Origin of the sequence: Cognatiyoonia sediminum, assembly GCF_900129845.1 — a bacterium.
Lineage (GTDB): Bacteria > Pseudomonadota > Alphaproteobacteria > Rhodobacterales > Rhodobacteraceae > Cognatiyoonia > Cognatiyoonia sediminum.
The window spans coordinates 1589552-1636816 of sequence record NZ_FQXB01000001.1; the positions used below are offsets into that span (position 1 = coordinate 1589552).

General features: G+C 54.2%; 40 protein-coding genes, 1 tRNA gene and 2 pseudogenes (1 of these 43 running past the window's edge). 27 read left to right on the forward strand and 16 right to left on the reverse strand.

The features are described from left to right. A protein-coding gene (dacB, locus tag BUA85_RS07965) for a D-alanyl-D-alanine carboxypeptidase/D-alanyl-D-alanine endopeptidase (protein WP_072900279.1) crosses the window boundary here: on the reverse strand, nucleotides 1–1490 show its 5' portion. It extends 16 nt beyond the left edge of the window; 1490 of the gene's 1506 nt are visible here — the first part of the coding sequence; the start codon lies at nucleotides 1488–1490; the stop codon falls past the left edge of the window. Next, nucleotides 1484–2077 (reverse strand): nicotinate-nucleotide adenylyltransferase, encoded by a 594-nt coding sequence (locus BUA85_RS07970; RefSeq protein ID WP_072900477.1) that lies wholly within the window; start codon nucleotides 2075–2077, stop codon nucleotides 1484–1486. Before BUA85_RS07970 ends, dacB begins: the two co-directional genes overlap by 7 nt. Nucleotides 2078–2236: 159 nt before the next feature. On the opposite strand from BUA85_RS07970, the gene ettA reads away from it, so the two are divergent. From ettA to BUA85_RS07990, 4 genes are all read left to right on the forward strand, one after another. Continuing rightward, nucleotides 2237–3892 (forward strand): energy-dependent translational throttle protein EttA, encoded by a 1656-nt coding sequence (gene ettA / locus BUA85_RS07975; RefSeq protein ID WP_072900478.1) that lies wholly within the window; start codon nucleotides 2237–2239, stop codon nucleotides 3890–3892. After that, nucleotides 3889–4260: a hypothetical protein gene (locus tag BUA85_RS07980; protein WP_131802780.1), complete on the forward strand. Its 372-nt coding sequence runs from the start codon at nucleotides 3889–3891 to the stop codon at nucleotides 4258–4260. Before ettA ends, BUA85_RS07980 begins: the two co-directional genes overlap by 4 nt. A gap of 80 nt (nucleotides 4261–4340) precedes the next feature. Then, nucleotides 4341–4526, forward strand: a complete 186-nt coding sequence (locus tag BUA85_RS07985; RefSeq protein ID WP_072900281.1) for a hypothetical protein — start codon at nucleotides 4341–4343, stop codon at nucleotides 4524–4526. 195 nt (nucleotides 4527–4721) lie between these two features. Beyond that, nucleotides 4722–4931: a cold-shock protein gene (locus tag BUA85_RS07990; protein WP_072900282.1), complete on the forward strand. Its 210-nt coding sequence runs from the start codon at nucleotides 4722–4724 to the stop codon at nucleotides 4929–4931. Between the two features lie 52 nt (nucleotides 4932–4983). Here BUA85_RS07990 and BUA85_RS07995 read toward each other — a convergent pair whose 3' ends face one another. Both BUA85_RS07995 and BUA85_RS08000 read right to left on the reverse strand, forming a co-directional pair. Beyond that, nucleotides 4984–5595 carry an SOS response-associated peptidase gene (locus BUA85_RS07995; protein ID WP_072900283.1) on the reverse strand — a complete coding sequence of 204 codons (612 nt, stop codon included), beginning with the start codon at nucleotides 5593–5595 and terminating at the stop codon, nucleotides 4984–4986. Then, nucleotides 5596–6282 carry an arylesterase gene (locus BUA85_RS08000; protein WP_072900284.1) on the reverse strand — a complete coding sequence of 229 codons (687 nt, stop codon included), beginning with the start codon at nucleotides 6280–6282 and terminating at the stop codon, nucleotides 5596–5598. Between BUA85_RS08000 and BUA85_RS08005 the strand changes: the two genes are divergently transcribed. The 3 genes from BUA85_RS08005 to BUA85_RS08015 are packed head-to-tail and all read left to right on the forward strand — an operon-like array spanning nucleotide 6281 to nucleotide 10046. Then, nucleotides 6281–6967, forward strand: coding sequence for an ABC transporter ATP-binding protein (locus BUA85_RS08005; RefSeq protein WP_072900285.1), 687 nt, complete (start codon nucleotides 6281–6283; stop codon nucleotides 6965–6967). The two genes, BUA85_RS08000 and BUA85_RS08005, sit on opposite strands and share 2 nt — an antisense overlap. Beyond that, on the forward strand, nucleotides 6964–9492 hold the full coding sequence (locus BUA85_RS08010) for an ABC transporter permease (RefSeq protein WP_072900286.1): 2529 nt from the start codon (nucleotides 6964–6966) through the stop codon (nucleotides 9490–9492). The genes BUA85_RS08005 and BUA85_RS08010 overlap by 4 nt, the downstream gene beginning before the upstream one ends. Next, a complete protein-coding gene (locus tag BUA85_RS08015; protein ID WP_072900287.1) occupies nucleotides 9489–10046 on the forward strand; it encodes a gamma-glutamylcyclotransferase family protein in 558 nt (185 codons plus the stop codon). Before BUA85_RS08010 ends, BUA85_RS08015 begins: the two co-directional genes overlap by 4 nt. On the opposite strand, the gene BUA85_RS08020 is transcribed toward BUA85_RS08015, so the two are convergent. After that, complete coding sequence (locus BUA85_RS08020) at nucleotides 10017–11399, reverse strand: MATE family efflux transporter (protein ID WP_072900288.1); 1383 nt, start codon at nucleotides 11397–11399, stop codon at nucleotides 10017–10019. The two genes, BUA85_RS08015 and BUA85_RS08020, sit on opposite strands and share 30 nt — an antisense overlap. A 352-nt stretch (nucleotides 11400–11751) precedes the next feature. Between BUA85_RS08020 and BUA85_RS08025 the strand changes: the two genes are divergently transcribed. Then, complete coding sequence (locus BUA85_RS08025; RefSeq protein WP_072900289.1) at nucleotides 11752–13665, forward strand: acyltransferase family protein; 1914 nt, start codon at nucleotides 11752–11754, stop codon at nucleotides 13663–13665. Between the two features lie 71 nt (nucleotides 13666–13736). Here the strand turns inward: BUA85_RS08025 and gltX are convergent, their stop codons facing one another. The 3 genes from gltX to BUA85_RS08040 form a co-directional block, all read right to left on the reverse strand. Next, on the reverse strand, nucleotides 13737–15059 hold the full coding sequence (gltX, locus tag BUA85_RS08030) for a glutamate--tRNA ligase (RefSeq protein ID WP_072900479.1): 1323 nt from the start codon (nucleotides 15057–15059) through the stop codon (nucleotides 13737–13739). Between the two features lie 51 nt (nucleotides 15060–15110). Beyond that, nucleotides 15111–15539 (reverse strand): DUF1801 domain-containing protein, encoded by a 429-nt coding sequence (locus BUA85_RS08035; RefSeq protein WP_072900290.1) that lies wholly within the window; start codon nucleotides 15537–15539, stop codon nucleotides 15111–15113. A 73-nt stretch (nucleotides 15540–15612) separates the two neighbouring features. Further along, a complete protein-coding gene (locus tag BUA85_RS08040; RefSeq protein WP_072900291.1) occupies nucleotides 15613–17274 on the reverse strand; it encodes an NAD+ synthase in 1662 nt (553 codons plus the stop codon). A 137-nt stretch (nucleotides 17275–17411) separates the two neighbouring features. Between BUA85_RS08040 and BUA85_RS08045 the strand changes: the two genes are divergently transcribed. Continuing rightward, nucleotides 17412–18842 (forward strand): MORN repeat-containing protein, encoded by a 1431-nt coding sequence (locus BUA85_RS08045; RefSeq protein WP_072900292.1) that lies wholly within the window; start codon nucleotides 17412–17414, stop codon nucleotides 18840–18842. Between the two features lie 73 nt (nucleotides 18843–18915). Here BUA85_RS08045 and BUA85_RS08050 read toward each other — a convergent pair whose 3' ends face one another. Then, on the reverse strand, nucleotides 18916–20442 hold the full coding sequence (locus tag BUA85_RS08050; protein WP_072900293.1) for a cryptochrome/photolyase family protein: 1527 nt from the start codon (nucleotides 20440–20442) through the stop codon (nucleotides 18916–18918). Continuing rightward, nucleotides 20436–21101, reverse strand: coding sequence for an SDR family NAD(P)-dependent oxidoreductase (locus BUA85_RS08055; RefSeq protein ID WP_072900294.1), 666 nt, complete (start codon nucleotides 21099–21101; stop codon nucleotides 20436–20438). The genes BUA85_RS08050 and BUA85_RS08055 overlap by 7 nt, the downstream gene beginning before the upstream one ends. 274 nt (nucleotides 21102–21375) lie before the next feature. Here BUA85_RS08055 and BUA85_RS08060 point away from each other — a divergent pair, with 274 nt between their 5' ends. The 7 genes from BUA85_RS08060 (at nucleotide 21376) to BUA85_RS08090 (ending at nucleotide 29725) form a co-directional block, all read left to right on the forward strand. Continuing rightward, entirely contained in the window at nucleotides 21376–22935 is a 1560-nt protein-coding gene (locus tag BUA85_RS08060) for a 2-isopropylmalate synthase (protein WP_072900295.1), read from the forward strand. Between the two features lie 253 nt (nucleotides 22936–23188). Then, on the forward strand, nucleotides 23189–24226 hold the full coding sequence (locus tag BUA85_RS08065; protein WP_072900296.1) for a rod shape-determining protein: 1038 nt from the start codon (nucleotides 23189–23191) through the stop codon (nucleotides 24224–24226). 34 nt (nucleotides 24227–24260) lie between these two features. After that, nucleotides 24261–25175 (forward strand): rod shape-determining protein MreC, encoded by a 915-nt coding sequence (mreC, locus tag BUA85_RS08070; RefSeq protein WP_072900297.1) that lies wholly within the window; start codon nucleotides 24261–24263, stop codon nucleotides 25173–25175. Next, nucleotides 25168–25707: a rod shape-determining protein MreD gene (locus BUA85_RS08075; protein ID WP_072900298.1), complete on the forward strand. Its 540-nt coding sequence runs from the start codon at nucleotides 25168–25170 to the stop codon at nucleotides 25705–25707. The genes mreC and BUA85_RS08075 overlap by 8 nt, the downstream gene beginning before the upstream one ends. After that, complete coding sequence (gene mrdA / locus BUA85_RS08080) at nucleotides 25704–27653, forward strand: penicillin-binding protein 2 (RefSeq protein WP_072900299.1); 1950 nt, start codon at nucleotides 25704–25706, stop codon at nucleotides 27651–27653. Before BUA85_RS08075 ends, mrdA begins: the two co-directional genes overlap by 4 nt. Next, entirely contained in the window at nucleotides 27654–28793 is a 1140-nt protein-coding gene (rodA, locus tag BUA85_RS08085) for a rod shape-determining protein RodA (protein ID WP_072900300.1), read from the forward strand. It begins immediately after the preceding gene. Next, nucleotides 28793–29725: a 2-hydroxyacid dehydrogenase gene (locus tag BUA85_RS08090; protein ID WP_072900301.1), complete on the forward strand. Its 933-nt coding sequence runs from the start codon at nucleotides 28793–28795 to the stop codon at nucleotides 29723–29725. Before rodA ends, BUA85_RS08090 begins: the two co-directional genes overlap by 1 nt. Here the strand turns inward: BUA85_RS08090 and BUA85_RS08095 are convergent. Together BUA85_RS08095 and BUA85_RS08100 are read right to left on the reverse strand one after the other, a co-directional pair. Next, complete coding sequence (locus tag BUA85_RS08095) at nucleotides 29722–30504, reverse strand: SseB family protein (protein WP_072900302.1); 783 nt, start codon at nucleotides 30502–30504, stop codon at nucleotides 29722–29724. The two genes, BUA85_RS08090 and BUA85_RS08095, sit on opposite strands and share 4 nt — an antisense overlap. Before the next feature lie 50 nt (nucleotides 30505–30554). Next, on the reverse strand, nucleotides 30555–31169 hold the full coding sequence (locus tag BUA85_RS08100; protein WP_242649011.1) for a uracil-DNA glycosylase family protein: 615 nt from the start codon (nucleotides 31167–31169) through the stop codon (nucleotides 30555–30557). A gap of 96 nt (nucleotides 31170–31265) precedes the next feature. On the opposite strand from BUA85_RS08100, the gene BUA85_RS08105 reads away from it, so the two are divergent. From BUA85_RS08105 to BUA85_RS08125, 5 genes are all read left to right on the forward strand, one after another. Further along, nucleotides 31266–32579 (forward strand): Na+/H+ antiporter NhaA, encoded by a 1314-nt coding sequence (locus tag BUA85_RS08105; protein WP_072900303.1) that lies wholly within the window; start codon nucleotides 31266–31268, stop codon nucleotides 32577–32579. A 151-nt stretch (nucleotides 32580–32730) separates the two neighbouring features. Next, entirely contained in the window at nucleotides 32731–33390 is a 660-nt protein-coding gene (locus BUA85_RS08110; RefSeq protein ID WP_072900304.1) for an ABC transporter ATP-binding protein, read from the forward strand. Continuing rightward, nucleotides 33368–34939, forward strand: a complete 1572-nt coding sequence (locus BUA85_RS08115) for a KpsE/RkpR family capsule polysaccharide export protein (protein WP_072900305.1) — start codon at nucleotides 33368–33370, stop codon at nucleotides 34937–34939. Before BUA85_RS08110 ends, BUA85_RS08115 begins: the two co-directional genes overlap by 23 nt. A gap of 64 nt (nucleotides 34940–35003) precedes the next feature. Further along, entirely contained in the window at nucleotides 35004–36296 is a 1293-nt protein-coding gene (locus BUA85_RS08120) for a mechanosensitive ion channel family protein (RefSeq protein WP_072900306.1), read from the forward strand. A 63-nt stretch (nucleotides 36297–36359) separates the two neighbouring features. Beyond that, nucleotides 36360–36434 (forward strand) — tRNA-Gln (locus BUA85_RS08125). A gap of 125 nt (nucleotides 36435–36559) precedes the next feature. Here BUA85_RS08125 and malG read toward each other — a convergent pair. Continuing rightward, the gene (malG, locus tag BUA85_RS16905; RefSeq protein ID WP_278246398.1) at nucleotides 36560–37156 is read right to left on the reverse strand and encodes a maltose ABC transporter permease MalG; all 597 of its coding nucleotides are present in this window, start codon (nucleotides 37154–37156) and stop codon (nucleotides 36560–36562) included. A gap of 36 nt (nucleotides 37157–37192) precedes the next feature. After that, nucleotides 37193–37450 carry an ABC transporter permease gene (locus BUA85_RS16910; protein WP_242649013.1) on the reverse strand — a complete coding sequence of 86 codons (258 nt, stop codon included), beginning with the start codon at nucleotides 37448–37450 and terminating at the stop codon, nucleotides 37193–37195. A 209-nt stretch (nucleotides 37451–37659) separates the two neighbouring features. On the opposite strand from BUA85_RS16910, the pseudogene BUA85_RS08145 reads away from it, so the two are divergent. Both BUA85_RS08145 and BUA85_RS08150 read left to right on the forward strand, forming a co-directional pair. Then, a pseudogene (locus BUA85_RS08145) lies at nucleotides 37660–39011 on the forward strand (IS3 family transposase). A 71-nt stretch (nucleotides 39012–39082) separates the two neighbouring features. Next, nucleotides 39083–39532 (forward strand): annotated as a pseudogene (locus BUA85_RS08150) (arginase family protein); the annotation flags it as partial. 220 nt (nucleotides 39533–39752) lie between these two features. Here the strand turns inward: BUA85_RS08150 and BUA85_RS08155 are convergent. After that, entirely contained in the window at nucleotides 39753–40526 is a 774-nt protein-coding gene (locus tag BUA85_RS08155; protein WP_242649014.1) for a 3-keto-5-aminohexanoate cleavage protein, read from the reverse strand. Then, nucleotides 40523–41842 carry an aspartate aminotransferase family protein gene (locus BUA85_RS08160; protein ID WP_072900310.1) on the reverse strand — a complete coding sequence of 440 codons (1320 nt, stop codon included), beginning with the start codon at nucleotides 41840–41842 and terminating at the stop codon, nucleotides 40523–40525. The genes BUA85_RS08155 and BUA85_RS08160 overlap by 4 nt, the downstream gene beginning before the upstream one ends. A gap of 112 nt (nucleotides 41843–41954) precedes the next feature. On the opposite strand from BUA85_RS08160, the gene BUA85_RS08165 reads away from it, so the two are divergent. From BUA85_RS08165 to BUA85_RS08180, 4 genes are all read left to right on the forward strand, one after another. After that, nucleotides 41955–42818 carry a MurR/RpiR family transcriptional regulator gene (locus tag BUA85_RS08165; RefSeq protein WP_072900311.1) on the forward strand — a complete coding sequence of 288 codons (864 nt, stop codon included), beginning with the start codon at nucleotides 41955–41957 and terminating at the stop codon, nucleotides 42816–42818. A 37-nt stretch (nucleotides 42819–42855) separates the two neighbouring features. Further along, complete coding sequence (locus BUA85_RS08170; protein ID WP_072900312.1) at nucleotides 42856–43824, forward strand: TAXI family TRAP transporter solute-binding subunit; 969 nt, start codon at nucleotides 42856–42858, stop codon at nucleotides 43822–43824. 119 nt (nucleotides 43825–43943) lie between these two features. Further along, a complete protein-coding gene (locus BUA85_RS08175) occupies nucleotides 43944–46562 on the forward strand; it encodes a TRAP transporter permease (protein WP_072900313.1) in 2619 nt (872 codons plus the stop codon). After that, the gene (locus BUA85_RS08180) at nucleotides 46559–46993 is read left to right on the forward strand and encodes a universal stress protein (RefSeq protein WP_072900314.1); all 435 of its coding nucleotides are present in this window, start codon (nucleotides 46559–46561) and stop codon (nucleotides 46991–46993) included. Before BUA85_RS08175 ends, BUA85_RS08180 begins: the two co-directional genes overlap by 4 nt. Nucleotides 46994–47265: the final 272 nt, after the last annotated feature.

Consider the following 47265-nt stretch of genomic DNA (forward strand, 5'->3'; position numbering starts at 1 on the left):
TTTGCCCAGAACTGGATGAGCTGCTGCTGCAACCAACGCGCACGGCTGGCATAGGTTCGAGCGCCGCGAGGCCGGTCCGTCCCCTCCAGCTTGCCTTTTTCGCGCGCCTCCAAGTCGGCTGCGAAGAACGCAAATGCCAGATCGCGTCCACCTTCGGTTTTGATGTAGCCGGCCAAAGAGTTAACGAAGTTCAACGTCCCCGTCTTGGCGCGCACCAATCCTTTGAAATTGGGAACGTCATTGCGACTCTCATCCACGATACGCACATCCTTCAAAATCGGATGAAGGGTTTCATAGGCACCGCGTCGCGCCAAAAGCGCGGCCATATTCATCGCTGAAATCCGTGACGTGTCGCCAAGCCCCGAATGGTCCACAAACCGCGGCAAAATTCCTGCCTGCCGCGTACACCAGCGAGACATGCCCAAAGCAGAGGTGCGTAGCCCGCGACTTTCCCCCGCCAACTGGTTGCTAGCGGTCATGCCGCATGCCTCGGCAGTCAGGTTTGTCGAAAACTTCAGCATATCTTTGGCCACGTCTCGCAAAATCGGGCTGGTTAGCGTCGCAAGAGTGGTCCCGGTCGGCGCGTCGAATGACCGCACAGCCGCGGGCAACACGATCCCCTGCGACCGCGCGAAGGTTCTAAAAACGTCGCCCACATATAGCGCAGGTTCTCGGACCGGCAGCCACCGCGATCCAAAGTCACCAAGCGCGCCCTTCGCGACGGACCAATCATCCGTGTCGCCAAGGTCAGTATATTCGTAAACCGGCGCAGATCTCTCGACGACCCGCATCTTGGAAACGGTCACATCCGCACGGTATTCAGCGCTCCGCGCGTCCATAGTGATGTCATAGTCATCGCCATTTTGCTTCCATTCGAAATGAACGCGGTTGAAGTTGAGGTTCAGACCTGAAACCGCCGGATTGTACCCAAGGTAATCCGCCTGAGATTCGTCAATTTCCTCAATTCGGTCCAAAGCCCCGCCCCACACAAGGAAGCGGCCGCGCACCTCTGTGATGCCGGTGTCTTTCAACATCTGCGCCAATTCAGCGACGTCATTGGTCTGCAACCTCGGATCACCGCCTCCAGCGAGGATCAGATCCCCCGTCAGGATACCGTTGGAAATAGGACCTTTCGCGAGAAGACGCGTTTTGAACTGGTAGTCAGGCGAAAGTGTTTGCAAGGAATAAAGCGCCGTAACGGCCTTGCTCACGCTTGCGGGCGGCAGCTGGACATCGCCATTTACATTATCGAGTACCACACCCGTGCGCACATCCATCACAGCAAAGCCAATATCGCCGCCAATAGGAGCGTTTGCGATGATCTGCGCCGTATCAGGCCGCGAGCGCGGGCGCTGATTGGACACCTCCGCCGATTGGGGCGCGTCGTATGGCCGAGACCTTGGGCGCAAGGACCGCTCTGGAGCATTGGCAAAGGCCGAGCCCGCGATCATCGACGCACCACCCGCCAATATGCCCCGCCGCGTCACCATTCGCCACGCGCCCTTATCGCTGTCGAAGACATGTCACTCATTGGCATGTTTATGAAACACCAACGTGGCGCCTCCCCCTGTCCCAGCACTTGCGATGAACGTCCAGACAGCTTTGCATCCCGATACACCCGCGCCGCTTTTGACATCCGCGCACTGATCCTATCACCGGGGCGCGCCATCACACCAATCGGCACGGTTTCCATGATCCACTGCCAGTCCTGCCATTGATCAAATTGACCGAGGTTGTCCGCACCCATGAGCCAGACAAAACGCACGCCAGGATAACGATCAATCAAAGCAGCCAACGTTTGCGCCGTGAACCGCGTTCCCAGCCGCGCTTCAAGGTCTGTCACTTCTACCTTCGGATGCTTCATAACGGCCCGACTGGCTTGAACCCGTTCCGCAAGCGGTGCAGGGCCATTGGCCTTCAAGGGATTACCCGGACTGACAAGCCACCAGAGCTTATCCAAGCCAAACCGACGCAAAGCTGTTTTTGTGATATGCACATGCGCCGAATGCGGCGGATCAAACGATCCCCCCAACAGGCCCACAACCTGCCCCGCCCGCGCTGTCGGATATCCCTGCACCTTTTGTGCCGCCTCCCTTTGGCACCTTGCTCTTGTTGCGCGCAAGTTAAGCAGACTGCGGCAGAGGGAAAACCCCAAATTCTCGTGATGGAACAGATTGCCGCCGAACGCGCAGAAGGATATGACACCGCAAACCTTAGATCAGAAGGGCGCGACCACATGGCCAGCTATCAGTTCGTTTACTTTATGGACGGTGTGTCCAAGACCTATCCGGGCGGCAAGAAAGTGTTTGAAAACATCCGCCTTAACTTCCTCCCCGGCGTTAAGATTGGTGTCGTCGGTGTGAACGGCACAGGTAAATCCACCTTGATGCGGATCATGGCTGGCCAAGACAAAGAGTTTCAGGGCGAAGCTTGGGCCGCCGAGGGCGCGAAGGTCGGCTATCTGCCACAGGAACCTGAACTGGATGCAAACCTGAGTGTGCGCGAAAACGTCATGCTGGGCGTAGCTGAAAAGAAAGGCATCCTTGATCGCTACAACGAATTGGCGATGAACTATTCTGAGGAAACCGCTGATGAGATGGCGCGGCTTCAGGATGAAATCGACGCACAGAACCTTTGGGACCTCGACGCACAAATCGACGTATCGATGGAAGCCCTGCGCTGCCCTCCCGATGACGCCAATGTCGAAACCCTGTCTGGCGGTGAAAAGCGGCGCGTCGCCCTGTGTAAATTGTTGCTCGAAGCGCCCGATATGCTGCTGTTGGACGAACCGACCAACCACTTGGACGCGGAAACTATCGCTTGGCTACAACAGCACCTGATTGACTACAAAGGCACGATCCTGATCGTGACCCACGACCGGTATTTCCTCGATGCAATCACCGGTTGGATTCTCGAACTCGACCGTGGCGCGGGTATCCCGCACGAAGGCAACTACTCCAGCTGGCTGGAAGCGAAAGCAAAGCGGCTGGAGCAGGAAGCGAAAGAAGACAAATCCAAGCAACGCACGTTGGAGCGCGAATTGGAATGGATGCGCCAAGGTGCAAAGGCGCGGCAAGCAAAATCCAAGGCGCGAATTCAGGCCTACAACGAACTCGCCAACCAATCCGAACGCGAAAAAGTCGGTCGGGCACAGATCATTATTCCAAATGGCCCGCGTCTTGGCTCCAAGGTGATCGAAGTTGATAGCCTCAAGAAAGCCATGGGCGACAAGCTACTGGTCGAAGACCTCAGCTTTGATCTGCCCCCCGGCGGCATCGTTGGCGTGATCGGCCCGAACGGCGCTGGTAAATCGACACTGTTTTCCATGCTCACCGGCCAACTGGATCCAGATGAAGGCAGCGTGACCTACGGCGATACGGTTCAATTGGCCTACGTTGACCAGTCCCGCGACGCGCTCAACGCCGAATCTACGGTCTGGGAAGAGATCACAGGCGGAGCGGAAATCATCGAATTGGGCGACGCCCAGATGAATTCCCGCGCCTATTGCTCCGCGTTTAACTTCAAAGGCGGTGATCAGCAGAAAAAAGTTGGCGTGTTATCTGGTGGTGAGCGCAACCGCGTTCATATGGCGAAATTGCTGAAATCCGGCGGCAACGTTTTGTTGCTCGACGAACCGACAAACGACCTTGACGTGGAAACGCTCCGCGCGCTCGAAGATGCACTGACAACCTTTGCTGGGTGTGCGGTTGTGATTTCACACGATCGTTTCTTCCTCGATAGGATTTGTACGCATATCCTTGCCTTCGAAGGCGACGCCCATGTCGAATGGTTCCAAGGGAACTTTGAGGACTACGAAGAAGATAAAAAGCGCCGCCTAGGAGCAGACGCGATGGAGCCTAAGCGCATGAAACATAAGAAGTTTGTCCGGTGACAAGGATCATGGTCGGTATCGTGATTGCCGCCGTGGCTGTCACACTGGCCTATGTTTTCGAGGCACCTAATTCCCTCGGTGCGCATCCGTTTTGGGATCAGCAGGTTTTGGTCATTGGCGCTGGTATCGGCGCCATTTTGGGGCTCATTTCCTTGCCGCTACCAAATGTAGCACGCATCGGAGGTTTCCTTGCACTGACCGTCTTGGCCTATCTCGCGGCCTCATGGGGAAAGGAAACTTTTGCTGCATCCTATGCCGAGGACGCATTTGCCGGCCGCATTTGGTATTTCGGATGGTTCGCGACTGTTGCAGCTGCGACAGCTTTTTTGTTTTCTCTTGCGACACCAAAAAAGGCGTTGCCAAGGTAAAATTATAACCTAAACTTGACCTAATTAGTAATTGCGTAACCAGTCCGGTGTTAGGAACCCCCATAGGTTTTGGAGGCGACATGTCACTCGGCTTAACAATAATCAGCGCGTTTTCGGGCATGATCACGGCAATGGGTTTGTATTTCGGCGGGCACGTCAGCCTGATCGAAGGCCTTGGTGCGTATTCTCTGACCGGTCTTTTGGTGGCTTTAATTGCCGCGACTGCACTGGTTTTGGACAATCAGAATCCGGACAATCGCGCATAGATTGTTCCGATCGCTAATCGTTAACTTATAAATTTAACAATTCGATTTGTAATTTCGCGCCCGACAACCGATATTTGGGTTGCTACGTTACCTCTTTCGATTTCTCGATCTCCCTAAGACCGGCCTTTCGACAAAGCTCTAACGCGCCGGTCCGCTACAATACCGTGAGCGGAGACTATTGAAGGAGGCCCACCTATGGCTTCAGGAACAGTAAAGTGGTTCAATACCACAAAAGGCTACGGCTTCATCGCACCAGACGGCGGCGGTAAGGACGTGTTTGTACATATTTCTGCGGTTGAGCGCTCTGGCATGACAGGCCTGCGCGATGATCAAAAAGTAAACTACGACTTGGAAGCAGGCCGCGACGGTCGTGAGTCGGCAGTTAACATTTCTGCTGCGGACTAATATCTTTAAAAGCTTATTAAAAAAGGCGCCAGTTTGCGCGCCTTTTTTGTTCCTAGCGCCCGTTCCAATCCACGTTAGTTGCTTCAACGACTACGAGGCCCCCATCCGGATAAGGCCTCATCAAACCTTTGGCAGCTTCGTCATATTCCCCCAACCAAACCTGCACCTGCGCCCGCGCAAAAAGCACGCCCATTCGGTGGTGTATCTCGCGCACATCGGCATTTGGTTCGCAGGTCACTGTGGTCACTTGCGGCACTTCGATCCCACCGGGGCCGTTCCAAACATCATAAATCGCAGCAAAGAACAAAAGCGATTTGTCGTTCGGACTGATCGACCACGCCGTTTTCTTGCAAGTCTCGCCCGCCCATTCATACCACCCATCCGAGGGAACAACCGCCCGCCTCACACCTTCGAACGCAGATTTATCGAATACATTCTCTGACCGCGCGTTGATAATCGTTTCCATCACCGATCGACCACGCGCGTTCTTGCGACCAACAGGAATAATTCCCCAGTGCATCATCCACGCGCCATCCGCAGTTAGCGTCAAAACCTCCTGCCCAGGTGCAATATTCCGACGCGGGCTGCCAAAATCCAACTCATCAACTGACCACTCCGGCGCCAACTCGGCCAACTCACGCGCTAGAAAAAGCCGACCGGGCATCTACTTCTCGACCGAGGCAATCAGATCCAAAACCGCCGGTCCCATGGCGTCTACGATCAGCCCCACACCCTCAGCTGTCGGATGCAAGCCGTCACCTTGAAGATACTGGGTAAACTCACTCTGGTTTGCCGTTACATCGCGTAACCCTTGGAACCAATTTCCAAACAGCGCGATGTCATTGCCCTCGGCCAACCTCGGGTACATCGCATCGAACGCCGCCTTATACTCCGGCCCGTAGTTCGATCCGACTTCCATGCCAATCAGCAGCATCTCAACACCTGCTTCGGCCCCCACATTTATCACGCCTTGTAGGTTTTCTTCTGCCAGGTTGGGATCAATCGCCCGTAGATAGTCGTTCGCCCCAAGCATGACAATCATCGCATCTACCTCAGGTGTCAGCATCCAGGCCACGCGAGACAAGCCGCCTGCGGTCGTATCACCCGAGACACCGGCATTGATCACAATCACATCCGCACCGGCCTCATCTAGCCAGGCCTGCAATTGGGGTACGAACCCCGTTTCTGGCGTCAACCCGTAGCCCGCTATTAAACTATCTCCCAAGGCCGCGATCCTGACGGTCTCCGCCTGCGCGGCGCCTCCAAGCAAAAGAAGACCAACCGACAGGTTGCGCAACGCCCTGAATGCCCCATATCGGAAACCAAGCAACGATCCAAAGGCACACCCCATGTCCGAGACAATTCTGTCACTCACCGATGCGTCCCTTTCGCTGGACGGCAACGCGGGACGCGTCGACATCTTGCATGACATTTCTCTCGACGTAACAGTCGGAGAAACTCTGGGGCTGGTCGGGCCAAGCGGATCGGGCAAGTCGTCACTCCTTATGTTGATGGGCGGTCTGGAACAGGCCACCGGCGGGAAGATCACCGCATTGGGTCAAAACTTGACTGCGATGAACGAAGATCAACTCGCGCTGTTTCGCAGGGACAATATGGGGGTGGTTTTTCAATCTTTCCACCTGATCCCGACGATGACCGCATTGGAAAACGTGGCCACGCCCTTGGAACTCGCCGGTCACAAAGATGCTTTCGACAGGGCCGAGGCCGAACTAGGCGCGGTTGGTCTTGCAGACAGAGCGGATCATTACCCCAGCCAAATGTCGGGTGGAGAGCAGCAACGCGTGGCCCTCGCCCGCGCTTCAGCTCCTCGTCCACGCCTTCTGTTGGCCGACGAACCAACCGGCAACCTCGACGTCACCAACGGCACGGCAATCATGGACCTCCTTTTTGGCCTCCGAGACCGCCATGGCGCGACCCTGATCATGGTCACGCATTCGAACGAACTCGCCACCCGCTGCGACCGCGTGATCCGCCTGCGCGACGGGCGCATCGACACCACGAAGGTCGCCGCATGAGCCTCTCGCTCTCTGCCAAATTCGCACGAAGAGAGCTGCGCGGGGGCTTACACGGCTTTCGTGTCTTCCTCGCCTGCCTCGCCTTGGGAGTCGCGGCCATTGCCGCTGTTGGGACCGTACGCGCTGGTATCCAAGCCGGATTGGAAGAGGCTGGGTCAGCCCTACTTGGCGGTGACGCCGAAGCGACCTTCACCTACCGTTTCGCCTCTGACGACGAACGTGAATGGCTGGCCAGTATTGGCACAGCCGTCAGCGAAACCGTTGATTTCCGATCCATGCTGGTGGTGGACACGGGCGAGACGACAGAACGCAGCCTCACCCAAGTCCGCGCTGTAGACGACCTTTACCCGCTTATAGGCAACGTCACCCTCGACCCACCGATCCCATTGTCTGAAGCCCTTGCCGGGTCAAGCAATCTCCCCGGCGGGGTGATGGAACGCGTTTTGGCGGATCGGCTCGGTCTGACCCCTGGCGATCCCTTCCGCCTTGGCAACCAAGATTTTGTCTTCTCGGCCTACCTCGATCAATACCCTGACAACGCAAGCGGAGGCTTCGGCCTCGGACCGCGGAGCATTGTGCGCACCGTCGACCTCGCAAACTCCGGCTTGATCGTCGAAGGGACGTTGTTCGACACCAACTACCGCGTCGACCTACCGCCAGAGACCGACCTCGACGCGTTGGAGACGCAAGCGAAAGCCATTTTCGAAAGCACCGGTATGCGCTGGCGTGACGCACGAGAAGGTGCGGGTGGCACGGCCACCTTTATTGACCGTTTAGGGGCCTTCCTCGTCCTCGTGGGCCTTTCTGGCCTTGCGGTCGGTGGCGTCGGCGTCAGTGCCGCCGTCCGCGCGTACCTCGCTGGCAAAACAGGCGTGATAGCCACTCTTAAAACGCTTGGCGCAACCCGCCGCACGATCTTCCTCACCTACTTCCTCCAAGTTGGCGCCTTGACCCTTCTCGGTGTCGCCCTTGGCCTCATTCTCGGCGCTGGCATCCCCCTCGCCCTCGCGCCTCTGATCGAAGCCCAACTGCCGCTCCCCTCCGATTTCCGCATTTATCCGGCACCTTTGTTTGAAGCTGCGATCTATGGCCTCCTCGCTGCGCTGATCTTCACCCTCTGGCCCCTTGCGCGAACTGATGACATCAAAGCCGCCACGCTATTCCGCGATGCTTTCGCGAGCGGTAGCACCCTCCCACGCTGGCCCTTCCTCGTTACCACCCTCCTTCTCATCGCCGCCCTACTCGGCGCTGCGATCCTCTTTTCCGGCACAGTTTTCCTCACTCTCTGGACGGCTGGTGGCATCATGGGCGCGCTTCTGATCCTCATCCTCGCCAGCGTCTTGATCCGCTGGATTGCCCGCCGGATGCGCCGCCCCACACGTGGCCGCGCGGCGCTCCACCTCGCCTTCGGAGCCATCGGCGCGCGCGGGGGCGAGGCCACATCCGTCGTCCTCTCTCTCGGTCTTGGCCTCTCTGTCCTTGCTGCCATCGGACAAATCGACGGCAACCTGCGCGCAGCCTTTTCAGATGAACTCCCCGCAGTCGCCCCCAGCTACTTCTTCGTAGACATCCAGCCGGATCAGATCGACGGCTTCCGAGAACGCCTCGCAGACGACCCTCAAGTCAGCCAAGTTGATGCAGCACCGATGCTGCGCGGAATTGTCACCCGCATCAACGGCGAAGAAGCCGTTACAGCCACCGACAACCACTGGGTTGTGCAAGGCGACCGCGGCGTGACCTATGACGACACCATGCCCGAAGGCACCCGCCTGACCGCTGGTGAATGGTGGCCAGAGGGTTATTCCGGTCCGCCGCTGATCAGCTTCTCCGCCGAAGAAGCGACCGAGATGGGCCTTGAGATCGGCGATGAAATGACGGTCAACATCCTTGGCCGCGACATCACCGGAACCATCGCCAACTTCCGCGAAGTCACATGGGGCGACGCCGGCATTGGCTTTGTCCTGTCCGTGAATAAAACCGCGCTAGCAGGTGCACCACACAGCTGGATCAGCACCGTCTACGCCGAAGAAGAAGCCGAAGCACAGATCTTACGCGACCTCGCCAGCGCCTACCCCAACATCACCGCAATCCGCATCCGCGATGCTGTGGATCAAGTTAGCAGCCTCGTCGAAAGGGTCGCCGCTGCCACCCGATATGGCGCACTTGCCACTCTTTTGACCGGCTTTCTGGTCCTGATCGGGGCGGCCGCCGCTGGCGAACGCGCCCGCACGTTCGAAGCGGCTGTCCTTAAAACCATCGGTGCGCCGCGCAGCCAGATTATCCGGAGCTTTGCGCTGCGCTCGCTCATCCTCGGTCTTTCCGCTGGCATCGTCGCGCTTGCCGCTGGGATCGCTGGCGCTTGGGCCATCCAAACCTTTGTGATGGAAAACGACTACGCGGTCATCTGGACCAACGCACTGACCGTCATCGCCGGAGGCATCGCCGTATCGCTTCTTGCTGGCCTCGCTTTCGCCATCCGCCCTCTGGCCGCACACCCCGCGCAGGTGCTAAGAGCCAGAGAATGACCGACCCGCAATTCTTTGGCTATGGCAGCCTCGTCAACCTACAAACGCATGACTACGCCAATCCGCGTCCAGCCACTTTGAAAGGCTGGAAACGCGTTTGGCAGCAATCAAAAGAGCGAAATGTTGCGTTCCTATCGGTCCTGCCCAGCGCTGATACGGAAATCGAAGGTCTGTTAGCTTGCGTCCCAAACGGAGACTGGGCCGCCTTGGACCTGCGCGAGCATCAATATGACCGTATCGACGTGACCAATGCCATGGGACAATCGGCACCCACTGCTGTCTACCAAGGCCAACCTGCTAAGATCGCAGATGGCGCTCTGACACGCCCTTTCCTGCTTAGCTATCTCGACGTCATCATTGACGGTTTCTTGGAACACTTTGGCGAAGACGGCGTGCAACGGTTTTTCAAAACCACCGATCGATGGGACACGCCGGCGCTAAATGACCGCCAAAACCCGATCTACCCGCGCTATGTGCAGGTCAGCCCAGACGCGCTCGATCTGGTCGACCACCATCTGTCAAAATTACCGACGGTTGTGAAGCAACCGATGTAACCGCCCCTCGCGCTCGAACTCGGTCGCCTCATGCGTCTCGCCCTTCTCCATCACGCGCATCGCCAGGACGTAAGCTATAGCGGCAAAGACCAAACCACCCGCAGCCTGCCCAATCAAAACACCCGGTGCCCCCGCCAATGACGCGCCCAACATCACAAAGGGGATCGTGCCAACGGTATGGCGGCCCCAATTGATCCAAGTTGAATAGTAGGGGTGGTTTAGGTTGTTGAAGGCCGCATTCCCCACAAAGATCACGCCGTTGAAAAAGAAGGTCAGAGACAGGGGACCAGCAAACAGGAACACCAACGTTAGCGCCAAGCCGTCCAGTGCAAAAAGCGTGACGAAAAACGGCCTAAGAAGGTAGAGTATGATCGAAACCAAAACAACGACGCCCGCCGTGAAGTAAATCCCATCGCGGAAAGCGGCTCTCACTCGGTCATCCTTGCCTGCTCCTGCGTTCTGCCCAATTATCGGCCCAATCGCTCCGGACAAGGCAAACAGCACGCCGAATGCTACCGGCGTCATCCGCCCCACAATCGCCATGCCCGCCACGGCCTCTTCGCCAAAGGTCGCCATTGTCCGCGTGACATAGGCCGACCCAATCGGCGTCGCGAGTTGAGTCAGGATCGCCGGAAAGGCAATGGCCATCACGGGTGAGATGTCAGGAACAAACGTTGAAAAGGACGGTCGATTGATCCCCTGATAGACCTTGATCACCGGAACAATCGCCGTCACCGCAATCGTGATCCGCGCACAAACCGATGCAATCGCCGCGCCCGTCAGTTCAAGATCAAGGCCAAAGATCAGGATTGGATCAAGCACCGCATTGACCAACCCGCCATAAATCGTCGCCATCATCGCGCGCCGCGCATCCCCATGCGCCCGCAAAATCGCGCTGCCGACCATGCCAATCATCAAGATCGGCAGGGAAGGCACAATGATCCGCAGATAGTTCACCGCAAGATCGAGCGTCTCACCTTCCGCGCCCAAAAGGGCTGTCAATTCATAAGCATAGATCCAGACCGCGAGTACAAAGAGGCTGCCCAAGATCACACCAATTACCAGCGCATTCGTCGCTTGCCTCTTTGCCAGATCTTCGTTTCCAGCCCCCAAAGCCCTCGCCACCAAGGCCCCCGCCGCAATCGACATGCCGATGCTGAAGGAGGCGGTAAAGAACAAAATTGCGCCCGCATATCCAATGGCAGCAGCCAGTTCCGCCTTACCCAGCATTGAGATGAAAATCATGTCGACAAAATCAACCAAAAACACAGCCATTAAGCCAAACGACGCCGTCAACGACATCACCGAGATATGTTTGAACAGACTGCCTTCGAGGAATTTTGCTTCGGACATGGGGATGTCTCCTTTTGGGCGACTGTCCCGAGTTTTTGGGCTAGACGCAAGGTGGTTGATTGGGTGGGGGGAGAGGTTCTTAAATATGGAAAGAGATATTTATTTTCTAGGCAGTGTAGTCAGAGACTGAATCGAACTCCAAAAGACTAATTCTGCGCGACACCTGATATCTGCAACCACAAGAGAACAAAAATCCAAAAACTGTATACGTTTGGACGAGGCTATATGGCTCAATAAAGCGGCACATTAGACACCCCAATTGGCTGCACGATTCAAACGGTTGGCGTCAAGAATGATTTTCTGCTATTGCGACACAAATTGTTGACTATTTTGCTATTTTTGGACCTTACGAGTGAAATACCGCACTGATATTGACGGATTGCGCGCACTTGCAATTTTATTGGTGACAATCTTTCATTTTGACCTTTTGTCGTCAGGCAAAGCTGGGTTCATAGGTGTAGACGTTTTCTTTGTCATATCTGGCTTTTTGATCACGACAATAATCGTGCGAGATCTCCAAGAAGGTTGCTTCCGGATTGGCAACTTCTTGTACAAGCGATTCCGTAGGCTGTATTCAGCGTTGACGTTGACACTCTTGTTATATGTTGGAGCAGGGTACTTTTTTCTTCTGCCGGATATGTACCGGGAATTGGGTCTAGAGGCACTGCTATCGCAGCTATACGTTGTCAATTTTTATTTTTGGCGAAATGTAAACTATTTCGGCTTGCAAGCAGGTTCGGTGCCTTTGCTTCATATGTGGTCACTATCGGTCGAAGAGCAGTTTTACTTTTTGTTTCCAGTGTTTTGCTTGCTAGTCTATCGAGTCCGGCCGACATGGCTCTTCACAGCCGTTGTGATCGTAACACTGATATCATTCGTTTTGGGAGTCATTATGACTCCTTTGAAGACGTGGGCATCCTTTTATCTTTTACCCACCCGTGCATGGGAACTGCTGCTCGGCAGTATTTTATCCATCAGCTGTTTGAAATGGCCACCACGTGGAAACTGGTTAATCTTGTGCGGCCCGCTCGGCCTTGGCCTCATCGCGGTCAGCATTTTTCTATACACGCCCTTGACACTTATTCCCGGTTGGTTCGCCTTGCTGCCCTCGCTGGGAGCGGTTTTTCTTTTACTCGGGGGCTATAATCAAGAGGCTCTAGTGACACGAATGATGTCGGTCCGAGCATTGGTTTGGATTGGGCTGATTTCGTATCCATTGTATCTGGTCCACTGGCCAATCATGATCCTTATAAAGGAAAATGTGCAAACATTTACTTTGGAATGGCGCCTAACCGGTTTTTGCTTATCGTTTGTTTTGGCATGGATGATTTACCAATTTGTAGAGAGACCCATCAGGACCGGACGCTGGCTAGGAAATCCACGTGACTTTCTCGCTGTTTTTGGCGGTTCGTCTGCCGTTATGATTGCTACCACCGCGCTGATCTTCAATATCAATGGATTACCGAACCGGTTTTCTGAACAAGTTAATCTTGCACTCGCTTCTCAAGCTGACGCCGCAACGTCTTTTCGAAACTGCATAGGTCTTATGTCATCTATCGATACGTTGTGTGTTTTGGGTGATCCCGATGCCTCACCTGACATGTTGGTCTACGGCGATAGCCATGCTAATTCTTATGCTGAAGCAATAGACATTTGGCTAACGAAAACTGGGCGTAGTGCTTTTTTTACGTTTTCGCCCGGCTGCTTACCGGTCACCGGCATGGGCGGTGCGCAATGCAATCTACAAGCCCAAAATGCTATCGCATTGCTCGCTGACAATTCATTCATCGAAACGGTTATGATGATTTCGATTTGGCGACAACCATATGAAGGCGGTGTGTCTCATAGGGGTCAATGGGTCAGTGGGACTGCTGCTGCTGAGGCATTTGTTCAGGAACTTGAGGCAACAATTAGTGATTTTTCACATAGCGGCGCAGAAGTAGTATTGGTCGAACCATTTTTTGCCAGCCCCCAAAATGTTCCCCGCACTTTGGCAAAAAATTTAGCTTTTGGTCGAGACTGGCCAGTGCATCAATCAAGAAGGGAGTACGAAAAGACATTTGCGCAATTATTTGAGGCATTTGAACGATCAGAAGAGCTAGGTGCAAGGCGCATTTCTTTAGTTGATCAGTTTTGCGCAAATGATAAGTGCGATGCTATTGTCAATGGCCGCCCAATCTTCGTCGACAATAACCATGTTGCGGGTTGGATGTCACAGCAACTGTCCGAGATATTTGAGATCCAATACCAATTGCACCCCGGTTGATGTAACTGAATGGTTAAAGTGGCAGTTGATAGCAAGGTCCGAAAATCCACTACCCGGCCATCAAGCCCCCCCTAAACCCGCGGCTTCACCTGCAATAACGGCATCACGTCAGCCATCTCCGGCCCGCGTTGACGCCCAGTAACGGCTTTCCGCAAAGGCATAAACAGCCCCTTTCCCTTACGACCCGTGGCCTCTTTCACCGCCGCGGTCCACTCTGACCACGTTTGATCCGTGTATGGCGGCTCCCCCAGCATATCAAAGGCTGTCGCGATAAAGTCTTTGTCTTCGTCATCGACCAAAGCCGTGGCTCCATCGCGGAACAGGGCCCACCACTCCGGCAAATCGCCAAGGGTTGATATATTTTCCTTCACCACAGCCCAAAACGGCTCTTGCACCTCTGCCGGAACGTTCGCGCCTGCCAAAGCCTCCGCCACATCCGCAGCAGAAAGCGTCGCCAAATGTCGCGCGGTCAGTGGGCCCAGATCATCCGCATCAAACTTCGTCGGGGCCGAGCCGAATTTCGACAGATCGAACCCGTCGACCACCTCTTGCACATTCGCGCGCAGCTCAACCGGATCAGAAGACCCCAACCGCGCCATAAGCGACAAGATCGCCTCTGGAGCCAACCCATTCTTGCGCAAATCGCGCAAGGCCAACGTACCAAGTCGCTTCGACAAGGCTTCACCCTGAGGCCCAGTAAGTAGCGAATGATGCGCGAACCGAGGGACAGCACCCCCAAGAGATTCAATCATCTGAATTTGGGTCGCCGTGTTGGTCACATGGTCCGACCCGCGCACTACATCGGTAATCCCCATCTCCGTGTCATCCACAACAGACGCCAGCGTATAGAGAACCTGACCGTCGCCACGGATCAATACCGGATCGCTCACTGAAGACGCATCAATGCTGATGTCGCCCAAAATACCGTCGGTCCACTCAATCCGCGCGTGATCCAGCTTAAACCGCCAATGGCCCTTGCGGCCCTCGGCACGGAACGCCTCTTTCTCCGCCTCCGTCAGGTCCAGAGCGGCGCGGTCGTAGACCGGAGGCTTGCCCATATTGAGCTGCTTCTTGCGCTTCAGGTCCAATTCCGTTGGCGTCTCAAAACACTCATAAAGCCGACCCATCTCGATCAGCTTGTCCTTCGCCACCGCATACCGGTCCAACCGTTCAGACTGGCGTTCAATTCGGTCCCAAGTCAGACCCAACCAAGTCAGATCCTCTTTGATCCCCTCGACATATTCCTCTTTGGAGCGTTCAGGATCGGTATCGTCGATCCGAAGGATAAACTCCCCCCCCGCTTGCCGCGCAATCGCATAGTTAAACAGCGCAGCACGCAGATTGCCGATATGCAGCCAGCCAGTGGGCGAAGGGGCGAAACGAGTCGTGGTCATCATGGTCTCCTATCGAGCGCCATTGACCATGCTATTGACCGTTTGTCCAGTTTAGCTTGGGGTGATCGGCCAGCGGGTCCCCAAATCGTCTACGCCTGCGCGGATGATCTCTGCCACCACGTCGATATCCACGTCTGCGAGTTTATTGATATAGAGACACGCCTTGCCGAGCTTATGTTTTCCAAGCTTGTCGAGAATATGACCAAAATCCTGATACCGAGGCATGATATAAAGGACGAGGTTCGCTTTTCGCGGACTAAATCCCGTGGCAACGCTGTCGCCCTCTCGCCCACTGTCGTAAATGTAATGATACGACCCGTATCCGATCATCGTCGGGCCCCACATCTGAGGCTGCCACCCCGTCACGTCCTTGAAAAGTTGGTTCAGGATCAGCGCATCTTCGCGCCTCCTATCCGGCATGACGTTTGCAATGAATTCATCAACGCTGACTTCGGTCGGTTGGGTCTTATTCTCTGACATTTACGCACTCTACCACAGACTGCCAGCGCCGCCAAAGGGATGGCGGGTGGGGCGATGCGCGGCAGCGCGAGCGTCAGCCGCTATCCCGCCAGCGGTTCACAATCGGATAGCGTCGATCCAGCCAGAACGCCCGATCCGACAACCGCGTGCCCGGAGCCGACTGGAACCGCTTATATTCGCTGATGTAGAGCAGGTGCTCCACCCGTTTCACAGTCTCTCGGTCGTAGCCCGCTTCAACACAGTCAGCGACAGACATCTCGCGATCGACCAGCATCTCGAGAATGCCGTCCAACACATCGTAAGGTGGCAGACTATCCTCGTCCTTCTGATCGGGTCGCAACTCTGCCGAGGGCGGCTTGTCGATGATCGAAACAGGGATCATCTCACCCTCCGGCGCCTTCATCCAAGGTCGGTGATTTGCGTTGCGCCAGCGGCAGGTCTCAAACACCCGCGTTTTATACACGTCTTTGATCGGGTTATACCCGCCTGACATATCGCCATAGATCGTCGCATATCCGACGGCCACCTCGGATTTATTACCGGTGGTCAGCAGCATTTCGCCAAACTTGTTTGACTGCGCCATCAACAGCAGGCCGCGCAAGCGCGACTGGATATTCTCCTCGGTCAGACCTTCTTCTAACCCTTCAAACAAAGGCGCCAGCGCCTCCGTCACCGCCGCCCGCGGTCCCGCAATCGACACCATGTCGAATTTGCAGCCCAAAGCATCCACTACGCCTTGCGCATCATCCAAAGACCCTTGCGAAGTGTATTCTGACGGAAGCATCACACAGCGCACATTCTCCGGTCCCAAGGCATCAGCGGCAATCGTCGCCACAATCGCACTGTCGATCCCGCCAGACAGCCCTAGCAAAACCTTCTGGAACCCGGTTTTTCCCATGTAATCGCGCAGGCTTTCCACCATCGCCCGATAATCTTGTTCGAGGCTGTCCGGAAAAACCTCACGCTGGCCTTCCTGGGCTTCCCAGCCCTCTTCGCCACGCACAAAATCGACCTGCACGATAACCTCATCAAAGACCGGCAGTTGCACGGCCAGCTTGCCCGAGCGGTTCAAAACAAAGGACCCACCATCGAACATCTGGTCATCTTGCCCACCAACCATGTTGAGATACACCAACGGCACATCATTCTCGACCACACGGCTGACCATATTCATCAAGCGGATTGGGAACTTGTCGCGGAAATAGGGCGACCCGTTCGGCACCAACAGCACCTCGGCCCCCGCCTCGACCATCGCTTCGCACACATCCGGATACCAGGCATCCTCACAGATCGGAGACCCCAGCCGCGGCCCATCGTTACCCACCGCAAACGGGCCAGAGATTTCGCCGCGATTGAACAGGCGGACCTCATCAAAGACATTGAAATTCGGCAAGAAATGCTTGTCCATCCGGCTCGCAATCTCACCGCCCTTCAGAACGAAATAGGAATTGTGCAAGCGCTCCCCATTCAAAAACGGCGCCCCAATTGTCAGGATTGGACCATCCGCGCAATCCTTCGCCAACTGCTCCACATGCGCCAAAGCACCCGCCACAAAGGCCGGTTTACGCACCAAATCCTGCGTCTGATACCCGGTCACAAACATCTCTGGCAGCGCCACCAGGTCAGCACCCGCCGCCTTGCCTTCATCCCAAGCCGCTTTGGCCTTGGCACAATTGCCCGCCAAATCCCCTACTGTGGGGTTCAGCTGTGCCATCGTCAGTCGAAAGTTGTCCATTTCCAGCGTTCCTTACAGGATCGAGACTGATTTAGCAGACTGAACGGCAAGGGAAAGCCGAATGCGCGGATTGACCCCGTTGTCAGCGTGGGTCGCCTCGATTAACCTACCCGTCGGGAACGGGAATGAGGATTCACATGCAGCGCTTTGGAACATCTCTAGGTTTGGCCCTTGGCATCGCAGTTATGGCCAGCCCCGTTCTGTCACAAGCGATCGAAATCAAGCAATATGATGATGGCGGCGTTTACGAAGGCACCTTTGTGAACGGCAAGCAGCATGGCCAAGGCACATACCGCCTTCCCAACGGATATGAATACAGCGGCGAATGGTTCGAAGGCGAAATCAGAGGCCAAGGCACAGCCCGTTTCCCTAACGGTTCGATTTATGAAGGTACATTCGCGCTCGGCAAACCCGACGGCACCGGCAAAATCACTTTTGCCGATGGCGGCACTTTTGAAGGCGATTGGGTGGCTGGCAACATCACCGGTCGTGGCATCGCAAACTATGCCAATGGCGTGAGCTACGAAGGCGAATTCCGTAATGCCATGCATAACGGTGTGGGCACACTGCGCAGCCCCGGCGGCTATGTCTACGAAGGGCCATGGATCAATGGCGTCAAGGAAGGCGATGGTAAGATCACCTACCCAGATGGTTCCGTTTACGAAGGCAACCTGTCCAACGGCGAACGTGACGGCTTTGGCAAGATAACCATGGCCGATGGCCTGATCTATGAAGGATCATGGGTCGAAGGCCAGATCGAAGGCGAAGGCAAACTGACCCAGCCCAACGGCGACGTCTACGAAGGCACGCTGCTCGGCGGCCAAAGGCAGGGCTCTGGCTCCGTCACCTACGCAAACGGCGACGTTTACATCGGCGGGTTTGATGCTGACCGCCGCCATGGTCAAGGCACGTTTCAAGGTACCGATGGCTACTTTTATGCCGGTTCTTGGGTCGACGGCAAAATCGATGGCCAAGGCGAAATCACCTATCCTGACGGATCGGTTTACGTCGGTTCATTCAAATCCGATCTCGCAGACGGCGAAGGTATAATCACCTATGCCGACGGCTCAAGCTATGAGGGCAGTTGGCAAAACGGTGTCATCAACGGCCCTGGCAAAGCAATCTATGCCAATGGTCTTGTCTATGAAGGCGATTTCCTCAACGCCAAGAACCATGGCACTGGCAAAATGACCTACTCCGACGGGTATACTTATGTTGGTGATTGGGCCGAGGGGCAACGCAACGGGCAAGGTGTTGCCACTTATGCCGACGGCACGGTCTATGAGGGCGGTTTCATGAATGGCCAACGCCATGGCACTGGTAGCATCACTTTACCAGACGGTTTCACCTATGTTGGCGATTGGCTCGAGGGTGAAATCAGTGGAACGGGTGTCGCGACCTATACCAATGGCGACGTCTACGAGGGCACATTCCTGCGCGGCCGCAGACAAGGGCCCGGAACAATGCGCTATGCAACCGGCGAACAAGCCACTGGCGAATGGGCAGATGGAGCACTTTTGCCCGGTGGCACCACGACCCCGGCACCAGCGCAAACCGACGATCAGTAAGCCATTTTGTACTTACGCCCCGTGTACGGCGTGTGTACGCACGGTGTACAAGGTTTTACTGGGTTTTACCCGCTCAAACCACCTCGCCCGCATCCAGCTTTGCCAACCAATTATCGGCATCTGACAAGACCTGAGCCCGCCTGTCTTCGGCCATCCGATCCCAGACGCGATACATATTTCCCATACGTGGATTGGCACTGAATTTCTCCGAATGGCGATCCAGAAAATGCCAATAAAGCAGGTTAAACGGGCACGCATCCGGCCCAGTTTTCTGTTTCACCTTGTAGGAACAGGACTTGCAGTAATTCGACATCTTATCGATGTAATTTCCGCTGCTCACATAGGGTTTCGACGCAACAATCCCGCCATCCGCAAACTGGCTCATCCCTATCACATTCGGTGCCTCAACCCACTCAAACGCATCGGCATAAACCGCCAAATACCACTCATGCACCTGATACGGATCAATGCCGGCCAGTAGCGCGAAATTCCCTGTGATCATCAGACGTTGGATATGATGTGCATAGGCTTCATCGCGCGTCTGCCCCACCGCCGCTTCGATACAGGCCATCCACGTCTTTTGCCCCCAGAAGCTGGCAGGCAAATCACGGCTATGGCCCAGATCATTGCGCGCGACATAGTCCCGCCCCTGCAGGAAATAGATACCGCGAATATACTCGCGCCACCCGATCACCTGACGGATAAATCCCTCAACGGCATTGAGCGGTGCCAACTCTTCTTTCCAAGCCTTTTCAACCGCTTGACACACCTCTAACGGATCAAGCAGGCCGATATTCAGATATAACCCGATATGCGCATGATACAAATGCGGCTGCCCCAAAAGCATCGCATCCTGATAGTCGCCAAACCCTGCCAAACCGGTCGCGATCCAATGGTCCAAATGTGCCTGCGCTTGCTTCGCATCCGTCGCAAACCAGAACGGCTCCAACGTGCCAAAATTTTCCCCAAACCGCGCAGCGACGAGGTCCAAAACCTCCCGCATCACAGCATCAGGCTCAAACCGCAAAGGCCCCTCAACCTCGACTGACTTTGGTGGTGCCTTCCGGTTGTCGTGATCATAATTCCACTGGCCACCCGCAGGCTGATCGCCCTCCATCAACAACCCGGTCTTGCGACGCATATCGCGATAGAAATACTCCATCCTCAATTGCTTGCGCCCTTCGGCCCAACTTTCAAATTCCTGATTTGACGACAGAAAGCGATCGTCCGGCAAAGTGGTCACGGTCAAAGGCAACTCTGCCAAAGCATCAATCACCCGCCACTCGCCCGCCTCGGTGCAGATCACCTCTGTCGCACCGACAGCTTCCGCTCCCTGCAATAAGGCTTCGTTGAGTGTTTGCGGCGCATCCTCATCGTCAAGCTTCGAATACCGAACCTGCCATCCTTCGGCGCGCAATTGCGCGGCAAACTTTCGCATCGCTGCGAAGATCAATGCGATCTTTTTCGGATGATGCCGCACATAGCTGGCCTCGCCCAAGGCCTCTGCCATGATGATCACATCGGTGGCTTTATCGGCGCTTCGCAATGCTGACAAATTCGGGGAGAGTTGATCCCCCAAAACAAGGACCAATCTCACCAAGGCACCTCTTTACCTGCATAGTCGAAAAACCCACCGCTCTGTTCAGGCGACAGGGCAAGCAAAACATCGACCAAAGCGGACGCTGCTTCACTCGCTGGCATCGTCTTATGACGCCCCGCGTAGTTTGCGGTGAAGGGTGTCTCAACCGTGCCCGGATGCAGGGCAACACAAACAGATCCCTTGTGGGTCCGCGCGAATTCAACTGCCGCCCCCCGCACGATCTGGTTCACGGCGGCTTTCGAGGCCCGATAACTATGCCATCCACCAATCCGATTATCGCCAATCGACCCCACCCGCGCCGACAACACACCAATCCGTGGAGCGCCGTCCTTGCGCAACAACCGTCCCAAACGCCCTAAGATCAACGCAGGCCCAATCGCATTCACCGCAAAAACCTCAGCCATCTGCTCCTCGGTGATCGCTGAAAGCGCCTTCTCAGGCCGCGCGCCGTTCGATGCCAAAACCCCTGTCGCGACAAACACAACATCATAAGGCCCACTCAGTTTTGACAGCATCGCTTCCACCGACACAGGATCAGTAATGTCCAACCCATCCGCCTTCCGCGATAACCCATCAACCTCAAACCCGCGCTGGCGAAGCTCTGTCACCAATGCCTGTCCGATCCCGCCAGAGGCGCCAATACAAAGTGCTCTTTTCATGCTTGTGCTACCTAGGTGTCACTTGTCCTCCGACCACCCTCATTCTCTTTTGAGCAAAAATACCTCGGGTGTGGGCAGCGCCCACAAAAAACCTCTTCCCCCCAGAAAAACCGACGCTATAGTCGCGCTCATGTTGACGAAGGCGAAAATCACACCAGCACCCTCGCTGGCCCTAACAGAGCTACTCCTTAGCAGCCTCTGAGCGTGCCTTCTTGGCGCGACCGCTCAGAGGGGATCAGCGCCAAATATCTCAAAAAGCTAAGGACTACATAAAATGACTGACCAAGTACTGATTTTCGACACGACGTTGCGTGACGGCGAACAATCCCCTGGTGCGACGATGACGCATGAGGAAAAACTCGAAATCGCAGAGATGTTGGATGACATGGGCGTCGACATTATCGAAGCCGGGTTTCCGATTGCTTCAGAAGGCGATTTTGCCGCCGTGACAGAGATTGCCAAGCAGGCGAGAAGCTCCACGATCTGTGGCTTGGCCCGCGCCAACTACAAAGACATCGACCGCTGTTGGGAGGCTGTGAAACACGCGAAATCGCCGCGTATTCACACGTTTATCGGCACCTCGCCCCTGCACCGCGCAATCCCAAACCTCAACCAAGATGAGATGGCAGAACGGATTCACGACACTGTCACCCACGCCCGCAACCTTTGTGACAACGTGCAATGGTCGCCCATGGATGCGACCCGCACCGAAGAAGATTACCTGTGCCGCGTGGTTGAAATTGCGATCAAGGCAGGCGCGACCACAATCAACATCCCTGACACGGTTGGCTACACCGCTCCGGTTGAATCCGCTGATCTGATCCGCATGTTGATCGAGAAAGTGCCGGGTGCGGACGATATCATTTTTGCAACCCACTGCCACAATGATCTTGGCATGGCGACAGCGAACTCATTGGCCGCTGTTGAGGGCGGCGCGCGACAAATTGAATGCACAATCAACGGCTTAGGCGAACGCGCAGGGAATACGGCGTTGGAAGAAGTCGTCATGGCGCTTAAGGTGCGGCATGACATTATGCCATATGCCACTGGTATCGACACAACTAAGATCATGAACATCTCACGTCGTGTGGCGACAGTGTCCGGCTTTCCGGTCCAGTTCAACAAAGCCATTGTTGGCAAGAACGCCTTTGCCCATGAAAGCGGCATCCACCAAGACGGAATGCTGAAGAACGCTGAAACCTTCGAGATCATGCGCCCGCAAGACGTGGGCCTGTCTGGAACGTCTCTGCCCTTGGGCAAACATTCCGGCCGCGCTGCGCTGCGGTCGAAATTGGAAGCGCTTGGCTACGATCTGGCCGACAACCAGTTGAAAGATGTCTTTGTCCGTTTCAAGGATTTGGCTGACCGCAAGAAAGAAGTCTACGACGACGATTTGATCGCCTTGATGCGGTCAAACGAAGATGCAGAAGACCGGTTGAAGCTCAAGTCCTTGCGCGTTGTTTGCGGCACTGACGGACCGCAATCGGCAGAGATGGTGATGGAGATTGACGGTGACGAAAAAAGCATCACGACAACAGGCGACGGCCCCGTTGATGCGACCTTCCAAGCCGTGAAGACTCTTGTTGAGCATAACGCCCGCCTGCAGCTTTATCAGGTACACGCAGTGACAGAAGGGACAGACGCGCAAGCGACCGTATCCGTCCGAATGGAGGAAGAGGGTCGGATCGCGACTGGCCAATCGGCAGATACGGATACAGTTGTGGCAAGTGCGAAGGCCTACATCAACGCTCTGAACCGCTTGCTGGTCCGTCGTGAGAAATCAGAACCTGGCTACGACACCAAGGGCGTGAGTTATAAGGATGTTGACGCTTAACGACGTCTAGATTGGGCTTCGATCGCAAGGTCGGAGCCCAATTTTCTCGGAAATGTATAAAAACTGACAGACTGACCAATACAACCATCGATATTGCCTAAGAAATGTTCGATTTTCACAACCGGCACTTTTGCGCTGAACGTTGCGGAATGAGGCCTTTCGCCAATCCCATCCACCCTTTATAAGAAGGTTCGTTCTTGCGGATCGTCAGAATCGCGAGCCTGAGAAGTTTAGGGAACGGGAACACCCTCATATGGCAATTTTCGGCAGTCTATTTTCGTCCGACATGGCGATTGACCTCGGCACGGCAAACACTCTTGTCTACGTGAAAGGCAAAGGGGTGATTTTGTCAGAACCTTCCGTCGTCGCCTATCACGTCAAAGACGGTCAGAAGAAAGTTCTGGCAACCGGCGAAGACGCCAAGATGATGTTGGGCCGGACACCGGGTAGCATTGAAGCTATCCGCCCGATGCGAGATGGCGTCATTGCAGACTTCGACACAGCGGAAGAGATGATCAAGCACTTCATCCGCAAAGTAGCGAAGCGTTCCACATTCTCCAAACCGAAGATCATTGTTTGCGTCCCCCATGGTGCGACGCCGGTTGAGAAACGTGCGATCCGCCAATCCGTTCTTTCCGCAGGTGCGCGTCGCGCCGGCCTAATCGCCGAACCGATTGCGGCCGCAATCGGTGCAGGCATGCCGATCACTGACCCAACCGGCAACATGGTTGTCGATATCGGCGGGGGTACGACCGAAGTGGCCGTTCTGTCCCTCGGTGATATCGTCTATGCACGGTCCGTGCGTGTGGGCGGTGACCGCATGGATGAGGCGATCGTCAACTATCTCCGCCGCCAGCATAACCTTCTGATCGGTGAATCCACGGCCGAGCGGATCAAAACGTCGATCGGCACCGCCCGTATGCCAGATGATGGGCGGGGCAGCTCAATGCACATCCGTGGTCGTGACCTGCTGAACGGCGTACCGAAAGAATCCGAAATTTCACAGGCCCAAGTGGCTGAAGCTCTTGCCGAGCCGGTGCAACAAATTTGCGAAGCTGTGATGACCGCTTTGGAAGCAACGCCGCCCGACCTTGCAGCCGACATTGTCGACCGTGGCGTCATGCTAACAGGTGGTGGCGCGCTGCTTGGTCAACTCGACCTCGCCCTGCGCGAGCAGACCGGTCTCGCCATTTCCGTCGCTGACGAGTCGCTCAATTGTGTGGCTTTGGGCACCGGCAAGGCGCTAGAGTATGAAAAACAGCTGCGTCATGTGATAGACTACGAAAGCTAACCGCCGATTTTAACAGGACCGAGGACATCTGACCTTGGCACGCGACAACAAAAGCGAAGATTTCATCGGCCCGATCCGCAGACTGCTGGTCGGGCTCTTTGTGTTTTTGCTGTTGGGGGTTTTTTTGGTGTGGCGGATCGATAGCCCAAGGGTTGAACGCTTCCGTGCAGCCGTGATTGACGAGGTTGTCCCCTCCTTTGATTGGGCGATGGCGCCAGTGACAGGCGCTATCGATCTGGTGCGAGATTTTCAGAGCTATCAGCAGCTTGCCGAACAAAACGACAATCTCCGTCGCGAGCTACAGCAGATGAAGGCGTGGAAAGAGGCAGCGCTTCAGCTTGAACAGGAAAACGCACGTTTGCTCGATCTGAACAAGGTCAGCCTTGATCCGAAGCTGACCTATATCACTGGCGTAGTTGTGACAGATAGCGGATCGCCTTTCCGACAGTCGGTGCTGATCAACGTTGGTGCGCGGGATGGGATCATTGATGGCTGGCCAACGATGGATGGGATCGGCCTTGTCGGACGGATCAGTGGTGTGGGTCAGGATACCAGCCGCGTGATCCTTTTGACTGATACCTCAAGCCGTATTCCCGTGACCGTCCAGCCAAGCGGTCAGAAGGCGATATTGGCAGGCGACAACACTTTGAATCCCCTTTTGGAGTTCATCGAAGACCCCGGTTTGGTCCGCCCCGGTGACCGTGTCATCTCTTCTGGCGATGGTGGCGTTTTCCCGTCGGATTTGCTGGTCGGACAAGTCGCACTTGGGACGGACAATAGATTGCGTGTTCGTCTGTCCGCCGACTATGAGCGCCTTGAGTTCCTCCGAGTCCTACGGGCGCAACCGCATGAAGTTATCGAAGATCCCGGCGGGCTACTTGCGACCGACGAGGTTGATGCCCTGATTGAAGACGTTCTGGAAGAAACAGCCGAGGCGACAGATGGCTGAAACTCCGAACATGCAGATCTGGATCGGCCGCGCTGTCTACGTCGGCATTTGTGTCCTTTTGATTTTTCTTCAATTGATGCCCCTAGACGCGCGGCCTGAGATCATTCCTTGGCCGGATCTTTTGCTTTTGGTGACATTGGTTTGGGTTGCGCGGCGGCCGGACTACACGCCAGTTATCGCAATTGTCGCGCTTTTCTTTCTGACAGACCTTTTGTTCCAAAGGCCTCCGGGTCTTTGGACAGCCTTGGTCATCATCCTAACAGAGTCGCTCCGCAAACGCGCCAACCAACTTCGCAACGCACCAGCCGCGCTTGAGTGGGGCTCCATCGCGCTCGGCATCGTCGCGATCACATTGGCGTACCGAGCGATCCTATTCATCGCACTCACTCATGCGCCGCCCTTGGGTCTAACCTTAATCCAGATGGTGATCACGATTTTGAGCTACCCTGTTGTCGCGATTTTGGCGCACTATGTGTTCGGGGTCAGCAGACCAACGCCCGGTGCGATTGATAGTTTGGGGCATCGCCTATGAAACGTCCTGCCAAAGATCAGGCATTCAGTGAACGGATGATCAGTCGTCGAGCGCTTTTGCTTGGTTCGGCGCAGGTGGGTTTTGTCGGTTTGCTTGGGTGGCGCATGCAATCCATGCAGGTCGAACAGGCAGATCAATTCCGCCTGCTCGCCGAAGAAAACCGGGTTAACATTCGGCTTTTGCCACCCTCTCGCGGATTGATCTTTGACATCAATGGCCAGCCCATCGCCGACAATGAACAGAACTACCGTGTCGTCATGGTTCGGGAAGATGCGGGTGATGTTGAAGCTGTATTGGCCAAACTGACCGAGATCGTGGATATCCCTGATGAGACCATCGCACGCGCGGTGGAGGAGATTAACCGTCGCTCGCCCTTTGTGCCCGTAACGATTGCCGACCGTTTGGCGTGGGATGATGTGGCGCAAATCAATGTGAATGCGCCTGCCCTGCCTGGGATTTCCGCTGAAGTGGGGTTGAGCCGCGTTTATCCCTTTGGCGCCGACCTTAGCCATGTTGTTGGTTACGTTGGCCCCGTTAGCGACTACGACCTGAGCCAAGGGTATCTCTCCGAAGACAACGATCCTTTGCTTCAAATTCCAAAGTTTCAGGTCGGCAAAACGGGCGTTGAAGCGAAAGAAGAACAGATCCTTCGCGGCAGTGCGGGCACAAAGCGCATTGAAGTGAACGCCTTGGGTCGCGTCATGCGGGAATTGGACCGAGCCGAAGGTGAAAGCGGCAAAGATATCCAATTGACCATCGATGCCGATTTACAAAGCTACGTTCAGGCGCGTCTTAACGGCGAAAGCGCAGGGGCGGTCGTGATCGATCTGGAGAACGGTGACTTGAGGGCAATCGCGTCGGCGCCGACGTTTGATCCGAACCTATTTGTTCGTGGCATCTCCACCAAAGACTGGCGTGATCTGAACGAAAACAAATATCGGCCGCTGGCCGCAAAGGCGGTTCAAGGCACCTACCCTCCGGGATCTACTTTCAAGATGATTACGGCTCTGGCTGCCTTGGAAGATGGCGTGGTTGATGCCGAAGAAACGGTTTATTGCCCTGGCTTTACCGATGTTTTCAGCACCCGATTCCACTGTTGGAAACGTGCGGGACATGGGAATATCAACCTGCACGAAAGCCTGAAACAGAGCTGCGACTGCTATTACTATGACATCTCACAACGTGTCGGGATTGATAAGATGGCGGCGATGGCACGCAAGCTGGGCCTTGGTGTGCGCCACGATCTTCCTTTGTCTGCTGTCGCGTCAGGGCTTGCGCCGGACAAAGACTGGAAGAAACGCGTGCGCAATGAAGACTGGCGGATCGGTGACACGGTGAACGCGTCCATCGGACAGGGTTATGTTTTGGCGTCTCCCTTGCAACTCGCTGTGATGACCGCTCGGATCGCGACCGGTCGGGAGGTGACACCTCGCTTGATCAAATCCATCGACGGGATCGAGACACCAAGCGGTTTAGGCGAAAGCCTCGGACTGAATGAAAATTCATTGCGCCGCATCCGCGCTTCCATGGTTGATGTGTCCAACCATCGCCGCGGGACAGCCTATGGCAGTCGGATCGTGGCAGACGGGATGCAGATGGCGGGAAAGACGGGCACCAGTCAGGTGCGCCGGATCACCGAAGAAGAACGTGCCAATGGCGTGACAAAAAACGAAGACCTGCCTTGGGAACGCCGAGATCACGCGTTATTTGTTGATTTCGCACCGGTCGAAAACCCTCGTTTTGCGATTGCCGTTGTCGTGGAACACGGCGGCGGCGGATCTCGTGCAGCGGCCCCAATCGCGCGGGATATTACCCTACAAGCGCTCTATGGCGGCACGCCTCCATTGGACGCCTATCCGACAGCTGCGCGGCCAGAGATTGAAGAGCAACAACGACGTATCAGAGATTTCGTGGTGCCCGGTCGAAAGACGCAGGACCGCGCCTAGATGAGCTATTTAGAGTACAACACCAAATACGTCCCGACGGGATTTCGGAAGCTGTTGTACCTCAACTGGCCCGTGATCATGCTGTTGATCGCGGTCGCCTCGTTCGGTTTCCTGATGCTGTTTTCCGTTGCCGGAGGGTCCGCCCAGCCATGGATGGAACCTCAGATGGAACGCTTCGCCGTCGGTCTAGCGCTCATGTTAGTCGTGGCCATGGTACCGATTTGGTTTTGGCGCAACATGTCCGTCGTCGCCTATCTGGTTTCTATCGCCTTGCTGGTTGCAGTGGAATTTGTTGGCGTTGAGCGTAACGGGTCACAACGTTGGTTGGACCTTGGGTTTATGGACCTCCAACCGTCTGAAATGGCCAAAATCACAATGGTTATGATATTGGCTGCCTACTATGACTGGCTGCCTGCAAAAAAGACATCGCATCCGCTTTACGTTTTGATCCCAGTTTTCCTGATCATGCTCCCAACCTATTTTGTTTTGGCGCAGCCTGATTTGGGCACATCGCTCCTTTTGGTGGCTGGCGGTGGTGCGATGATGTTCTTCGCTGGGGTGCATTGGGCATACTTTGCAACCGTGATCTTAACGGGTGTATCCTTGGTGTTCGCCGTGTTCCAATCCCGCGGCACGCCCTACCAAATCCTGCAGGACTATCAGTACCGGCGGATCGACACTTTCCTTGATCCAGCAAACGATCCGCTTGGGGCGGGTTATCACATCACCCAAGCCAAAATCGCATTCGGCTCTGGCGGTTGGACCGGCCGCGGCTTTATGCAAGGCACGCAAAGCCGGTTAAATTTCTTACCCGAAAAGCACACCGACTTTATCTTCACCACGCTCGCAGAGGAATTTGGTTTCTTAGGCGCTATGGGTCTTTTGACGCTCTACCTGCTGATCATTCTGTTCTGCATCGTGTCGGCAGTGAACAACCGAGATCGGTTTGCATCCCTTTTGACCTTAGGCATCGCCATGACCTTCTTTTTGTTCTTTGCCTTGAACATGGCGATGGTGACTGGCTTGGCTCCGGTTGTTGGGGTGCCTTTGCCCTTGGTCAGCTACGGAGGATCGGCCATGTTGGTCTTGATGGTGGCCTTCGGGCTTGTTCAATCCGCGCACGTCCATAGGCCGCGTTGATGTTGAAAGTTATGTTTTCGGCTAAGCCTGCCGCTTGGGAAGAGTATAGAGAAACGCTAATGACTGCCTTCGATGCCGAAGGTTTGGATGTCGACCTCTCTCGCGATCATGATCCTGCGGAGGTCGACTACATCGTCTTTGCCCCGAATGGGCCTGTGAGCGATTTTCGCCCCTACACGAAAACCAAAGCCGTCCTGAGTTTGTGGGCCGGTGTCGAAACGGTTGTCGGCAATGAAACCTTGACGCAACCACTCCTACGTATGGTCGATCACGGGTTAACCGCCGGCATGGTGGAATGGGTCGTTGGCCATACGTTGCGCCACCACCTTGGAATGGATGCCCATATCACGCAGCAAGATGGTGTTTGGCGCGATACGGTCTATCCGCCGATTGCGGCGCAACGCACTGTCACCATTCTTGGCATTGGCGCGTTGGGCGCGGCCTGCGGGCAGGCTCTTCATGGTTTAGGATTTCCAGTAAGGGGCTGGAGCCGTACGCCAAAACAGATCGAGAATATCGAATGCTTCAGTGGCGACGACGGGCTGCGAGACACGTTGAGCGGAGCAGAAGTTGTGATCCTCCTTTTGCCCGATACGCCTGACACACGACATGTCTTGAACGCCGAAACGCTTGGCTTACTGGCGAGAGGAGGGTTCGTTATCAACCCCGGACGCGGGCCATTGATCGACGACGATTCCCTCTTGGCTGCGCTCGACAGGGGGCAAGTGGCTCATGCGACATTGGATGTGTTTGACGTCGAGCCGCTACCAAAAGATCACCCCTTTTGGTCCCATCCGAATGTCACTGTGACGCCGCATATCGCAAGCACCACACGCGCTGACACAGCGTCTCAAGTGATCGCCCAACAAATCAAACGAGGCGAGCGGGGCGAGCCGTTCTTACACGTCGTAGACAGACAGGCAGGGTATTAGGTCAGTTTCGGTGGTTTTGTGGGGTCCATTCCGGGCGCGCCCGGCATGGTCGGTTGTTCTGACACCGGCAGATCAAATCGCAACCCGACGCGTCGAAGAATGTCGGCCACGTCGTCACCCGACGAGACAAACATCACATCAATCGTTCCCGCCTCGATTCCCGAGAATATCAGCGCTTCGCCTGCGGCATGGGCCAGGGCTTTCTCTGATCCATCCCGCGCATCGACGAATGCGAGGATATGACCGACGCCACCCTCTTTGTAGACTGCCCCCGCGAGATAGGCATGGGATGCGAGCCCAGCGGCGATGGCCAGCTTTCGGTCGAGGCCGGTTACGACCTCTTCAGGAAGAGAACCCGGAGACCGGAGTTCGGAAAGCGTCCCTTGGGTTTCCTCAGGCGCGTTGCGAAGAGTTTCTGCGAGCCAATCGACGGCATCCGGCGGGATCAGCATCGCTGATGGGGCCACTTCTAAGTTAAGCGCAAGCCCGACATCTTGCCCGTCCAACATTTGAATCAGCCCACGCCCGGGCAAACCAGCATAAGGGGCGGCGCGGCCGACGAAACTCGATAGGCGTTCCTCCCGATCGAAAACCAGCGCAAACTTTTGATCTTTGACGTCGAACAGTTCCGGCGACACCTGATCGCCGTCCGGCTCTCCAGCCAGAAGGAGATAAAGTTCAGAATCCGCGATACGCTCATAAAACCGCAAACGCGCGGCATCGTCGTCCGGATTAGCGGACATGTTTGCATGCGCTTTATCAATCTCTGTCTCGGCCATCGCGCCCTCTTCTCAGGTCATTACTCGCGTAATGCGGCAGATAGTGGACTTCAAGGCGACAAGATCGCCGCAACTCGTTTTTGCAATGCGGGGATGATCTCTGCATCAAACCACGGATGGTTCTTAAACCAGCGCATATTGCGCGGACTTGGGTGCGGAAGGATGATGCTCTTGGCAATCGCAGGGTCAATGGAGGATACGGCGCCAGCGACAGAGGATCGCTTATGTTTCGGAGCGTGCCAATCGATGGCATAGCGCCCCATGAGGATAGTCAGCTCAACCTGCCGCAAATGGGACAGCACCGGTAAACGCCAAGTATCAGCGCATTCTTTCCGAGGCGGCGCGTCACCCCCCTTGCCACCACCGGGAAAGCATAAACCCATTGGGAAAATCCCCATCCTTGGGTCATTATAGAAGGTTGTTCGATCAACACCCAGCCATCTACGCAAACGATCTCCTGACGGGTCGTCGAAGGGGCGATTTTTTGTATGTGTGATCCGCCCAGGCGCTTGCCCGACAATCAAAATTTTTGCGTTCTGATCAATCTGAAAGATAGGATTTGGACCCAGTTCCAAGCCGTCGCAGATCGTACACGCGCTTATGCGTTTCAGAAGTTCTGAAAAGTCATGGTTTGTGTTCAAACGAACCTCCGGTGTGTCACCCACACATTAGTTACGTGCGAACTTTACCCAGCCCGGCTTCTTTGTTGAAGGCATCTAACCTTTGAATTAGGCTCAGCCAGAAGCCTAAGGGGGAACAGCATGTATCGCGTCTGGAACTTTGTGACCAACTACTCGATTTTGCTCATCCTCGGGGCGCTGATTGCTTTGGTCTGGGCGAACATCGACGCGCATAGCTATCACATCGTAGTTGAGTACCCACTTTGGCTGAACAATTGGGTCGGGGTTGAGACCAGTTATTGGCTCAAAAGCTACGGTGCCGACTACGGCATGACGGAAGTGTCGACCGAAAAAGTTCTGAGCTTCCACTATCTTGTGAACGACGTTCTTATGGCCTTCTTCTTTGCCATTGCGGCGAAAGAAGTTTGGGAAGCGGTGATCCTCAGAAATGGATCACTCCGCGGTCGAAAGGCCGCCACGCCTTTATTTGCAACTGTTGGAGGCATGGCTGGTCCAATCACCGTCTACTTGGGCTTGGCTTATTTCTTGGGATCGGAGACATATGACGCAGTGGCACGAGGCTGGGCTATTCCCACAGCAACGGACATTGCCTTCAGTTATTTGGTCGGCCGTTTGGTCTTTGGTGCGGGCCACCCTGCGGTGCGTTTCTTGCTGCTCCTGGCGATCGCAGATGACGCCGCAGGTTTGATCATCCTCGCAGTGTTCTATCCCTCAGGTGAATTGGCTCCTGAATGGCTCCTGCTGTCGGTCGCCGCAGCCGCTGCTGTTTACTTCCTGTTCAACCGTCTGCCCCAGATTATGGACCGCGGCAAAGAAACGCGCCCAACCTCCACCTGGGTCCGCAAAAGACTGTCGTTTTGGCCTTACCTCATCGCCGGCTGCTTGAGCTGGTACGGCTTCCAAGAAGCAGGCATTCACCCTGCCCTTGGTCTGTTGCCTATTGTTCCGACCATTCCACATGCGGATCGCGCCTTTGGCATCTTCTCCGAGGCTGAACAGTACCTCACTGACCTGCTGAACCACATCGAACATCTGCTGAAACATCCGGTCGAGGTCGTTCTGTTCTTCTTTGGCCTGCTCAACGCCGGTGTCGAGTTTTCATCCATTGGATCGCCAACCTGGCTAGTGCTTGCAGGACTCATGATCGGTAAACCGCTTGGCGTTCTCCTATTTGGCTGGATCGCTGCAGGTCCTATGAAGTTGGGACTGCCTCAAGGTATGAGGGTGGTTGATCTATTTGTTGTTGGCTGTGTCTCTGCGATTGGCTTTACCGTTTCGCTGTTCATCGCTTCGGTTGCCTTCGACAGCTCTGTCATGCTGGGGGATATCCCGGTTCAGGAAGCCGCTAAGATGGGTGCCTTGTTCAGTTTTGCCGCTGCCATTCTGAGTATCATTGCGGGCAAAGTGACGCGCGTTCAAAAGCAAGACGGCTGATAAATGATCAATCGGGCTAAAAAACTTGGCCTGATCTGTCTTTTATCAAAGAGTTAGTCCATAGTTGCGTCAAACAACACAGCCGAACAACGGCTGTTAACCCTTTTGTGTAATCAATACGGGAGGGTTCAGGCAAACGACGCAGGACCAAATGCTGGAATTTGAGAATGTCAGCAAGTCCTTTTGGACGGGCACACAGCGGAAGGTGATCCTTGACCGCGTGTCTTTCCGCGTCGAATTGGGGAATTCGCTTGGCATCCTGGCCCCGAACGGAACCGGCAAAACCACACTCATCAATATGATGGCTGGTCTGGAGAAGCCTGACGAAGGGAACATTTATCGCAACTGCAAGATTTCCTTTCCGCTTGGGTTCATGGGCGGTGTGATCAACAAACTTACGGGCATGGAAAACAGCCGTTATATCGCTCGTCTTTACGGTCTTGATCCCGACTATGTGGAGGCGTTTTGTAGATGGCTTTGCGGGATCGAAGAATACTTCGACATGCCCGTCGGCACCTACAGCCAAGGGATGCGGGCCCGTTTGACCTTTGCGCTGTTGTTGGCTTTGGACTTTGACATCTACCTGATCGACGAAGGCATGCCGCAAACGACTGACGTCGAATTTAACAAAAAGGCCGGCGACTTATTGCGCGAACGGCTAGAAACCACCACCATCATCATTGTGTCGCACCAGCCTGCTACGCTAGAACGGTTCGCTAAGAAGGCGGCGGTTCTAAAGGACGGCTATTTGCATATGTTCGACACCTTGGAAGAGGCGAAGCAGCTTTATGACTACCAAACCCAAGGCTAAAAAATTTCGCATTCGGCGCACCAAAACGGGTGCCGCGCAGAAGCCTGTCGAGCAGGAGGCCGCATCCGTAACGGAACAGGCCCAACCCGCTGAAAAGACAACTGTGGACATCCAAAAGGAGATCGACGCGATACGCCGTGAAGGGATCACCGGACGCCAACTGCGGGTCGCGCGACGATTGGCACAGAAAAAGGGCATGGCAGTCACATCCGACTTCGATGCTGTGCGTCAATTGCGCGAAGCCGGTCTGGATCCATTCGAGCGTGAAGCGCTCTTAGAGTTGGTTCAGCCAGACGGTACGACGGCATCTCAAAAAGCACCGTCTCAGCAACTCCCCCAAACCGTTCCTGCTGCAGGACAAAACCTTCCGTCTACACAGACGCTTTCCCCGTCTGAGCGCCGAAACGTTGAGATTACAACGATCCAAAAACAGATCGCTGCAAGGCGACGCAAAAAGCTCGCGCTGCTGTTCACGAGGCTTGCCTGTTTTGTTCTGCTCCCCACCGCTCTGGTCGGTTGGTATTTTTTCACAGTCGCAACACCCATGTATTCGACGAAGTCTGAATTTGTGATACAAACAGCGGATTCCGGCGCCGGTGCGGGCGGTCTTGGCGGACTGTTCCAAGGAACATCAATCGCTAATCAACAAGACAGCATTACGGTGCAATCCTACCTAACCTCTCGCGCAGCGATGTTGCGGCTTGACGAAGAGCATGGGTTCAAACAACATTTCAGTCAGGACAGGATTGATGCGATCCAAAGGCTGCCAGCGGATGCCTCAAACGAACAAGCATTTTCTGTTTATGCGGACAAGGTGAAGATAGGATACGACCCAACGGAAGGCATTCTTAAGATGGAGGTCATCGCTGCCGATCCCGAGACATCACAGCTCTTTTCAGAAGCATTGATTGGGTATGCGGAAGAGCAGGTTGATCAACTGACCCAACGCTTACGTGAGGACCAAATGAGCGGTGCGAGCGCAAGCTATGAAGCCGCAGAAGCTAGGCGCGCCGAAGCGCTGTCTGAATGGCTGGCCATCCAGCAAGAATTCGAAATCATTGATCCAGGCGCGGAAACCGCGGCACTCCTTGGCCAAATCAGCACGCTGGAAGCAGACCGACAGCGGTTGCAACTGACATTGCAAGAGCGCCTAAATGTGGCGCGCCCAAACGAGGCGCAGGTCTCTGCAATAAGAGGGCAAATCGCTAATATCGAAGGGCTGATCGCCGACATTCGCGCTCAAATGACCAATGCAAACAACAGCGAAAGCTCTCTCGCGTCTCGCAACACCGAACTGCGCTTGGCAGAAGAAAACTACACGTTCCAAACGATGTTGGTTCAGCAAGCGCTGACCCAAATGGAAACCGCGCAAATCGAAGCAAACCGCCAAGTAAGGTATTTGTCGCTAGGCGTCGAACCGGTTGCGCCGGATGAGGCGACATATCCTAAGGCGTTCCAGAATACGCTTCTGGCGTTCCTCATCTTTTCAGGCGTCTACTTGATGATTTCGCTCACCGCTTCGATCCTAAGAGAGCAAGTTTCTTCCTAGGCAGAAACAACCTTTGCAGCGGCTGGCTGAGTCACTAGGCTGCCGCTCAAAGACAGGTGATTTCATGCGTATTTTTATCTTCGCCCTTCTTACTTGGGCAGCCCTTTGCAATCCGAGTTTTTCGCAGACCGCCGACGGTCCGATCACGACTACGAACGTTGAACAACTCGACGCTGAGATTGCGATCCGGATACGGGAAATCCTTGGCGAATTGGGAAATTACGACGATGTAACTGTCGTGGTGAGCGATGGGGTCGTGACCTTTCGCGGGACGACAGCTTCGACGGCAGAAGCAACCGAACTGACCCCTCTCGCGAACCGCATCGAAGGCGTTGTTGCCGTTAAGAATGAAGTGACGGAAACTGCGGAACTGGTTCGCAGGCTCAACCCAACAGTTGAACGTTTCCAGTCCCGCTTGGATCAATTTATTGTTTTCTTGCCCTTGGCGCTTATTGCCTTCTGCGCCTTCGCTCTGGTCGTCTTTATCGGCTTCTTGATCGCGCGACTGCGCCAGCCTTGGGATCGGTTGGCGCCGAATGCTTTCATCGCAGATATCTATCGGCAGTTGGTGCGCATCTCATTTGTCATTTTCGGAGTCGTCATCGCCTTAGACATTATGAACGCCACGGCCCTTCTTGGGACGATCTTGGGCGCGGCAGGTATCATCGGTTTGGCTATTGGTTTCGCTGTCCGCGATACGGTTGAAAACTTCATCGCATCGGTCATGCTGTCGTTTCGCCAACCTTTCAGGCCGAACGACACTGTCGAAATCAACGGGGATCAGGGCAAGGTCATACGACTGACCAGCCGCGCAACGATCCTCTTATCCTTTGATGGCAACCACATTCGCATTCCGAACGCGACGGTTTTCAAAAGCCGGATCATTAACTTCAGCCAGAATGTCGAGCGGCGCTTCAAATTCTCGCTCTTGATCGATCGAAACTGCGACCTTGATCATGCACGAACATTGGTCACCGAAACTGTTCAAGGCTTACCATTTGTTGTGGAAACGCCCGCGGCACAATGTTGGATCGAAAACCTGCACACAACCGGCGCTGAGATTGTCGCTACAGGATGGATTAATCAGCATGAAACGTCCCTCTTGCGCGCGAAGGGCGAAGCGATGCGTCTGGTCAAACGTGCCCTACAAGAGGACCACATCGCTCTGGTCGATTCTTCCCAAGTGGTTGTTCTTCAGAATCAAAACGAACAGGAAGAACCTGCCAAATCTGCCGAACCTCAATCCGTTGCCGAGGTTGAGGCAATCGACGAACGAGCATTGGACGCCATGATCGAGTCTGAGCGCGTTGAGGAAGACGCAGAAAATCTACTTCGTGAGGACGCTCTAAAAGAATAACGCCGTTCACGCGATTCACCCCTTGATAAGGGGTGTTCTCTGACGTAGATAACGGCTCGCTGCTGGGATGTAGCCAAGTGGTAAGGCAACTGTTTTTGGTACAGTGTATCGTAGGTTCGAATCCTACCATCCCAGCCAGCTTCACCTTCTACTTTGTCAGTTTTTTCAGGTGTCAGTTAGGTCGCGCCGAAAATGGCTTTGTCAGCCCAGCAGATCCTGCTCAGTGACTTGAATTAATGGCCTTAATTTGCCAACACATTCGACTAACCCTTCACTGCCCCGTCCGACAGCCCACTGACCAGATATCTTTGCGCAATCAAGAACACGATTGTAATCGGTAGGCCGGACAAAATTGCGGCTGCTGCGAAATCGCCCCAGAGATACTGAAACTCATTGAGATAAAGTCTGCTGCCCACAGCAAGTGTCATCTTGTCTTCTGACCGGATCAGGACGGATGCGATGGGGTAGTCATTGATGAAGCCTATAAAGGCGAGCACGAAGACAACCGACATAATCGGTATAGCCAGAGGCCGGAAAATAAACCGGAAGGTCTGCCACGGTGTCGCTCCGTCAATCGCTGCGGCCTTGTCGAGTGAGGTGTCTATGCTGTCGAAATAACCTTTGATGGTCCATATGTGCAGCGTAACTCCTGCGAGATAGATCAGGATCAAAGCAACGTGCGAATTAAGGCCGAGGATTGGAGACACTTCTCCCAAAGCGTCGAAGATCGCATAGATGGCTACCAACGCGAGTGTCGTTGGGAACATTTGGATTAGGAATAGACCGTCCAGCATTCCCGATTTGCCTTTGATGCGTATTCGGCTGAACGCGTAGGCCGAAATCGTCGCTATGATGAGCACTCACAAACCAGCAATCAGGCCAATCTTGATGGAATTTCACATCCAAAGAAGGACTGGGTAGGGAGGTTCCACAACAGTTCCGTCCGCGCGCGTGTAGTCGAGGCCGAAAGCGAGATACCAATGTTCTAAAGTTGGGTTTTCCGGGATGATCGATCCAACAGCGAAGTTTCCTTCGCGGAATGAAATGGAGAGGATCACGACGAAAGGGAACAAGATCAGCGCAAGGAAACACAGCATGAAACCGTGCGCGAGGATCTTTTTGATTAGAAGATCGCGTGGGCGTTCGACAATCATCTTACACCTTCCATCGATAGGGCATTGGGAGCCACATCACAGAGCCCTCCCAGATCGTTTTTCGGCCGCCCGTCGCATCGCGATAAAATTCGCGTACGAAATCGCAGCGACAACAAGGAAGATCATGTCTAACGTCAGCGCTTGTGGGACAGATTTGATGTTTTCGTAACGGAGGATTTTTGGTTCATCGTAGCCTATATGGAGCGAAGATGAACAAGAAATCCGGAACATCGAAAGACGCGGCTGATAAGCTGGTCAAGAACATTCGCCGCAAGACCCGGCGTTTACATGCTACCGAAGAAAAGATCCGCATTGTATTGGCGGGCTTGCAGGGCGAGGAGAGCATTGCAGCGCTGTGCCGCCGCGAAGGGATCAGCGAGAGCCTGTATTATTCCTGGTCGAAGGAGTTTCTGGAAGCCGGCAAACAACGCCTGGCCGGTGACACGGCGCGACAGGCGACCAGTCCCGAGGTGAAGGAACTGCGATCTGAATCTGCGGCCTTGAAAGAAGTGGTTGCTGATCTGACGCTGGAAAACCGCCTGCTCAAAAAAAGCATACTCGGGGATGGGGAGTACGAGGAATGAGGTACCCTGGTTCAGAGAAGCTCGAGATCATTCGCACAGTGGAAGCGTCGCACCTGCCGACACGTCGAACCCTAGAAACGATCGGCATTTCCAGCACGACCTATTACCGTTGGTATGATCTGTGGTCGGAAGGTGGCGTCGATGCGCTGGAAGATACGGCCCCGTGTCCACGGTCTGTTTGGAACCGCATTCCGGATGAGACGCGAGAAGCCTTCATCGAGTTTGCCTTGGAGCACGAAGACCTGACGCCGCGCGAGTTGGCGGTGAAGTACACCGACGAGAAGCAGTATTTTATCTCGGAATCATCGGTTTACCGCATTCTGAAGGCGGAGGATCTGATCACCGCGCCCAGACACATTGTGATCAAGGCAGCCAATGAGTTCAAGGACAAGACCAGCCGAATAAACGAGCTTTGGTAGACCGACTTTACGTATCTCAAAGTCATCGGATGGGGGTGGTTCTATCTCAGCACAATCCTGGATGACTACAGCCGATACATCATCGCATGGAAGCTGTGCACCACGATGAAAGCCCAGGATGTGACCGACACGCTTGATCTGGCGTTGGCGGCTTCAGGGTGCGAAAGCGCTAATGTGTCAACCAAACCCAGGCTGCTGAGCGACAACGGGTCGTCATACATCGCTGGCGACCTTGCCGATTACCTTGAAGACAAGGGAATGGATCACGTTCGTGGGGCGCCGTTCCACCCACAAACCCAGGGCAAGATCGAACGCTGGCATCAGACCATGAAGAACCGCGTTTTGCTGGAGCACTACTTCCTGCCTGGCGATCTCGAAGCCCAGATCGAAGCCTTCGTCGAATACTACAACAACCACAGATACCATGAGAGCTTGGGCAACCTGACACCTGCCGATGTCTACTTCGGGCGGGCAGAACAAGTCTTGAAACACAGAGAGGAGATCAAACGAAAAACCATGACCATGCGGCGATTGCGCCACCAAACTGAAAACGCATAAACTCAAACAAAGATGAGCCAGAGCCTCCAATCACAAAACGCTCACCTGTCCCAAATTATCTGACGACGGACATCGAAGAAGGTCTGATTGATCCAAAGCGCTTCGTGCAAATTGGAATTCGAGGCACGGCCTACAACACAGAAGATATCGACTGGGGCTTGGAGCAAGGCGTCCGAATTATTCGCGTTGAGGAACTATTTGAGAGAGGTATCCCCGATGTGATGGCCGAGGCCCGCAAGATTGTCGGCGACCGCCCAACCTACTGTACCTACGACATCGATTTTGTTGATCCCACCTTCGCGCCTGGCACCGGCACGCCTGAGATTGGTGGCCCGAACAGTTTCCAAGCGCAGCAAGTGATACGTGAGCTCGACGGTGTTAACCTAGTAGGCGCAGATCTGGTCGAAGTGGCACCGCCTTTTGACAATGCTGGTGGTACGGCATGGCTGGGCGCATCACTTATTTTCGAATTGATCTGCGTTCTAACGCGATCAATTCAAGGAAAACCGGTAGTAAAATAGGGGCCGGTGCTTTCGAGCAAACCTAAACTTGGATCTGCTTTCCCAATATCTCATCTCCAGAACAATGCTGCTGCCCCTCTGCAAGAATGGAGGTACGTGCCAGCAGGAGTGTGCCTAGATCCATCTTGAAGCAATCAAAGTGGTGCAAACTGACACATTCAGTTGGTTGGAAGGGAATCCAGCGCGACCAAACCTTAAATCATTTGGCATTTCTCTGAGATCAAAGGATTGCCTCATCGATCGCACATCGAAAGTCCTCAACTTTTTCAGCGTTGAATTCTGCAACTTCGCCGCTTCTGAGGAAGAATGAGTTTTCAAATCCAATCCTACACTTACCGCCGTGGCGTTTCGACTCCATCAAACACTCCGTTTCTTTCTTCCCGAAAGCGCAAACCGCCCAATCCGGAGAAAGTTGTGCTGTGGATAGCCACCTTAAGAATGGTTTCAATTCGCTCGGGCTAGCTTCTTTGCTTTCGGAATATCGCCCCAGAACAAAGAGCAATTGGAGGCTAGAGGACGAAAAGAGCTTGTGTGGCAGTCTTTGCTGAAGCAGAGCGCAATCATTGGTGTCATATAGGATATGTTGAATCGCAATATCTTTTGCTTCGCACTCCAGATAGAATTCTGATGTTGCCTCAGGCGTAGCAGTCGATAGCTCACGTATTGATACAGAAACCATTTTTGCGCCCGAACCAAGCGCGATCTCCATCTGGAAATCCGGTGAATATCTATCGACCGCTTCTGTTGTTATTTGAACCTTCATTTCTGGGACCATAGTCTCCAATTCTCGTATGAGTTCGGCGTAAACATATCGGTCCAGTAGATGATTTCCTTGTTCGTCTCTGATATGAGCGTGCAGTCCATCAGCGCCTACAGCATTGCATGCAATGGCACATTCTACGGTTTCGGCGATGGTGATGGGAAGCGCTGGGTGGTCTCTTTTGTTGAAACGAGCACCATTTGGCGCGACCATTATCCTTGGTAGTGATTTCACAAAACGGCCTTCAGACTTTTTGAAAGTTTATCGACCAACTCATCTAATTGGAGTTCGGTGGCAATGAATGGTGGAGCGAGAAGGACGTGATCACCGTATTGACCATCGATAGTTCCGCTCATGGGGTAGCAAATCAAGCCGTTTTCCATGGCCTTTCTCTTGAGCCGCGCTGCCAATTGTTTTTCTGGGTCAAATGGTGCTTTGGTGTCTCGATCTGCAACAAATTCTAGACCTCTGAACATGCCCCGGCCGCGAATGTCGCCGACATGAGGATGTTGTCCGAAGGTGTCAAAGAGTGCTCTTTCCAGATATTGACCCATCTTGTCAGAACGAGCTGTCAAACCACCTTCTATAAGCTTCTTGACCACGGCGTTTGCTGCAGCGCATGCCACAGGGTGTCCCAAATAGGTATGGCCGTGCTGAAAGAAACCCGAACCCTCGGCGATTGCGTCATAGATATCTTGGCTGCACAACATTGCTCCGATTGGCTGATATCCGGCACCCAAGCCTTTGGCGATGGTCACAATGTCGGGCCGAACGCCATCCTGTTCACAAGCAAAAAACGTACCTGTACGGCCCATGCCGCACATGACTTCGTCCAATATGAGTAAAACTTCATACTTGTCGCAAATTTCTCTAATGCGCCGAAAGTAACCGGCGACCGGCGGAACTGCTCCGGCCGTCGCCCCAACCACAGGCTCGGCCAGAAAACCTATGACGTTTTCCGGACCTAATCGTAAAAGCTCCGCTTCAAGCTCGTTTGCAACACGATTTCCGTAGTCTTCAGCAGTCTCAACTGAAGTCCTATCTCGGTATTCATAGCAAGGTGCAATATGGCTGGCGGATACCATGATTGGGTCGAAAGGATCTCTACGCCAAATATTACCTCCTGTCCCCAACGCTCCTAAGGTGTTGCCATGATAACTTTGCCTACGCGCAATAAAACGTGTGCGCTGTGATTGGCCAATTTCTATCATGTATTGACGAGCAAGTTTGAGAGCCGCTTCGACTGCTTCCGATCCGCCCGAGACAAGATAAACCCGATCGATTCCTTCCGGCGCATGTAGAGCCAGCCGCGTTGCCAGTGCCTCTGCGGCTTCGGAGGTCATAAAGCCGGTGTGGGCAAAGTCGAGCGAATCAACTTGGTTCTTGATGGCTACAATGATGTCCGGATCGTTGTGCCCCAAGCAGGATACGGCTGCACCGCCTGACCCGTCGAGGTATGAATTCCCCTCTGAGTCAAATAGATAGACACCGTCCCCTCTTACAGCGACTGGTAGTTTTGCCTTTGCATGGCGTGGGAATACGTGGGTCATGTTAGGCGATCCGCAATCCTATGAGTCCGACGCCCTAGTGAAACAGATGGAACTCGTGTTGACAATGTGTGAAACAAAATGATCAGATTGCCTCATTACAAAGGGGAAAGATTTGAGCGCTACTTTCGATGATCGGCTTTCAGTAAGCTATTCCGACCTCAGCGCGACCCTACAACAGGCCGCAGATTTTGTGCGCGCCAATCCCGTCGATCTCGCCACTCGAACGCTTCGTAGCGTTTCTCGCGAGAGTGGGATATCGCCTGCAGCTTTTTCGAGGTTGGCAAGAGCCCTTGGCTACAGCGATCTTGAAGAACTACGCGAAGAAGTAAGAAAGAACATTGATAACCGAGTGAACAACTTTGCGGCTCGGGCTGCGAAACTGCAATCAGAACATCGATCCGGCGGATCAGATTTCGTGGATGCGCACTTTGAGGCATGCCAATCCAACCTTCACGAACTTGTTTCGACTCTCGACCGCGCGGTTCTCGACGTAGCAATTGCTCAGATCGAAAAAGCTCGCCGTGTGGTATTGCTTGGCGCCCTAGGTTCGACCGGTGTTGTCGAGTATCTTTCCTACATCGCGAGCTTTTGCGCAGACAATTGGACTATGGCGAGTCGCATGGGATCGTCGCTTGGCGGTGGAATAGCCGGTCTGGGTAATACAGACGTTATGATTATCGTGACAAAACCGCCTTTTGCAGAGCGCTCGATCGCCGCCGCTAAGCTTGCACAACAGCAAGGGGTTTACGTCGTTTTGATCACTGACACCTTGACCTGCCCTGCGCTAAAACACGCTTCAGCTCGTTTCATTGTGCCGACCCAAAGTCCCCACTTTTATTCATCGTATGTCGTGACTCTCTTTCTAGTGGAATGCCTGATCGGCGTCCTCGTCGGGCGTTCGGGATCGTCTGCCCGACGAAGGATCGCTGAAGTCGAAGAGGCAAATAAGGTCTTAGCAGAAGTCTGGGACCTCTAACTTTAACAAGAACATTTATATCAAAAGGGAGAAAAAGATGTTCGCAAAACTAAAGATAACAGCTGCCGCAGCAGTGACGACTGCAATGATGGTGCCTGCAGCATATGCGGAGGAATTCGTTACTATCGGCACCGGTGGCGTCACCGGCGTATATTACCCGACAGGTGGAGCGATTTGCCGCCTTGTCAATAAGGGGCGCCGTGACCATGGAGTACGTTGCTCAGTCGAGTCTACTGGCGGTTCCGTATACAACATCAATACTATCCGTGAAGGCGAGCTTGAGTTCGGAGTTGCACAGTCTGACTGGCAGTATCACGCGTACAATGGTTCGTCCCGGTTTGAAGAAGCTGGCCCATTCGAAGACCTCCGCGCAGTGTTCTCTGTTCATCCCGAGCCGTTCACAGTTGTTGCTCGTGCAGACGCCGGAATTTCCTCAATCGAGGATCTGGCCGGCAAACGTGTCAATATCGGAAACCCCGGTTCCGGGCAGCGAGGCACAATGGAAGTGCTCATGGAAGCACTTGGTTGGACCACTGACGACTTTGCACTTGCCACAGAGTTGAAAGCTGCTGAACAGTCTGCGGCGCTCTGTGACAACCAGATCGATGCAATGGTCTACACTGTCGGTCATCCGTCTGGCTCCATTCAAGAAGCTACGACTGCCTGTGACTCAGTGCTAGTTGAAGTTTCAGGTTCTGCAGTCGATGGTCTGGTAGAAGATAATTCCTTCTATCGCACGGCTACTATCCCTGGCGGCATGTATCGCGGAAACGACTCTGATACGATGACGTTTGGTGTTGGTGCAACATTCGTGACGTCTGCCAATGTGTCAGACGACGTCGTTTACACTCTTGTCAGTTCTGTTTTTGAGAACTTTGAAGACTTTACGGGCCTGCATCCTGCGTTCGCTAACCTGAAGCCAGAAGAAATGGTGGCAGATGGTCTTTCTGCGCCGCTGCACCCAGGTGCAGAGCGTTACTATCGTGAAAAGGGTTGGATCGAGTAATCGAAAACCTCAGCTAACTTAGGTCAGGGGCGGCTTCCGCCCCGACCGATAATCTTGCTGAATTTGCAAGACGTCAAGAACCAAGAATACCGGCGTCAAATGCCGGTCCGGGGGAACACATGTCGACAAATGAGATTCGTGCTCTTAGCGAAGCAGAGCTACAAGAACTGGTCGCAGCGAGCGATAGCGGAGCCAGAAGCCCAGCAGGGCCTGTCGGCGTATTTATCGCTGCGGTCGCATTGTCTTGGTCTATTTTTCAAGTACTTCTTGCTTCACCGGTCGCCCCCTATTTACTCCCCGGCGATCTGATCAACAACTCTCGCCAAATTCATCTAGCCTTTGCGATGTTCTTGGCAGCGATGACTTATCCCTTGTTCAAGTCGAGCCCACGCGACCATATACCTTTTTACGATTGGGCGCTCGGAATCGCAGGCGCTTTTCTCGCGCTATACGGCTATTTCTTCTATGACAAAATCGTAGCAAATGGCGGCCTAGCAGATACCACAGATGCTTATTTCGCGCTTGCTGGTCTAATCTTGCTATTTATCTCAGCCTATCGCGTCCTTGGACCCGTGATGGTTATCTTGGCGGTGGTTTTCCTTAGCTATGTCTTTTTTGGCTCTTCCGAAGCTGTTCCGGATCAAATCCGATGGGCGGGTGCGTCACTACGTAAGGCGATGAGCCACATGTGGATCACGTCCGAAGGCGTTTTTGGAATTGCGCTGGGTGTATCGACTAAGTTCGTATTCTTGTTCGTTCTGTTTGGCGCGCTTTTAGATAAAGCCGGAGCGGGAAACTATTTTATCAAAATGGCATTTGGCGCTCTTGGCCACCTTAGAGGAGGTCCGGCAAAAGCGGCCGTCGTGGGTTCTGCCGCGACGGGCCTTATTTCAGGTTCATCTATCGCAAACGTCGTTACAACGGGGACCTTCACCATCCCGTTGATGAAGCGCGTAGGTTTTAGTGCCGAGAAAGCAGGTTCGGTTGAGGTCGCGTCATCGGTCAACGGTCAAATCATGCCACCAGTCATGGGGGCCGCGGCCTTTCTCATGGTGGAGTACGTGGGCATCTCCTACGTCGAAGTGATCACCCACGCGTTTTTGCCAGCCATTATTAGCTATATCGCGTTGGTCTACATCGTCCATTTAGAGGCGGTCAAAAATAATATGCCAACGATCGGCAACAAGGTTGTCAATCTATTCCGAACAATTCTGGGGATGTTCGGATTTTTCGCAGGGTTTGCATTGTTGTGCTATGCCACGCAGTACCCAGTCAGTTGGATTGTATCACTATTTCCGGAAGGGTCTGGATGGTTGCTTTCTGTGCTACTCGGTCTGGTTTACGTCGCGCTCGTCTATTTTGCAGCACAGACCCCCGATCTTGAACCTGATGATCCAAACGCCGAAGTCGTAGAATTGCCTGACATCGCCAAGATCTATCGCTCTGGCTTGTATTATTTGCTGCCCATTATCTTATTGGTTTACTTCTTAATGATCGAGCGCAAGTCACCGGGTCTCTCGGCGTTCTGGGCAACCTTTCTGCTGTTTGGGATACTGCTCACTCAAAAGACACTCAAAGCGTTTTTCCGCGGCAAGGAAAACAGCATCAGCCGCCTCAAAGATGGATTAATCGACCTAAAAGATGGCATGATCGACGGCGCACGGAATATGATCGGAATTGCGCTTGCCACGGCGACTGCAGGCATAATTGTCGGTACGGTGTCTTTGACCGGAATTGGTCAAGTTATGGCGGACTTTGTCGAATTCCTCTCCGGCGGCAATTTGATCTTGATGTTGATCTTCGTCGCAATCCTCTCACTCATTTTGGGGATGGGGCTGCCGACAACCGCGAACTATATCGTGGTGTCATCGTTGATGGTTGGTGTGGTAGTGGAACTGGGAGCCCAAAGCGGGTTGATCGTCCCATTGATCGCTGTCCATCTGTTCGTATTTTACTTCGGTATTATGGCAGATGTTACGCCACCGGTTGGTCTCGCAAGTTTTGCTGCAGCAGCAGTTTCAGGTGGCGATGCTATCCGAACCGGTTTCACGGCATTCTTCTATAGTTTGCGAACAGTTGCCTTGCCGTTCGTCTTTATCTTTAACACCGATCTTCTTCTTATCGATGTTACTTGGACAGAGGGCATCATTGTCTTCATTGTTGCGACGATTGGTATTTTGATCTTTACCGCAGCAACGATGGGCTGGTTCCTGACGCGTAATCGCATTTGGGAAACGATAGCGATGCTCTTGATCGCCTTTGCTTTGTTCCGGCCGGGGTTCTTTATGAATCAGATTCAGCCGCCGTTTGAAGACATTGCACCGGCGGATTTTGTTGAGACGTTAGGCGCTGCGGAGCCAGGAAGCCAACTGCGCACAGTCATATCTGGGCCGGACTTCGACACTTTGGCAGTGAAAGACGTAACGGTTCCCCTGACGGTGCCCGAAGGAGATAGCGCTGAAGCGCGACTTGAGACATTGGGGATTATGCTTGTTCCGAATGGGGACATTCAGCAACTCGACGAACCTATGTTCGGTACGGAGTTGAGTGATACGCTTTCCTCATTCGACTTCTACGGCGACGACCCGGTTCAAATCAGTAGTGTTCAGGCTGCATCTGACCAAATGCCGAAACAACTGGTGTTCATCCCGGCATTACTATTGCTTGGCCTGATCGCGCTCTTGCAATCACGTCGCGCTGGACGAAGCCAAGCGGGCGAAGAAGGAGCACCGGCATGATCCAGACAGTCTTATGTGCCTTCGACCTCAATCGGCCGGAGGAAGAAACTGCAGTGTTGATAACCGCAAAGAAGCTTGCAGATCTCGACGGAGCACAGCTCGATGTAATTACGGTAGTTCCTGATTTTGGTGCGACAATTATTGGTGCATATTTTGAAGCACATGACGTTGAAACCGCGAAAGACAGGGCGCTTGAAGATCTGAGTGAAGCTGTCGGAAGGATCATTGGTGCAGAGGCCAACAAAAAAGCGCGACATATCGTTGCTGTCGGTTCGGTATATGAAGAGGTCTTGAGAGCTGCTGATTTGTCAAAAGCCGACCTTATCGTCATTGGAGCTCATAGACTTGACCTCAAAGACTATCTTCTCGGTCCGAATTCGGCCCGAGTCGTTCGTCATTCAACATGCTCCGTCTATGTGGTGAGAAGTTGACGTCGGGAGCCTCCGGTCGGCTTAAGGCCAATTTCGGTTCAATTTGGCAAATGTAACCTATCTGGGAAAAACTTGTAGCCACTCCATCTGGGCGGCGGGCCTATCTGTTGGAAACCATCTATCACGCAATCTGATCTATCGTGCTACATTTGGGTTGAGTGATCAGCCCCACTTAGGTGGTCCAGTTTGACTGTTAGTGCATTATTGGCCTGGGTTCCATCGGGACGATGGTTTCCGGGGCCGGTGGGCGGTAACCCAAGGCACTGTGTGGT

Bases quoted from the DNA above. Each gene is read 5' to 3' on its own strand.
- BUA85_RS08005 (WP_072900285.1), top strand. From the start codon at position 6,281: ATGTCCGAGACAATTCTGTCACTCACCGATGCGTCCCTTTCGCTGGAC.
- BUA85_RS08160 (WP_072900310.1), bottom strand. From the start codon at position 41,842: ATGACCCACGTATTCCCACGCCATGCAAAGGCAAAACTACCAGTCGCT.
- BUA85_RS08105 (WP_072900303.1), top strand. From the start codon at position 31,266: ATGTATCGCGTCTGGAACTTTGTGACCAACTACTCGATTTTGCTCATC.
- BUA85_RS07995 (WP_072900283.1), bottom strand. From the start codon at position 5,595: ATGCCCGGTCGGCTTTTTCTAGCGCGTGAGTTGGCCGAGTTGGCGCCG.
- BUA85_RS08035 (WP_072900290.1), bottom strand. From the start codon at position 15,539: ATGTCAGAGAATAAGACCCAACCGACCGAAGTCAGCGTTGATGAATTC.
- BUA85_RS08000 (WP_072900284.1), bottom strand. From the start codon at position 6,282: ATGGGGTGTGCCTTTGGATCGTTGCTTGGTTTCCGATATGGGGCATTC.
- BUA85_RS08015 (WP_072900287.1), top strand. From the start codon at position 9,489: ATGACCGACCCGCAATTCTTTGGCTATGGCAGCCTCGTCAACCTACAA.
- BUA85_RS08095 (WP_072900302.1), bottom strand. From the start codon at position 30,504: ATGGCCGAGACAGAGATTGATAAAGCGCATGCAAACATGTCCGCTAAT.
- rodA (WP_072900300.1), top strand. From the start codon at position 27,654: ATGAGCTATTTAGAGTACAACACCAAATACGTCCCGACGGGATTTCGG.
- ettA (WP_072900478.1), top strand. From the start codon at position 2,237: ATGGCCAGCTATCAGTTCGTTTACTTTATGGACGGTGTGTCCAAGACC.
- mrdA (WP_072900299.1), top strand. From the start codon at position 25,704: ATGAAACGTCCTGCCAAAGATCAGGCATTCAGTGAACGGATGATCAGT.
- BUA85_RS08175 (WP_072900313.1), top strand. From the start codon at position 43,944: ATGTCGACAAATGAGATTCGTGCTCTTAGCGAAGCAGAGCTACAAGAA.
- BUA85_RS07990 (WP_072900282.1), top strand. From the start codon at position 4,722: ATGGCTTCAGGAACAGTAAAGTGGTTCAATACCACAAAAGGCTACGGC.
- BUA85_RS08120 (WP_072900306.1), top strand. From the start codon at position 35,004: ATGCGTATTTTTATCTTCGCCCTTCTTACTTGGGCAGCCCTTTGCAAT.
- BUA85_RS16910 (WP_242649013.1), bottom strand. From the start codon at position 37,450: ATGATTGTCGAACGCCCACGCGATCTTCTAATCAAAAAGATCCTCGCG.
- BUA85_RS08010 (WP_072900286.1), top strand. From the start codon at position 6,964: ATGAGCCTCTCGCTCTCTGCCAAATTCGCACGAAGAGAGCTGCGCGGG.
- BUA85_RS08090 (WP_072900301.1), top strand. From the start codon at position 28,793: ATGTTGAAAGTTATGTTTTCGGCTAAGCCTGCCGCTTGGGAAGAGTAT.
- BUA85_RS07985 (WP_072900281.1), top strand. From the start codon at position 4,341: ATGTCACTCGGCTTAACAATAATCAGCGCGTTTTCGGGCATGATCACG.
- BUA85_RS08055 (WP_072900294.1), bottom strand. From the start codon at position 21,101: ATGAAAAGAGCACTTTGTATTGGCGCCTCTGGCGGGATCGGACAGGCA.
- BUA85_RS08115 (WP_072900305.1), top strand. From the start codon at position 33,368: ATGACTACCAAACCCAAGGCTAAAAAATTTCGCATTCGGCGCACCAAA.
- BUA85_RS08170 (WP_072900312.1), top strand. From the start codon at position 42,856: ATGTTCGCAAAACTAAAGATAACAGCTGCCGCAGCAGTGACGACTGCA.
- BUA85_RS08180 (WP_072900314.1), top strand. From the start codon at position 46,559: ATGATCCAGACAGTCTTATGTGCCTTCGACCTCAATCGGCCGGAGGAA.
- BUA85_RS08045 (WP_072900292.1), top strand. From the start codon at position 17,412: ATGCAGCGCTTTGGAACATCTCTAGGTTTGGCCCTTGGCATCGCAGTT.
- gltX (WP_072900479.1), bottom strand. From the start codon at position 15,059: ATGACCACGACTCGTTTCGCCCCTTCGCCCACTGGCTGGCTGCATATC.
- BUA85_RS08065 (WP_072900296.1), top strand. From the start codon at position 23,189: ATGGCAATTTTCGGCAGTCTATTTTCGTCCGACATGGCGATTGACCTC.
- BUA85_RS08075 (WP_072900298.1), top strand. From the start codon at position 25,168: ATGGCTGAAACTCCGAACATGCAGATCTGGATCGGCCGCGCTGTCTAC.
- BUA85_RS08040 (WP_072900291.1), bottom strand. From the start codon at position 17,274: ATGGACAACTTTCGACTGACGATGGCACAGCTGAACCCCACAGTAGGG.
- BUA85_RS08110 (WP_072900304.1), top strand. From the start codon at position 32,731: ATGCTGGAATTTGAGAATGTCAGCAAGTCCTTTTGGACGGGCACACAG.
- BUA85_RS08020 (WP_072900288.1), bottom strand. From the start codon at position 11,399: ATGTCCGAAGCAAAATTCCTCGAAGGCAGTCTGTTCAAACATATCTCG.
- BUA85_RS08060 (WP_072900295.1), top strand. From the start codon at position 21,376: ATGACTGACCAAGTACTGATTTTCGACACGACGTTGCGTGACGGCGAA.